We start from the raw sequence: 56,216 nt of genomic DNA, 5'->3' as shown, positions 1-56,216 counted from the left end.
CGCTGAGCGTCAGCGTGCGATTTTCCGGATTGACCGAGATACGTACGCGCAGGTCGCCGTCGCCTTCATACAGATCGGGCGTCGACAGCGCGCGGAAGCGCAGTTTGTCGGCGGCATCTGAAGCGTTGGAAATCAGCTCGCGCAGGAAAATCTCTTTATTTGAATAGAGTGAATGGATCATCAGGTGCAGAAGTTGTTTTACCTCTGACTGGAAGCCACGCGTCTCTTGTCCTTTCATGGTCATTGCTACCTCAACTGAATCGGGGTTGATGATACGTTGAGAGAGAAATGGGGATGAAGGAGAGGATTTCAAGCCGATGTCTGTGAAGACATCGGCAAGTGATTAGAAATTAATCTTGTGGCGTCCGGCGAGCGAGTGCGACAGCGTGGTGCCATCGACCATTTCCAGCTCACCACCGACCGGCACACCGTGTGCAATGCGGCTGGCATCAACGCCATATTGTCCGCACAACTCGGCGATGTAGTTGGCCGTGGCTTCCCCTTCCACCGTGGGATTGGTGGCGAGGATCACCTCGGTTAAGGTTTCGCGCTCGAGACGCTGCTCCAGCCGATCCAGGCCGATATCCTGTGGACCAATGCCATCCAGCGGTGACAAGTGCCCCATCAGCACAAAGTAGCGGCCGCCAAACTGGCCGGTCTGCTCAATGGCGTGGATATCTGCCGGGCTCTCCACCACACAAATCTGGCCGTTTTGCTGACGACGCGGATTGGCGCAGATGGTGCAGATTTCCTGTTCGGTGAAGGTACGGCAATCGGCGCAGTGACCGATTTCCGACATGGCGCGGGTCAATGCCTGCGCCAGACGCATGCCACCGCTACGATCGCGCTGCAACAGCTGAAAAGCCATACGCTGCGCCGACTTCGGGCCAACGCCCGGCAGGCAGCGCAACGACTCCATCAAAGATTCAAGCAGTGGACTGGTTTGCATCAGAACGGCATCTTGAAGCCAGGCGGCAGCTGCATACCTGAAGAGACGGCAGCCATCTTCTCTTTCTGCGTTTCGTCAATACGGCGTGCCGCATCGTTGAAGGCCGCGGCGATCAGATCTTCCAGCATGTCTTTGTCATCTTCCAGCAAGCCAGGATCGACTTCGACACGACGGCAGTTGTGCGCACCGTTGATGGTTACTTTAACCAAGCCAGCGCCTGATTCACCGGTCACTTCGATCGCGGCGATCTCTTCCTGCACTTTGGCCATTTTGTCTTGCATCTGCTGGGCCTGTTTCATCAGGTTGCCCAATCCGCCTTTACCAAACATAGTTTTCTCTCTCTGCTGGGGCTGCGCGCAGTTGACGCGCGGCAGCATGTTCACACCGGTCGAATACTCTCTTCATCCAGATCGGCATCGAAGAATCGACGCAATGTCTGAATATGGGTATCGCTTTCGATCGACTGTCGCGCCTGCGACAGCTTCTCTTCATAAATGGCCTGGCGCCACTCCAGTGGCGTCAATACCGTAGGATTATCGTCTTCAATAATCGTCAATTCAACCGGCTGGCCGGCAGACTGACTCAGCGCTTCCGCCAGCGCCTGCCTGGCAGAAGCTGAATTCAGATGGCGCTGACTGCTGCGCAGATGCAGCGTAACACCGGCTTCGCCCACCTCTTTCCACGCATTAAGCGCCACTTGCTGCACCAGTTTCGGTAGCGTCAGCGCGGCGATTTCAGCAGCCCACGCATCGCGCTGCTGGGCTTCTTCCGCCAGACGCAGCGCCAGCTCAGGGGTTTTCTCATGCTCCAGTGCCGAACGCAAGGCTTTTGGCGTCGCCACCGGCTCCGCTTTAACCTCCACCGGCAGCTGCGTTTTCCAGCGATAAGCTTCCGGTTTGGCCGGGGCTTTTACCGTGGGTTCGGACGCACGTTGTTGCACACGTTCAGTGACGCTAGCGAGACGTTCCAGCGCCGGATTCGCCGGCCGCGCGGAACGCGCTGCCGGCTCACTCTTTTTTGCTTTGCCGGCTCCCTGACGCAGCAACTGCGTTCGCGCCTGTAACAACTGGCTGGTGGAGTCAGGTAACGGATCGGGCGCGGGCTGCATGTCTGGATAATCATCCGACACCGGCGGCGCGTCAGGGTTTGGCGGTGCCATCTGCGGCTGCGCAGCCGGTGCGGGCGCGGTTTTCGCGGCGGCTTGTGGCGCAGCAACCTGCGGCGCAGCTTGTGGCGTCAAGGTGGGACGCGCCACCGGCTCCGCAATCGTTGCCTGCGGATGGAACGCCAGCGCCCGCAGCAGCGTCATCTCTACGCCTAAGCGCCGATCCGGTGCCAGCGGCAGATCTTTACGTCCCATCAACAACGTTTGGTAATAGAGCTGCACGTCAGCCGGTGGCAGTACGCGCGCTAACTCGCGCAGGCGATCGGCCTGGCTGAGATCGTCCTCGCTGAGCGAGCCTGGCAGCAGCTGCACCATCGCAATGCGGTGCAGTAAACGCAGCATCTCGACCAGCAGCGCTTCCCACTCAACCCCACGCGACGCGGCCTGATCCAGCAGCGCCATCACCTGTTCACCCTGGCCATCCACCAGCGCTTCAATCAGCGCCAGCGGCTGTTCATCGTCGAGCGTGCCGAGCATTTGTGCCACGGTGTCACGCGTTACGCTGCCCTGCCCCATGGCAATCGCCTGGTCGGTCAGACTCAGCGCGTCGCGCATGCTGCCATCAGCGGCGCGTGCCAGCAGATGCAGCGCGCGCGGTTCGGCAGCAATCTGCTCCTGCTGCAACACATGCGCCAGCTGCTGCTGGATTTGCTCCACGTCCAGCGCTTTGAGATGGAATTGCAGGCAACGGGACAGAATCGTCACAGGCAGCTTCTGCGGATCGGTGGTCGCCAGCAGGAATTTCACGTGCGATGGCGGCTCTTCCAGCGTTTTCAGCAGCGCGTTGAAGCTGTGACGCGACAGCATGTGCACTTCATCGATCAGATAGACCTTGAAGCGGCCGCGCGCCGGCGCGTACTGCACGTTATCGAGCAGATCGCGCGTATCTTCAACTTTGGTGCGTGACGCGGCATCGATCTCAATCAGATCGACAAAACGGCCCTGCTCGATTTCGCGGCAGTTATCGCATTGCCCGCAAGGCGTTGACGTGATGCCGGTTTCACAGTTAAGCCCCTTCGCCAGCAGACGGGCGATCGAGGTTTTCCCGACGCCGCGTGTGCCAGAAAAGAGATAAGCATGATGGATTCGTCCCAGTGACAACCCGTTGGCCAGCGCAGTCAGCACATGTTCCTGACCGACTACGTCAGCGAAGGCCTGGGGACGCCATTTTCGCGCAAGTACCTGATAGCTCATGTGGATTCAATCACTGGAATTTAGGGAGAAGGGAGAAAATGCAGCTTCGCAAACCCTGTTTATTTTGGCAGTAGTTTAACAGCCACCAGCGGATCAGCAACCACTAACTTTGCAGAGGTGGCGCCCCGCCGTGCAGCGGAGCGCGCAGGCCTTAGTGGCCGGGGAAATTCACCAGGCTGAAGCACTCGACGCCCATAGCAGTCAGGCGGGCTTCACCGGTCAGGTCAAACAGATTAATCACGAATGCGGCGTCTTTCACTTCTCCACCGGCGCGGCGGATCAGCTTCACCGTTGCTTCCAGCGTGCCGCCAGTCGCCAGCAGATCGTCCACCACCAGCACCACATCGCCTGGTTTAATGGCATCTTTGTGCAGTTCCAGCGCATCGGTGCCGTACTCCAGCTCGTAGCTTTCGCTGAAGGTGTCACGCGGCAGTTTGCCCGGCTTACGCACCGGCACAAAACCCACGCCCAAACCCAGCGCCACCGGTGCGCCAAACAGGAAGCCACGCGCTTCCGTTCCCACCACCTTGGTGATGCCTTTGTTACGATAACGCTCCACCAGAATGGCGATCGACGCGGCATACGCCTGCGGATCTTCCATCAGACTGGTCACGTCACGGAACAGAATGCCCGGCTTCGGATAGTCAGGAATGCTTTTAATGCTGTTTTTGATGAGTTCAAGCTGCTGCGCAGTTGCGGTCATAAATGTTACGCCTGGAGAAAATATCTAATACGCGCAGCTTCTCTAGCGCCAAACCCCGGAAACCGGGTTAAGCGAAGTCGTTTATAAGGGAAGCCACGCACGAAGATGCCCAAATCTATGCAAATACCCGGCTAAATGCAACCCTCACGCTACTGTTGTGGCGGGTTGGCATCCTCGGTTACAACCGGAATGCGCCACATAAAAAGCAGCAGCAGGCACAGCATCGCGCCTAACAGGATGCGCACCCACAGCAGGTTTACTAAATAAAGGGACACCGAAAAGGTAATCACAATCAGCAACATGGCGCGCCCTTTGGCGCCGGGCGGCATGGCACGATGCTGCTGCCAGTGGCGAATAAAGCGACCAAACGGCGACTTCCACAGCAACCAATGATGGAAACGCGGCGACGAGCGGGCAAAACACCAGGCCGCCAGCAACACAAATGGCGTCGTTGGTAATAAAGGTAATACAATGCCCAGCGTACCTAGCACAATCGCCAGCCAGCCAAGGCTCAGTAGTAAAATGCGCTGCATGCCTGATGCCTGAATAAGTCAAAAACAGCGTTACGTTAACACAGTCGGAAACAGAGTGATGCCCCAACCGCCCGCCCAGCAACGTCTCCATGCCATGTTAGAGTTACTGCGCCAGCAGATTGCGCAGCAGCCGGATGGTGCCTGTCGTCAGCCCCGTTTTGATTCTCACCTGTTTCGCACCAGCGGCACGCGTCTGGCGGATTATCTGCGCGAACTGGAAGGCAATGTGACGCAGTTAACCGCGGCTGACACTGATGTGGCGCGCCGTCAATGGCTGGCGGAGAAAGTGCTGGATCAAATTGCCGCCTTGCAGCGCGAATGCCAGAGCCAGCAGCTGCGCGTCAAGCGCGAGCGGCCACGCGTCGATGCTCGCCAGGCCAAGCGTGAAGAGTATCAAGGCTACGAAAAACGCTTACTGGCGATGATTGCGCAGCGCGAGCAGCATCTGGCGCGCGCTGAAACGCTGAGCGTTCAGCAGCAGTTAATTCGTGAAGTCGATCAGCTGCAAGACCGTTTGGCACGCTGCCGCGCCGCTATCTACAAACTGGAGTTGCCGCCTATGCCGCGCTGAACGCGGCGCTTTTTCCTCTATACTCATTGCGGTGAGAAAAAGGAGTAAAATCATGACGCTGGTATTATGGATTGTGATCGGTTTAGCGGCAGGCTGGCTCAAACGGGTGATTTTTCCCGGTCGTCCGGGAGGATTTGTGCCGACGTTGGTGCTGGCGGTGATTGGCGCGCTGATTGGCGGCTATATCGCCACCTACTTCACCACCGGCGATCTGGCCGTCCTGCATCCAGCCGGTTTCGCCAGCGCACTGCTGGGCGCACTGTTAATGCTGCTGGTCGCGGCGAAATTACGTATTTAGGAGAAAAAATGTCACTGGACAGCGCACCCGACGACATCAAACTTGCCGTCGATCTGATTCAACTGCTTGAAGAGAATAATGTCCCTACTGCCACCGTGCTGGCTGCGTTGGCGATTGTTCAGCGGGATTATGAGCAGAAACAAGCGGCGGAAATCAAGGCCGACTAAGCAGCGTTGGACTCAAGCGCAACATATCAAGAAACGCATCCACCAGCTGAGGCGCATCGGCTGCCAAATCAAAACTTTGCGGGTTAAACAGCCAGCTTTCCATCATGCCATTGATATAGCCGCGCATCAGTAGCGCCGCCTGACGCGTATTCAGGTTCGCAGGCAATTGGCTGGCATCAATACAAAGACGTAGTACAGTTTCAATTCGATCGTAACACGCTTGCAGTAAGCTCTGCTGCATATCCTGTAACGTCGACATTTCGCCAACAAACTCACATTTGTGAAAGATAATCTCCATTAATGCGCGTCTTTGCGGATCCTTTGCTGTGGCGTCAAGGATATAGATCAACATAGAACGAACAACAGAAAGTGGATCGCCCGGGTATTTTGTCTGATACTCAAGTTCCACATCGTCCAGCCCAGCGTCACAACGCAGCCAGATTTCCTGTAAGAGATCGGCTTTATTTTTGAAGTGCCAGTAGATAGCCCCGCGCGTGACGCCGGCCGCTGTTGCGATATCCGCCAGAGACGTGGCGGCCACACCATGTTCGGAAAAGTGTGCTAATGCGGCGTCAAGAATTTGATGCCGTGTTTCAAGAGCTTGCGCTTTGGTTTTTCGTGCCATGCTGGGCTTTTTTTACAAACTTGTAAGTTTACATACATTTGTGAATGTATGTACCATAGCATGACCCGTGTTTTAACGCAGCAATGGGTTTATCGGTTTGTGATCCATTGATCATTTGATATCGGACACTAGAGGTTTATTTATGAATAAAAACAGAGGATTAGCGCCTCTGGCGGCCGTCCTGATGCTATCAGGCAGCTTTGTGTTAACAGGATGTGATGATAATAAATCCCAGCAAGCCGCCCAGCAGCAGCCCCCAGAAGTGGGTGTTGTAACGTTAAAAAACGAACCCTTGAAAATTACCACCGAGCTGCCGGGCCGTACCTCGGCTTTCCGCGTTGCGGAAGTTCGCCCTCAGGTGTCAGGAATTATCCTCAAGCGTAATTTTGTTGAAGGTAGTGATGTAAAAGCCGGTCAGTCGCTGTATCAGATTGATCCAGCCACCTATCAGGCGGCCTACGACAGCGCTAAAGCGGATCTCGCCCAGGCTGAAGCCAATGCGCGTGTTGCGCAGTTAACCATTACTCGCTATAAGCCGCTGCTGGGTACTAAGTACATCAGTCAGCAGGACTATGACACCGCCGCAGGCACCGCAGCCCAGACTGCTGCTGCTGCCCAGGCTGCGCGTGCCAACGTCGAAACTGCGCGCATCAATCTGGCGTATACCAAAGTGACGTCACCCATCAGCGGCCGTATTGGTAAATCGTCGGTAACCGAAGGTGCGCTGGTTTCCAACGGGCAAACCACTGCCCTGGCGACCGTGCAACAGCTCGATCCTATGTATGTCGATGTGACCCAATCCAGTGATGATTTCCTGCGTCTGCGCGCAGAGCTGGAATCCGGTCAGCTGAAACAGAACGACGGTAAGGCCAACGTCACCCTGCTGATGCAAAACGGTAACGCATACCCGCAGACAGGCACATTGGAATTCTCTGATGTGAGCGTGGATGAAACCACCGGCTCGATCACGCTGCGCGCCATCTTCCCGAACCCGGACAATCGCCTGCTGCCAGGCATGTTTGTTCGTGCGCGTCTGGATGAGGGCACCAATCCCACCGCACTGCTGGTGCCGCAACAGGGCGTAACACGCACCCCAACCGGTCAGGCAACCGCAATGGTGGTTGGCGCAGATAATAAAGTGGAATCCCGTAACATCACCGCTAATCAGGCATTTGGCGACAAATGGCTGGTGACGGAAGGTCTGAAAGAAGGCGATCGGGTGATCACCACCGGTATCCAGCGTGCCAAACCGGGTGCGCAGGTGACGCCAAAAGAAGTCTCCGATGATGCCAAAGCTGCACCAGAATCACCGTCTGCTAAATCATCCTCATAACAGGAGCCACTGATACATGGCTAAGTTCTTTATTGATCGCCCCATTTTTGCGTGGGTGCTCGCCATCATCATCATGTTGGCCGGTGTGCTATCGATTATCAGCCTGCCGATTGAGCAATATCCCAATGTTGCACCGCCGGCGGTTGAAATCCAGGCCACCTATCCGGGTGCTGATGCGAAAACGCTGCAAGATTCGGTGACGCAGGTCATCGAGCAAAACATGAACGGTATCGATGGACTGATGTATATGTCCTCGAGCAGTGACTCGTCGGGTACATTGACGCTGACGCTGACCTTCCAATCCGGTACTGATGCCGATATCGCGCAGGTTCAGGTGCAGAACAAACTGCAGCTGGCCACGCCGTTACTGCCACAGGAAGTACAGCAACAGGGTATTCAGGTTAAGAAATCCTCTAGCAGCTTCCTGATGGTGGCGGGTTTTGTCAGTGATGATGGCACCATGACGCAGAATGATATTTCTGACTATGTTGCTTCAAACATCAAAGATCCGGTCAGCCGTATGCCGGGTGTCGGTGATACTCAGGTGTTTGGTGCGCAGTATGCGATGCGCATCTGGCTGGACCCACACAAGCTGAACAACTATTCACTGACACCAGTGGATGTGATCAACGCGCTGAAAATCCAGAACACCCAGATCGCCGCGGGTCAGTTGGGCGGTACGCCACCTGTACCAGGCCAACAGCTGAATGCCTCGATCATTGCGCAAACCCGTCTGACATCGACAGATGAGTTCGGCAATATTCTGCTGAAGGTGAATCAGGATGGTTCGCAGGTACGTCTGCGTGACGTGGCGAAGATTGAACTTGGTGGTGAAAACTACGAGATCATCGCGCGTTATAACGGCAAACCGGCTTCCGGTATCGGTATCAAACTGGCCACCGGCGCTAACGCACTGGACACCGCCGATGCGGTGAAAGCAGAACTGGCGAAACTGGAGCCGTTCTTCCCGGCAGGCATGAAAACGGTTTATCCGTACGACACCACACCGTTCGTGAAAATTTCGATTTTCGAAGTGGTGAAAACGCTGTTCGAAGCAATCGTGCTGGTGTTCCTGGTGATGTATCTGTTCCTGCAGAACTTCCGTGCGACGCTGATTCCAACCATCGCCGTTCCTGTTGTGTTGCTCGGAACCTTTGCGATCATCAGTGCCTTTGGCTACTCGATAAACACCCTGACGATGTTCGGGATGGTGCTCGCCATTGGCCTGCTGGTGGACGACGCCATCGTGGTGGTAGAGAACGTCGAACGTGTAATGGCGGAAGAAGGCTTACCGCCGAAAGAAGCGACCAAACGTTCGATGGAGCAGATTCAGGGCGCATTGGTCGGTATTGCCTTGGTGCTGTCAGCGGTATTTATTCCAATGGCGTTCTTCGGTGGTTCAACCGGCGTCATTTATCGCCAGTTCTCCATCACCATCGTTTCGGCGATGGCGCTGTCGGTGCTGGTGGCGTTGATCCTGACGCCTGCGCTTTGTGCCACCATGCTGAAGCCAGTGGAGAAAGGCGCTCACGGCAAAACCACCGGTTTCTTCGGCTGGTTTAACCGCCTGTTTGATAAGAGCACCAACCACTACGTTGATAGTGTCGGTCATATCATTCGCAGCACCGGCCGTTACCTGCTGATTTATCTGGTGATCGTGGTCGGCATGGCGTACCTGTTCCTGAAACTGCCTACCTCATTCCTGCCGGAAGAGGATCAGGGTTTGTTACTGGCGCAGGCGCAATTGCCAGCCGGTGCTACCCAGGAACGTACCCAGAAAGTATTGGATCAGGTGACGGATTACTTCCTGACCAAAGAGAAAGACAGCGTTAATTCCGTGTTTACCGTTAACGGCTTCGGCTTCGCCGGTCGTGGACAGAACACCGGTATTGCGTTCGTCAGCCTCAAGCCGTGGGATGAGCGTGGCGATGCCAACCTGAAAGTGCCTGCGATTGCCGGTCGTGCCATGCAGGCGCTCGGTCAAATCAAAGATGCGATGGTGTTCCCGTTCAACCTGCCAGCAATTATCGAACTGGGTAACGCCACCGGCTTCGACTTCATGCTGACCGATCAGGGTAACCTGGGTCACGAGAAGCTGACCGCCGCGCGTAACCAGCTGTTTGGCATGATCGCCCAGCATTCGGATACGCTGGTAGGTGTGCGTCCAAACGGCATGGAAGATACGCCGCAGTACAAACTGATCATCGACCAAGAGAAAGCGCAGGCGCTGGGTGTGTCGCTGTCTGACATCAATACCACGCTGGCTTCAGCATGGGGCGGTTCTTACGTCAACGACTTCATCGACCGCGGTCGCGTGAAGAAGGTGTACGTTATGGGCAAGGCCGATTCACGTATGTTGCCGGACGATATCAGTAAATGGTACGTGCGCAACAGCGGCGGCACCATGGTACCGTTCTCCGCCTTCTCTTCGGCGAAGTGGCAGTACGGTTCACCGCGTCTGGAACGTTACAACGGCTTGCCATCGATGGAGATTCTGGGCCAGGCTGCGCCAGGCAAGAGCTCCGGTGATGCCATGAACCTGATGGAAGAGTTGGCAGGAAAACTGCCGGCGGGTATCGGTTACGACTGGACCGGCATGTCCTATCAGGAACGCTTGTCAGGAAACCAAGCTCCGGCGCTGTATGCTATCTCACTGATTGTGGTGTTCCTGTGTCTGGCCGCGCTGTATGAGAGCTGGTCGATTCCGTTCTCGGTCATGTTGGTGGTACCGCTGGGTGTTGTCGGCGCACTGATCTTCACCACGCTGCGTGGCCTAAGTAACGACGTCTACTTTGTGGTGGGCTTGTTGACGACCATAGGATTGTCGGCGAAGAACGCCATCCTGATTGTCGAATTCGCCAAGGATTTGATGGAGAAGGAAGGTAAAGGGTTGGTGGAATCCACGCTGGAAGCATCCCGTATGCGTCTGCGTCCGATTCTGATGACCTCACTCGCCTTTATCCTCGGCGTAATGCCGCTGGCGATCAGCACCGGTGCGGGTTCTGGCGCACAGAACGCGGTAGGTACCGGCGTAATGGGCGGGATGGTAACAGCGACCGCGCTGGCTATCTTCTTCGTTCCAGTGTTCTTCGTGGTGGTACGTCGCCGCTTCAGTAAGAACAAAGGTGACCTGGAACACGGTCATCCGGTTGAGCACAAACACTAAGTTTTACTCTTCCCTAAAAGGCCGCTGATGCGGCCTTTTTTATTGCTGTTTCCCTGCCCCACCAAAATCCCTGCGTTTTTCACGGTTGCAATCAGCCATGTTCGGGCTCATACTATTGTTATAGTATAACATTACATAGCGAGGTTACTATGAAACCGAATATCCATCCTCTTTATCGCCCAGTGGTGTTCCACGACACCTCGGCCAACGAATACTTTAAAGTCGGCTCCACCATCAAAACCGAGCGCACCATTGAGTATGAAGGTGAAGTGCTGCCGTATGTCACGCTGGATGTCTCGTCAAAATCCCACGTGTTCTACACCGGCAAGCAGAAAGACTTTGCTAAAGAAGGCAGCACCGCGCGCTTCAACCAGCGTTTCGGCAGCTTCCTGTCGCGCAACAAGTAACGCTGGAGAGAACAGATGCAGGTATTGAGTTCATTGCGCTCTGCAAAGACGCGCCATAAGGATTGCAAAGTCGTGCGTCGTAATGGTCGCATCTATGTGATTTGCAAAACTAACCCGCGCTTTAAGGCGGTTCAGGGAAGAAAGAAAAAAAGGTAGAAAAGTGTCGTGATAGTTGGCCGGGATGCTCCCCGGCCTTTTTTTTACTTCATGCTATGCAAAATGGCGTCAACATTGTGTTTGAACGCGGCGACATAGGTCGCTGCTGGGCCATTCGCTTCCGACAGCGCCTCAGGATAAAGTTCCCCGCCCGGCTGCGCGCCGGTTTCGCTGGCAATCTGTTTTACCAGTCGCGGATCGGTTTGATTCTCCATGAAGTAGGTTTTGATGTGCTCGGCCTTCAGTTGTTGGATGATCGAGGCCACGTCGCTGGCGCTGGCTTCCGCTTCGGTAGAGAAACCCACCGGCGCCAGGAAACTGACGCCATAGCGTTGGCCAAAGTAGCCAAAGGCATCATGGCTGGTCAGCACTTTACGCTTGCTCTTCGGCACTTCGGCAAAGGCATTTTTCGCCCAGCTATCCAGCTTCTGCAGCTGCTGAATGTAACTTTCACCGCTTTTACGAATATCCGCCGCATCTTCTGGATCGGCTTTGATCAGCGCATTCATCACATTAGTGGCGTAGATCACACCGTTTTGCATGCTGTTCCACGCGTGCGGATCGGTGACACTTTTGCCGTCCTCTTCCATCTTGCGCGTGTTGACACCGTTCGATGCCACTACGATGGTGCCTTTATAGCCTGACGCGCTGATTAGGCGATCCATCCAGCCTTCCATGCCCAAACCGCTCACGAATACCACATCCGCCTTCGACAGCGCCTGGCTATCCTGCGGCGTCGGTTCGAAGGTGTGCGGGTCGCCATTCGGCCCGACCAGCGATTTCACGTTAACGTGATCGCCACCAACCTGTTTAACGATATCCGCCAGCACGGTAAAGCTCGCCACAACATCAACGCTTTTCGCCAGCGACAGCGGGCTTGCCAGCATGGCGCCAATCGCCAGACTCAGCGGTAACTTTTTCATTCCTATCCCCTTATTGGTTTGGTTATCGACGGCGCAACAGGCCGCCACATGGTCCTGTCAAAACAGAAAGCAGAAACAGCACCGCAGCACTGAGCACCACCGCCGGTCCAGCCGGCAGCGAGAAATGCCACGAAAGAATCAGGCCGATAAATGCTGAGACGATCGCCAGCAGCATGGCGATGCCGAGCATGTAAGCCAGATGGCGGCTCCAGAAGCGTGCGCTGGTGGCCGGCAACATCATCAATCCCACCGACATCAGCGTGCCCAGCACCCGAAAGCCCGCCACCAGATTGAGCACCACCAGCATCAGAAACAGACCGTGCACCAGCGGAGCGCTCCATTTGCCCTGAGCGCGCAGGAAATCGGGATCGAAGGCATCGATCACCAGCGGACGGAAGATCACCGCCAGCAGCAGCAAGGTCGTAGCCGCAATGCCGCCGACCAGCAGAATCGCCGCGTTATCCACCGCCAGCAGCGATCCAAATAACACGTGCAGCAGATCGACGCTGGAGCCGCGCAGCGACACCAGTGTGACGCCGAGTGCAAGAGAGCCGAGGTAAAAGCCGGAAAAACTGGCATCCTCTTTGAGATGCGTATAACGGCTGACCGCTCCCGAGAGCAGCGCCACCGCCAACCCGGCAATCAGGCCGCCGATACCCATCGCCACCAGCGATAATCCCGATACCAGATAACCAATCGCCGCGCCGGGTAACACAGCATGTGATAAGGCATCGCCGACCAGACTCATGCGGCGCAGGGAAAGGAAAACGCCCAGCGGCGTGGCGCTGATCGCTAATGCAACGCAGGCCACCAGCGCACGGCGCATAAAACCAAATTCGATAAATGGTTGGAGTAATGTCACGACGCCACCCTACGCAACGTTGGCGTTTGTGCGGCATCAGCGTCATCGAGCGATAACACATCCTGAAAATAGCGCGCCACCAGCGGACGATCGTGTAGCACGACTAATAATGTGGTGCCCGCCTGCTGCTGCTGTTCGAGAATCGACATCAGCAAGGTGACGGTTTGGCTATCAATGCCGTTGAAGGGTTCATCCAGCAGCCAGAGCTGGCTGCGCTGCAGCATTAAGCGCGCGAACAGCACGCGCTGCAGTTGCCCGCCAGATAACGTCGATGGCTGCGCATCGGCGAACTCACGCATTTGTACCGCATCCAGCGCGGCATCGATTTCCAGGCGCAAGGCGCGATTGATACCACCAAACCAGCCGCAGCGTGGCCAGCAGCCCATCGCCACCAGTTCATAAGCAGTAAGAGGAAAGCGGGTTTCAAGTTCACTGCGTTGCGGTAACCAGCCCAGCGCTTTGCGTGGGATGTGCAATTCGCAGTTGCCGGAAATTGGCGGTAGTAAGCCGGCAATGGTTTTTAATAATGTCGATTTGCCGGTGCCGTTAGCGCCAATCAGCGCCGTCATGCTGCCTGTTGCCAGCTCACCGTTAACGACCGGCGTCACCGCACGGCCTTGATAACCGGCTTGTAAGCGGTTGAAATGCATCATTTCTGCATGCCCCAATATAAGGCCAGCGCTAGCAAGGCAATCAGCATCAGCGCAACCAGCAAACGGCCGCCAAGGGAAAGAAGTAAACCGCTGTGATTCATACTCAACAACCAATAATGTTATAACATAACAATTATCATACCCGACTCATCCTCAATTGCGCCCAGGCAAAAGTGTTTCAAAAGTTGATCGATCATGAAGATAGCCGCGCTAATTCGCCGTTTCGCCATGATTGTGTTATGAAACCCATCACAACGATTACTCTTTCTGTTTATTAGCGACTTGCAATGTCACTCAATAAGCACAATGATAGAAACATCATTCTTTTACTGGATACAAAATGCCGTCTATTATTCATTGTGATATTGCTATGGATGAGGACGATTGCGAAAAGTTGGTCAGAATTATCCAGGGGAATATTCTCAAAATAGCCGAGGCATTAGCCGGTGATTTACAGTGGTATTCTCAAAACGCGCAATTAGTTCCCGATAGCTTCCAGATTATTTCTATTCAACCAACCGACAATAATCGATTTAAAATGCTTTACGATTTCAGCTGGAATTTATTTAATCCTTGCCTGGATTTAAATGAAACGTTTACGCGTCGTGAAGAAGTGTTGTTTCAGGTAAAGCCCGGCGCGCTGGTGTTTGACGTGATTGACAATGAGCGCCCCTCTCCTGCCGATGAATTGTAATATTTGGTAATTGAGGTGAGCAAAGCTAATGATTGTGGATTACATTTAAGGAGTCGCTGAATTCAATTTTATTCGATATCGCTTCCTGGTAGCTTTTCTTAATCTCGCCGCGCTGCGGTAACTGTGCTAGCTATGGAGGGGGAAAAAGATGGACGAATACTCACCGAAACGGCATGATATTGCCCAGCTTAAATACCTGTGTGAGAACCTGTTCGACGAAAGTATGGCGACATTGACCGACAGCCATCATGGTTGGGTTAATGATCCTACTTCGGAAAGCAATTTACAGCTCAACGATTTGATTGAGCATATCGCTTCTTTCACGATGAATTACAAAATTAAGCACGTTGAAGATGAAGCCCTGATTACGCAAATCGATGAATATCTTGACGATACCTTTATGCTGTTCAGCAGCTATGGAATCAATACTCAGGATCTACAACGGTGGCAGCGTTCAGCAAAACGCTTATTTAATCTGTTTGCCGAAGAGTGCGCTTATCTCCAACAACCTAGCCATTCCTTTTAGCACCAGACTGAGACCGGTTTATTTATGAGCAACCAAGCCTTAACTAAAACAGATTATTTGATGCGACTGCGCCGCTGTCGCTCAATCGATACCCTTGAACGGGTTATCGAAAAAAACAAGTATGAATTACCTGATAATGAACTCGCGGTATTCTATTCGGCAGCCGATCATCGTCTGGCTGAACTGACAATGAATAAGCTTTACGATAAAGTACCGGTTTCTGTCTGGAAGTTCGTCCGCTAAGTTTTTCCCCTAACAGCCGATCTGCACCATCATCGTTTTGATCAAGGATTGAATCACCGGCAAAGGATTGCCAGATTTCTCTGTGCGTAAAATTCTGTGGAGTATGAGGCGGGTACAAATTGGTGGGGGCCCTGCCAGCTACATCCCGGCACACGCGTCGCCTGCTGCGGCTGCTTCCTTCCGGATCTGACCGAGTTCACAAGTTAGCATTGCGGGAGAACCAACAGGGCCCCCATTGACAAGCCCTCATTTCGAGAGCGCAGGCATTATCAAGTATGCCCCCGGCAATTGCAAGCGCAGGCCCGACAACCGTTGGTTTCTTGCACAAGCACACAGCAATGCGCTGATGTCTACCCTTCTGCATGCTAAAGTTTGCCCTTTCCAGATAAAAATAGGTACGCATATGAGCGACCAAAACAATTTCTCTGAGCGCGTCTGGCAGATCATCGCGGCCATTCCGCCAGGAAAGGTCACTACTTACGGGGATGTTGCGCAATTAGCGGGTTCGCCGCGTGCGGCACGCCAGGTGGGTGGCGTGTTACGCCGTTTGCCGGAAGGCAGTAAATTACCCTGGTTTCGCGTTATCAATCGCCATGGCCGCATTTCATTACAGGGTGACGACTTGTTTCGTCAGCGCGATGCGCTGGAAGCGGAAGGGATTGAAGTGAGCGATGCTGGGGAGATCGAGTTAGAGAAATATCGGTGGGAGATTTAGCGGTGCGATATGTCGCGCACAAGCCTGCAGCCAATCGCACTGAACGTCGCACGCTGGAAAGCATCGTTGTGGAGTAAAGCGTCACACACCATGGATGGCGTGTGACGAGCGTTCAGGGACGAGACAGCGACTTTACGGAACAACGATGCTTTCCGGCGCTCTCCCGTCCCATCAATCGAAATTACAGACTTGTCGGTGCCGGCACCGAAGCAGATGGCGTCACCTGCGTAGGTGAAGTCGAAGGCACTGTTGTTGCTGCTCCCGGCTGGGTTTGCATCGCGACGTTGGTCACTGGCACCAACAGCAGTTCGGCTTTTGTTCCGCCCTGATTAATCACCGGTTTCACCGTATCGGTGATAAACGCCAGCTTGCCATCAATCGAAATCGCCGCACTCAACAGAATGCGCGCGTTCGGCTGGATGTCAGCCGGGTTAAACGGCAAGACAAACTGGAACGGCGACTGTTTCCCTTCAGTACGCACCACGCGCTGCGACAGCACTTTTGAAGGCGCGTCGGCCAGCGATGCATCTGATAGCGTAACGGTCAGCACAGAATCCGGCGGCAGCGCAATGCGCTGGCGGATATACACCGAACCACTGACATTAGGCTGCGCAATCGCGGCCTGCTGCCCCGCTACCGCTGAGCCGAGTGTGGGTGTGGCTACCGGCTTGCTGTGGTCCGCACAACCGGTAATCGCCGCAGCCAGGGTCATACCGCTAATAACTTGCCAGAGTTTCATCGATGTCGTCTCCTTATGAACACTATGATTGTCGGCGGTAAATTCATTGCTTAGCTTTTCAGCCGCCGAATGACCTTAATTCTGGCACAAATATCGGCATTGCGCCTAAACCCTCCGCCAGCCCGCTGAAATCGCGGCAAAATCATTGACGGAAACTGGTCGGATCTTTCACACTGACGCGATGAGTCACGCTGAGGAATCCGCTATGAGCCAGGCACTGCACAACCTGCTTAATTTATTAAATCTGGAAAAACTGGAAGAAGGCCTGTTTCGTGGTCAGAGCGAAGATCTGGGCTTGCGCCAGGTGTTTGGTGGCCAGGTAGTCGGCCAGGCGCTGTATGCCGCGAAACAAACGGTGCCGGAAGAGCGCATCATTCACTCCTTCCACAGCTACTTTCTACGTCCGGGCGATAGCCAAAAAGCCATCATTTATGATGTCGAAACGCTGCGTGACGGCAAAAGCTTCAGCGCACGCCGCGTTAGCGCGGTACAGAATGGTCAGCCGATCTTCTACATGACGGCTTCGTTCCAGGCACCTGAAAGCGGCTTCGAGCATCAGAATGAAATGCCGCAGGTGCCGGGCCCGGATAATCTACCATCGGAACAGGATTTGGCGAAGAAGCTGGCCGCGCATCTGCCACTCAAGCTGAAAGAAAAATTCCTCGCCGAGCGTCCGCTGGATATTCGTCCGGTGCAAATTCATAACCCGCTGAAAGGCCACGTCGATGAGCCGCTGCGTCAGGTGTGGATTCGTGCCAACGGCGAGTTACCGGCCGATCGTCGTATCCATCAATATCTGCTGGGCTATGCCTCGGATCTCAACTTCCTGCCGGTGGCGCTGCAGCCGCACGGTAAAGGCTTCCTCGAAGCCGATATGCAGGTTGCAACCATCGATCACTCAATGTGGTTCCATCGTCCGTTCGACTTGTCTGAATGGCTGCTGTACAGCGTGGTGAGCACTTCCGCCTCGGGCGCGCGCGGTTTTGTGCGGGGTGAGTTTTATACCCAGGATGGCCGACTGGTGGCGACCACGGTGCAGGAAGGCGTGATGCGCCAACGCGACGCATAAAAAAAAGGGGCGATAAAATCGCCCCTCTGTTTTTTTATAATTTTAGCGCACTGCTCTTCTTTAGCCCGGCGGTTACTGGTTGTAAGCGTTCTCGCCGTGGCTGTTTACATCCAGACCTTCACGTTCCTGATCTTCCGGAACACGCAGGCCAACAATCATATCCGCCAGTTTGAAGCCGATGAAGGCTACAACTGCAGTCCAGACGATGGTCACACCCACGCTGAACAGCTGAATCCAAACCTGATGGCCCATGGTCACGCCTTCTGCGTAGCCTACGCCGCCCAGTGAAGAGGACGCGAACACGCCGGTCAGGATACAACCAAGGATGCCACACACGCCGTGCACACCGAACACATCACATGGGTCATCAACGCGCAGCCATTTCTTCAGGGTTGTTACGCCCCACAGACCGGCTAAACCACCCGCCAGACCGATAATCAGCGCGCCGCCGACACCCACATAACCACAAGCAGGGGTAATCGCCACCAGACCAGCGATGAAGCCCGAGCAAGCGCCAAGCAGAGAAGGTTTACCGCGTACCGCCCACTCGCCAAACACCCACGACAGCACCGCACCTGCGGTAGCCACCACGGTATTCAGGAACGCCAGCGCGGCAATTTCGTTAGCTGAGGAAGCAGAACCAGCGTTGAAGCCGAACCAGCCCACATACAGAATCGCGGTACCGAGGAACACCATCGGCAGGTTGTGTGGTTTGAAGGCTTCTTTGCCGAAACCAGCACGTTTGCCCACCAGGTAAGCGCCCACCAGGCCAGCAACCGCTGCGTTGATGTGAACCACGGTGCCGCCCGCGAAGTCGAGCGCGCCATCTTGCGCCAGCAAGCCACCAGCCCATACCATGTGTGCGATTGGCAGATAAGCCAGCGTCAGCCATACCACCACGAAGATCAATACCGCAGAGAAGCGAATACGTTCAGCCAGCGCACCAACAATCAGGCCGACGGTGATACAGGCGAAGGAAGCCTGGAACGCGATGTGAATGTACTGATAGAAGCTGCCCATCAGCGCTTTCAGCTCAATATTTTTCAGCATCGCCCACTGGAAGCTACCGAAGAAGGCGTTGCCTTCACTGAACGCCAGTGAGTAGCCGTAAATTACCCACAGCACGCAAACCAGTGAGAAGGTCACCGCAACCTGCGTCAGCATCGACAGCACGTTCTTGCCGCGAATCAAACCGCCGTAGAACAGCGCAATGCCGGGAATCGACATAAACAGTACCAAGGCGGTACAGATCATCATAAAGGCGTTATCGGCTTTATCCGCTACTGCAGGGGCTGCCGCCATCGCCAGAGAAGGTAACAGCGCAAGGCTGGTGAGGCCCAACTTCGTTATCAGTTTATTCATTTCTTTCCATCCCATCACAATTCAGAGCCCCAGTTACAGTGCTGCTTCGTCGGTCTCGCCGGTACGAATACGAATGACGCGCTGCAGTTCTGCGACGAAAATCTTGCCGTCGCCAATTTTGCCGGTATACGCGGCTTTGCTGATGACATCGACCACTTCATCAAGTTGGTCGTCCGCAATAGCGATATCAATTTTTACTTTTGGCAGGAAGTTAACGCTGTACTCGGCACCGCGATAAAGCTCTGCGTGACCTTTCTGGCGACCAAAACCTTTAACCTCGGTAACGGTCAGTCCCTGAATGCCAATAGAGGATAAGGCTTCACGCACGTCCTCCAGCTTAAATGGTTTGATTACCACGGTAACCAGCTTCATACGTTCCCCTCCGGATAAGAAATTGAGTGAGTCTTCGCGGACACGTAGGGATATAAGCAAAGGCTGTGCCATAAATAAAAAAAGGGGAATGTCAGTAGCATAGGCGCGCTGCATCACGCTTCGTTATGTGAAGCACAGCGCAGTTTGCGGAGGGGGAAGAGGAAAGGTGTTGCAATATTGCACTTCTTTGGTGCTTCAAGCCTCAAAGAAGTGCATCAATACAGAACATTCCGATAAAACTGTGCAAAAAAGGTGCAATTCACCCTTCGGCTTGTACGGGGATGCCCGCCGCGAGTTCATCGCCGGCCTGCTGCAGCTGATACATCTGCCAGTAACGGCCCTGCTCGGCCAGCAGCTCAGCATGCGTACCGCGTTCAACCACCTGACCGCGATGCAGCACTAAAATCTGATCGGCTTCGGTAATGGTGGAAAGGCGATGCGCAATCACCACCAGCGTGCTGTGCTGGCGTAGTGCACGTAACGCCTGCTGAATCGCCTGTTCCGTGCCGGAATCGATATTGGCCGTGGCTTCGTCGAGGATCAGGATTTGCGGCAATGACACCAGCACGCGCGCCAGCGCCAGCAGCTGTTTCTGCCCAACCGACAGATTATTGCCCTGCTCGCCTAAACGCGTATGGATGCCGTCCGCCATGCTGCGCGCCAGCGGTGCCAGCTGCACCGTCTCCAGCGCCTGCCACACCTGATCTTCCGAGATATCGCGCCCCAAACGCACGTTGGCCAGCAGCGAATCCGCCAGCACCACCGGATCCTGTTGCACCATCGCAACGCTTTGACGTAAAGCGGCGTGCGACAGCTGCGGCAGCGGGCGACCATCCAGTTCGATACTGCCGCGCGTCACCGGGTAATAGCCCATCAGCAGATTCGCCAGCGTGCTTTTCCCGCTGCCGGTGTGCCCCACCAACGCAACAAAATGACGCGCCGGCACTTCGAGATTGATGTGGCTGAGCACATCGCGATTATCGCGATAGGCAAAGCTCACATCCCGCAGCGAGATGCTGCCGGAGGCCAGCGGCAGACTATCGCTGCCATAACCTTGCTGCTCCGCATCCATCAGTTCAAAGATACGCTCGCCGGACACCACCGCCTGTTGCAGCATCGACTGCTGCGTGGTGAGTTCAATCAGCGGTTCATTGAGGCGGCCAAGATAGGTAATAAAGGCATACAGCACACCGACTTCAAACACGCCCGGCGTGGCGAAGCTGAACAGCATCAGCAAACCGCACAGAATCATCGCCGAAAACAGACTCAACAACGGGCGCAACAAAAAGCCATCCAGCCGCAGCGTTTCCATACGTGCCAGATAGTGTGAACGGCTGGCTTCGCCCATGCGTTCACCAAAGCGCGCCTGCTGGCGGAACTGCTGGATCACGCTCATGCCGTTGATCACTTCATTGAAGCCGTTGTTGATGTCCGCCAGATAGCTGCGCACGCGACGCGCAATCGGCGTGCTAAAGCGCTGATAAATCAGCATCACCGTTAGCACCAGCGGGAAAATCACGATCGCTACCAACGCCATGCGCCAGTCGAGGGAGAACATCGCCACCAGCATCGCGCCAATCAACGCGGCAGCCCGCAACACTGTGGCCACCACGGTAACGTAGAGATCTTTGATCACTTCGGTGTCATTGGTGACGCGCGAGATGATTTGGCCGACCGGCTGCGTATCGAAGGCGCTGAGCGGCTGGCGCAACGCCGCGTTCATCACGTCCACGCGCAATTGCTGCACCACGCCAATCGCCGCGCGGTTAAACAGCAACGCCTGAAAATAGTGCAAACCGGCGGCCAGCAATTGCAGCAGGACAAAGCCCACCAGCAGGCCCGCGACGATGCCCCACGGCATCTGATGTTTCGCCACCAGATTATCGATGAAGTAGCTTACCAGCACCGGTCCGGTCACTTCGGCTGCCGCCGCAATCCACAGCATGCCGACCGCCAGCCACAGCGATTTACGCCACGGTTTGCCATACGCCAGCAGTCGTTTCAGCGTCGGCCATAAACGTTGTGATTTAGCCACGGCTAGCTCCTTCTGCCACTTCATCGTCATCCAGTGCGGCTTCCAGCTGCTGATAACGGTACATATCGCGATACCACCCCTCTTTGCCCGCCAGAGTTTCATGATCGCCACGCTGCGCCACGGCCCCCTGCTGCAGCACCAGAATTTCACTCGCTTCAGTGAGCGCCGACAGACGATGCGCGCTAATAATCAAGGTGCGCCCTTTGCCCCACTGACGCAGGTTATGCAGGATGTCATGTTCAGTGCGGCCATCAACCGCCGACAGCGCGTCATCCAGAATCAGGATTTCGGCATTCAGCAGCAGCGCGCGTGCAATCGCGATGCGCTGCTTCTGTCCGCCCGATAACATCACGCCGCGTTCGCCCACTTCGGTCTCATAACCTTGTGGCAGGCGCAGAATATCATCGTGCACGCAGGCCATGGTTGCCACACGCTCCAGCTCTTGCTGCGTCGCATTCGGGCGACCCAGCGCCAGATTGGCGGCAATGGTGTCAGAGAACAGGAAAGGCGTCTGGCTGACGACCGCCAGCCGGCTGCGCCAGCTATCGAGCCGCAACTGCGGCAGCGGCGTATTGTGGTAACGAATATCGCCCTGATCGATGTCGAAGTGGCGCTGAATCAAGCTTAGGAGCGTGCTCTTGCCGCAGCCGGTTGGCCCACATAATCCTAGCATTTGGCCCGGTTTTAACTGGAAATTAAGATGGCTCAGCACCGGGCCAGAGCTGGCCGGATAGCGGAACTCTCGAATGGCAACCTGCAGGATGCCAGGTTCGGGCGGTAGCACTTTCTGTCCATCTTCAACCGCTGGCGCTTCCGCCAGCAATGAACGGATACGGCTCCACGCCGCACTGCCGCGCTCAACGATGTTGATCATCCACGCCAGCGCCAGCATGGGCCAAATCATCAGACCAAGGTACATCACAAAGCTGGTGAGCTGCCCAAGCGTCAAACTGCCGTTCCACACCATCCAGCCGCCACCGGCAATTGCCAGCAGGTTAGAGAAGCCGACGGCGATATAAATGATCGGATCGAATCGCGCATCCACGCGCGCCACATGCAGGTTTTTCTTGCCGGTATCAGCAGCGATGCCGGCAAACTGCTGCGACTGGTGATCTTCGAGGCCAAATGCTTTGATCATACGGATGCTGGTCAGGCTTTCCTGGGTTTGATCGTTCAGGCTTGAAAACGCCGCCTGCGCCACTTTGAAACGTTGATGCAAGCGGGCACCGTCTTTCTGGATGGCGAAAGCCATAATTGGCATCGGGATCAGCGCCAGTAACGTCAGTTGCCAGCTAATTTGGGTGCTCATCACAATCAGCACCACCAATCCCATCACCAGCGAATCCACCAGCGTCAGCACGCCTTCACCGGCGGCAAACACCACGCGATCCACATCATTGGTGGCGCGGGCGATCAGATCGCCAGTGCGATGGCGCAGATAAAATGCCGGATGCTGGCGGCTGAGCTGGCGATAAAAATCTTCACGTAGCTCAACGGCTAATTGATAGGATGCGCCAAACAGCAGCACGCGCCAGACGTAGCGCAGCAGATAGACAATCACCGCCGTCACCAGCATCACGCCGATCCACATAAAGATCTGCCCGGCGCTTAAATTATGCTGGGTGACGCCGTCGACAATTACGCCAACCACGTGCGGTGGCAGCAATTGCAGTAAGGCAATAACGATCAGCAAGCTGACGGCGCCCAGATATCGCCGCCACTCGCGCAGGAAATACCAACTTAACTGGCTGAATAATTGCACAAGCGTGTCTCTTTCTGTGCCCGTTAGGGCGCTACCGGCAAGGCGGTGGTGTATTTAATCTCTTCCATGGCAAAACTGGAGGTCACATCTATCAGTCCCGGCACGCCGTTCACCAGGCGCTTATAAAAGCTGTCGTAACTCTTCATGTCCGCGACCTGAATGCGCAGCAAATAATCGTACTCGCCCGCCATGCGGTAAAACGCCATCACTTCCGGCATTTGCTGCACCACGGCGACAAATTGCTTAAACCACTCGCTGCTGTGCTGCTGAGTTTTAACAAACATAAAAGCGGTGAGCGACAGACCGATTTTTTCGCCGTCCACCAGCGCCACGCGCGCACGAATAATGCCATCATCTTCCAGTTTTTTCAGGCGTTTCCAGCACGGCGTGGTGGTGAGATTCACCGCATCGGCCAATGTCTGCAGCGACAATGTGCAATCCTGCTGCAGCATTGCCAGCAAAGCGCGGTCAGTTTTATCTAACATTTGCCACTCCCGGAGAAAAATTTTCTCTAAGCGCACCATTATACCGCGATTAAAGCAACCTCTTTTTCCTGCCAGTGCCTTACACTGTGCGCAATAATGATTACGGAAATGCCACATGCAAACGCCCTGGGTTCGCCACGCCATCAATGAAATTAACGCCGATTTTCAGCGCTCCGCGGATACGCATCTGATCCGCTTTAAGTTGGATGATTTTCCTGGCATTCACTTCTATCTTAAGGATGAAAGCACCCATCCCAGCGGCAGCTTAAAACATCGTTTGGCGCGTTCCCTGTTTCTCTATGGCCTGGCGAATGGCTGGATCCACGAAAATACGCCGATCATTGAAGCCTCATCCGGCAGTACTGCAGTATCGGAAGCTTACTTCGCGCGTTTGCTCGGTTTGCCCTTTATCGCTGTGATGCCCGCCAGCACCGCGAAACGCAAAATCGAGATGATTGGTTTTTACGGTGGCGAGTGCCATTTCGTCGCCGATCCCTGCCAGCTGTACAGCGAATCCGAGCGTTTAGCACGTGAACTCAACGGCCACTTTATGGACCAGTTCACCTATGCCGAGCGCGCCACCGACTGGCGCGGCAACAACAATATTGCCGAAAGCATTTTCCGCCAGATGTCACACGAACCCTTCCCGGTGCCGCATACGGTGATCATGAGCGCCGGTACCGGCGGCACCTCAGCAACGCTGGGCCGCTATATCCGCTATCAGGGCCATGACACCCGCCTGCTGGTGGTCGATCCGCAGCATTCAGTGTTCTTTGATTACTGGCAGAGCCGCGACAAAACGCTGCGCAGCGAACGCGGCAGCCTGATTGAAGGCATTGGTCGTCCGCGCGTGGAACCGTCGTTTTTACCCGACGTGATTGACGAGATGACGAAAGTGCCGGATAGCGCGACTATCGCCGCAATGCTGCAGCTGGAAAAGGTGCTGGGACGTCGCCCTGGCGCTTCAACCGGCACCAACTTCTGGGGCATGATGCAGGTGGCAAAACGCATGCGGGAAAACGGCGAGCAGGGTTCTCTGGTGACGTTGCTGTGTGACAGCGGTGAGCGCTATCCCGACACCTATTACAATGCGCAGTGGGTAAAGCAGAATATCGGCGACATTGCGCCATGGGTGCGTGAGCTGCAATAAAAAACCGGACGTCCTGTCCGGTTCACTGTAAGCCTCAGCATTCGGGGGAATAATCGAGGTGTGGTGTGGTCATCCAGTGATTAAGGTAGTGAGACACCGCCTGTGTCTCGCAATGTCCGATAATCGGTAAATGGGGCAACGACGCTTTCAGTTGATGCATGGCGTTGCCCATAATAAAACCGCTGCCAACACGTTCCAGCATTTCGCGATCGTTCATGGCATCGCCAAACGCCATACAATCCGCCAGCGACAGCGAAAGATGCTGGCACAAACGCCCCAACGCCGCGCCTTTATGGCAATCGACCGGCAAGACTTCCAGACAATCCCACGCAGAGAAGCAAATGTTGGCCCGCTCGCCCAACGCGGCCTGCAATTCGCTTTTTAACGCCTGCAACATTTCATGTGGCGCAATAAAACAGATTTTCGTGACTTCATGCGCCGACATCTGACGCAAATCGCGCAGCTGATAATGGAAGCCACTCATCGCATGCGCTTCCAGCGCGCCGAGCAGCGGCTTATCGGTAAACCAGCCCTCATCGTTGAAAACATGAATCGAGGCCGGCGTTTGCCAATACGTATGGATCACCTCTTCCGCCACCGATGGCGATAAATCGCAGCCGTAAAGTTGGTTGCCTTCCAAATCGTGAATGCGCGTGCCGTTACCGGTAATCAGCCACGCAGGCAAGGTGATTTGTTCGCGTACTCGCTGCATATCCATGAGATGACGCCCGGTGGCAAACGCCAACGTGACGCTGCGCTGATGCAACGCATGCAGGCTTGCCAGCGTTTCATTACCTAACCGGTGCGAAGGCAGCAACAGCGTGCCGTCCATATCAAATGCCGCGAGGCGAGCCATGCGAATTCTCCTGTCTGAGTGAGGCAGCTACTATCGCCTGGTAATTACGGAACTAATAGTGAATACTTTTTAAAAACTGTTCCGGGTTTAACTATGCGTGAACTTCATCGGGTCAATCAATTTCAGCGCCTGTGGCAACTCAGCCACGGCGAAACGCAACGCCTTAGCGTCGCTGCGATGGCGCATCACTGCTTTTGCAGCGAGCGCCATGTGCGCACGCTGCTGCGTCAGTGGCAGGATGCCAGCTGGCTGCAGTGGCGCGGTGAATCCGGGCGTGGCAAACAGGGTGAGCTGACTTTCCTGGTGTCGCCGGAACAGCTGCGCCAGCAGTTGTTAACGCAGCAACTCGACGCCGGCGAGGCGGTACAGGCGCTGCAGGTGCTCGATCTGCATCCCGAGCGATTAGTAAAATTGCTGCGACCACTGATGGGCGGTCAGTGGCAGAAGCAATCGCCGGTGCTGCGCATTCCTTACTACCGCGCGATGGAGCCGTTGCGTCCGCTGCAGCTGACCGGACGCGCCGAGCAACATCTGGCGCGCCAGGTTTTCTCCGGGTTAACGCGTTTTCGCGATAACGATGTTGAAGGCGATCTCGCTCACCATTGGCAGCATGATGCCAGCGGCCGTGACTGGTATTTCTGGCTGCGCCCACAGCTCAGCTGGCACAACGATGAACTGGTGCAGGCGGCACAGTTGGTTGAGCAACTGCAACAGATCAGGCATTCGCCACGCGGTTCGCGGCTGCTGGCGGCGATTGAACAGATTGAAGCGCCGCATCCGCTAGCGATACATATTCAACTGCGTGAAAGCGATTACTGGCTGCCGCAGCGGCTGGCGCACCAGTTCTGTCTGTTACCGCATCCTGAATTCACCGATATCGGTAGCGGGCCGTGGAAACTCACGCATTTCACCGCTGAGATGGTGCGTCTGGAGAGCCATGCGCGCTGGCATTTGCAGCGCCCGCTGATCCAGCGGATGGAATACTGGATCACACCGCAGCTGTTTGATCGTGATCTCGGCACCAGTTGCAGCCATCCGGTGCAAATCGCTATTGGCGATCCTGACGAACTTGGCTCGCTACGTCCGGTTGATCGCAGTATCAGCCTGGGATTTTGCTATCTGGCGCCACGCATCTCGGCAAACTTCAGTGCCGAACAGGCCCAATCGCTGATTGCCCTGATTCAGCGCAGCGGTGTGATTCAGCAACTGCCGCTGGATGAGGGTTTAATCACACCGAGCCATGAGCTGCTGCCTGGCTGGCCAGTACCGCGCGCCGAAAGAGAGACGATTGCACTGCCGCCCACATTAACGCTGCATTACCACTTGCCGGTCGAACTGCATGTGATGGCACAGGCGTTAATTCCACTGCTGGCGCAACACGGCTGCGCCCTCACCTGCATCTTCCATGACGTAAAAAGCTGGCGTGACGATAGCGATCTCAGTGAGGCCGATGTAGTGATGGGCGATCGACTGATTGGCGATGCACCGCTGTTTACGCTGGTGAACTGGCTGGAGAACGATCCGGTCTGGCAGCCGCTACGCGAACAGGTTCTGCAAACGCCACTGAGCGCGATTGCCCAACAACCTGATGCACTGCAGCGCAGTGAATTGACTCAGCAACTGTTTCAGCAGCTGATGTGCGATGGCCACTTACTGCCGCTGTTTAATTATCGCTATCAGGTTTTTGCGCCGCCCGGCGTGGAGGGCATCCAGCTTAATAGTTTGGGATGGTTTGATTTCACCCGCGCCTGGATTCCGCCGCCAACCACAGCTAGCGCTGTTCAGCCTGCGTCCGAGCCAGTACCATAAGCGCACTGATTTTTGGGGAAGAAAAAATGAAACGAGCCGTTGTGGTATTCAGTGGCGGACAAGACTCCACCACCTGTTTAATTCAGGCGCTGCAACACTATGATGAAGTGCATTGCGTTACTTTTGATTACGGCCAACGCCATCGTGAAGAGATCGAGGTTGCGGCTGAGCTGTCGCACAAGCTGGGCGCGCGCGCGCACAAAGTGCTGGACGTTACGCTGCTCAACGAGTTAGCCGTCAGCAGCCTGACGCGCGACAACATTCCGGTGCCGACCTATGATCCCAATGCCAGCGGTTTGCCGAGTACCTTTGTACCGGGCCGCAATATCCTGTTCCTGACGCTGGCATCGATTTATGCCTATCAGGTCGAAGCCGAAGCGGTGATCACCGGCGTGTGCGAAACCGATTTCTCCGGCTACCCGGATTGCCGTGATGAGTTTGTTAAAGCACTGAATAACGCCGTCAGCCTCGGCATGGCGCGCAATATTCGTTTTGAGACGCCGCTGATGTGGCTGAATAAAGCGGAAACCTGGGCGCTGGCCGATTACTGGCAGCAACTGCCGCTGGTACGCGCTGAAACGCTTACCTGCTACAACGGCGTAAAAGGTGATGGCTGTGGCGAATGCGCGGCCTGTCATTTACGCGCCCGTGGCCTGGCAGATTATCAGGCGAACGCGCCGGCGGTGATGGCAGCGATGAAACAAAAAAGCGGCCTCAACTGATTCAGGCCGCAGGGTAAACTGGCGTCATCGGCGCCAGTTATTCATTTTCGACCATCAATGACGCCAGACGCTCGCGCAACTCCCCTTCCATCGGCACCGCTTTTTGCGTACGCAAATCGATACAGACAAAGGTCAGCGCGGCATCGGCCACCACCGAATTATCACTCGCCAGCAAGACACGCTGCGCAATGATGCCACTTTTACCGCTGAGCTGTGACACTTCACTTTCAATATTCAATACGTCGCCCAATACCGCCGGACGACGATAGTTGATGTTGATATTCACCACCACAAACGCCAGTTGCTGCTCCATCAGCCAATGAAACGCATCGACATCCTCCAGCCACTGCCAGCGCGCCTCTTCCAGAAATTCCAGATAGCGCGCGTTATTCACGTGCTGATAAACATCCAGATGATAACCGCGCACTTTAATTGTGGTTTGCATTGTTGCTCCTTGTTCAGGCTGAGAATGACAACTGGTAAGACCTGTTGAGCATAGCACAGCCTGAATCCGGGCTTTTTCAATCCTTCAAAGTCGCGAGACGCTTCACAGTTTAAGCCGGGCGCTGTTGCGCTCAATCAGGGCGCTACCAATGCCCGGCACCTCCTTGAGCTGTTCAATGGCGGTAAAGGGCCCGTATTGTTCGCGATAACTGACAATCGCCTGCGCCTTCTTCAGCCCGATACCGTTCATACCAGCCGCCAGTTGTTCGGCGGTGGCTGAATTGATGCTAACCTGGCCTTCCTGTGGCGTGGAGACTTGCGTCGCCTGCGTTTCACTGGGACTTTCGGCAGCCGCCAGTCCGGTGGTATAAACTGCGCCGCCCAGCGCCAGCGTAACGCATAGGGCTTGAAACGTTGATTTAACCATGCTGTGTTTCTCCTTGTGTTTGACAGCAACAGCAGGGTGTCACAGCACAATTCAACGCTCAAAAGGGCAATTTCAGAAATGGAAAAGGCCGCATAAGCGGCCTTTCGGGTATTGCAGTGATTTAACTTTTTTTGTGAGGCTTACTGGTTTTGTGCTGCGGCGCCGTACTTAATCTTCGCCTCTTTACGCAGGTTTTCCAGCAGCGCTTCAAAGGCGATTTGCGCGTTATTCTGCGTTACGCCTTTTACCATCTCATCGATCTGCGCCTGCGGCATGTTGCCCGCGCTGACTTTATCCAGCGCGATCAGCACCACATTGCCCTGCATATCTTCGCTCACGCCCCACGACGGTTTATTTTCGGCAGGTTGTGGCAGATTGAAGGCCGACTGAGCAACAGGATCCTGCGCGTTGCGATCGAACGATTTGCTGGCGCTGAGCGTCAGGCCTGCAGCCTTCAGTGCATCCGCTTTACCGGCTTTCAAATCGGCCAGCAGCTTATCTGCTTGTGCTTTCGCCTGCTGCGTCGCTTTATCATGCTTCAGCGAGTCTACGATCTGTGCTTTTACCTGATCCAGCGGCTTCACCGCTTCCGGTTTGTGCTCGCTGATACGCAGTACAAAGGCACGATCGCCATCCACAGAGATGATGTCGGAGTTGTTACCCGGCGCACCATTCTGGCCTACCAGACCACCGTTGAAGATCGCTTGTTTAACCTGATCGAAATTCAACTCGTCTGGCAGGTTATCGCGGGTGATCCAATTGGTTTCTACCACTTTCAAGCCGGAAGCCTGCGCGGCGCCCGCCAACGATTCGTTGTCGTTGCTGGCTGCTTCGCTGACTTTCTGCTGAATTTTGTAGAAGGCATCAACCGCTTTCTCTTGTTTTACTTTATCGGCAACGATGTCATGAACATCGGCCAGCGGCTTAACCTGCTCCGGCTGGATATCATCCAGACGCACCACCAGGAAGCCAACCGACGATTTGATAGCGCCGGAAAGCTGGCCTTTCTGCGTCAGATTGGCGTTTTTCAACTCGTCTGGCGTAGTGCTCGGCTCTAGCCAACCCATGTCACCGCCTTTGCGGGCTGAGATTGGGTCGATGGATTTGCTTTTTGCCAGCGCAGCGAAATCTTCGCCTTTCTTCAGCGCGTCAACCACGGCATTAGCGTCAGCTTCCGTCCTGGTCTGGATCACGCTGTAGCGATTACGCTGTGGCTGTGAATAATCCGCTTTATGTTGATCGTACCAGCTCTGAATGTCCGCTTCGCTGGCCGTTTCCTGCATGCTAGCGGCATCCATTTTGATGTAGCTCACGCGGAACTGTTCAGGCGCCATGAAGCTATTCTGATGCTGCTGGTAATATTGGCTGACTTCGTCGTCGCTGACCGTCTGCTTAGCCGCCAGCGCGTTGACATCAATCACCGCCTGACGCACTTCACGCTGCTGAGACACCAGATCCACCAGTTTGCTGGTTTCGCCTTTTAACATGAAATCGGTGTTAGCAATTGCGTTAATCAGCTGCTGCGTCGCCAGCTGCTTGCGCAGCGCTTCGGCATACTGATCGGCAGTGAAGCCCATGCTGGTGATCAGGCCGCTGTATTTGGCGTTGTCGAATTTACCGTTGGTCTGGAAAGCTTTCTGATTGAAGATCGCCTGTTTCACCTGATCATCGCTGATGCCGATGTGCAGATCTTTGATGTACTGATCAAGTAACGCCTGATCGATCAACTGCGACAGCGCCTGCTGGCGCATCTGCTGCATGTAGCCTTCGTTGCTGGCTAACTGCGAGAACTGATCGCCCAGCATCTGCTGCTGACGATTGCGCTCGTTGTTATAACCCTGCTCCAGCTCTGCACGGCTGATCTCGTGCCCGTTAACTTTGGCAGCATAATCACCGCCGCCACCGATCAGGTAGTTACCCACCCCGGTGAGTACGAAAGACAGGATGATCAATCCCAGAATAATCTTGAGCACGACATGATTCGACGCCGCGCGTAAATTGTCCATCATGGTATGACAACACTCCGCTGTAGTGTGAATGTAAAGCTCTATCACGATGTCATCATCGTGCAACTGCTGTTCAGGCTGGCAGTTGGCAACCATGCGGAGACAACAACCAAAGGCTATCGCCGCGCATCAAGAATAAAAAAGGCACATCAAAAATGATGTGCCCGTATGTTACATGAGAACGGCTTTTGCGTCCTCAATCCACGGAAGAAAATGCTTCAATGGATGTATCAGCGGTCATTAATTGACGGAATCTTTCAGTGCTTTACCAGCACGGAAGCCCGGAACTTTACCAGCCGGAATGGTGAGCTCTTTACCCGTTTGTGGGTTACGGCCTGTACGAGCTGCACGCTCACGTACAGAGAAAGTACCGAAACCAACCAGTGCTACTTCATCACCGCCCTTCAGAGCTTCGGTAACGGAGTCCATGAATGCATCTAAAACACGTCCCGCTGCCGCTTTAGAAATGTCAGCATCTGCAGCAATTTTGTCGATCAACTGTGACTTATTCACTCTCTTCATCCCCTCTTTTATTATTCACATCGCACCCGTGCTTCCCGCCCGGTGCGAACGCGCAGCCAGTTATATCAAGCCTGTGGAGCTGAAACAACGGTATTCATCTTAATCGTTGATCCAGCAGCCCACTAAGTTAGCGGCACAAAAAAAAGCTGGCAAGCACCATTTTGCCTGCCAGCTTCGCTTTTTAGCGGTTTATGCCGCTAATCACTATTTTGCGGTCGCAACCTGCATGCCGTAAGGCGCATTTTCCAGTGCCAGGTTCAGCACTTCTTCAATACGCTTCACCGGATGAATCTCGAGATCAGCAATCACGTTCTGGGGAATATCCTCCAGATCGCGCTTGTTTTCGTCCGGGATCAGCACGGTTTTGATGCCGCCACGGTGTGCCGCCAGCAACTTCTCTTTCAGGCCACCAATCGGCAGAACCAGACCACGCAGGGTGATTTCACCGGTCATTGCGACATCAGAACGCACCGGGTTACCGGTTAAGCAAGACACCAGCGCGGTGCACATAGCGATACCGGCGCTCGGGCCATCTTTCGGTGTCGCACCTTCTGGTACGTGCACGTGGATGTCGCGTTTCTCGTAGAAATCACCGTTGATGCCCAGTTTCTCTGCACGCGCGCGCACCACAGTCAGCGCGGCCTGAATCGATTCCTGCATCACTTCGCCCAGCGAACCGGTGTACGTCAGCTTGCCTTTACCTGGTACGCAGGCGGTTTCAATGGTCAGCAGATCGCCGCCCACTTCCGTCCACGCCAGTCCGGTCACCTGACCCACACGGCTTTCGCTCTCTGCGCGACCATAATCAAAGCGCTGCACGCCAAGGAAATCCTTGAGATTATCGCCATTGATCACGATGTGCTTTTTCGACTTATCCATCAGTAGCGCCTTCACTGCTTTACGGCACAGCTTGGAGAGTTCGCGCTCCAGACTACGCACGCCCGCTTCACGAGTGTAGTAGCGGATGATGCCAACAATCGCGCTATCGTCGACGGTGATCTCTTTCTCTTTCAGCGCATTACGTTCAATCTGCTTCGGCAGCAAATGTTGCTTCGCGATGTTCAGCTTTTCATCTTCGGTGTAACCGGAGAGACGAATCACTTCCATACGGTCAAGCAACGGTGCTGGGATGTTCATGGAGTTTGAGGTCGCCACGAACATAACGTCAGAGAGATCGTAATCCACTTCCAGATAGTGATCGTTAAACGCGATGTTCTGCTCAGGATCCAGCACCTCAAGCAGCGCTGAAGCCGGATCGCCACGCATGTCAGAAGACATTTTGTCGATCTCATCCAGCAGGAACAGCGGGTTTTTGACGCCCACTTTCGCCATTTTCTGGATCAGCTTGCCAGGCATAGAACCGATGTAGGTACGACGATGTCCGCGGATTTCCGCTTCATCACGCACGCCACCCAGCGCCATACGCACGTATTTACGTCCGGTGGCCTTAGCAATCGACTGTCCCAGCGAGGTTTTACCCACACCCGGCGGTCCAACTAGGCACAGAATCGGGCCTTTGATTTTGCTAACGCGACTTTGCACCGCAAGATACTCAAGGATGCGATCTTTGACGCGCTCCAGACCGTAATGGTCGATATCCAGCGTTTCCTGCGCTTTACGCAGGTCTTTTTTCACCTTGCTGCGCGCCACCCACGGAACCTGAACCATCCAGTCGATGTAGCCACGCACCACGGTCGCTTCTGCAGACATCGGCGACATCATCTTCAGCTTCTGCAGCTCAGCTTCGGCTTTTTCACGCGCTTCGGTCGGCATTTTGGCCGCTTCAATCTTACGTTTCAGCGCCTCGTACTCATCCGGCGCATCATCCATTTCGCCCAGCTCTTTCTGAATGGCTTTCATTTGCTCATTCAGATAGTACTCACGCTGGCTTTTTTCCATCTGCTTTTTAACGCGGTTGCGAATGCGCTTCTCAACCTGCAGCAGATCGATTTCTGATTCCATCATCGCCATCAGATATTCCAGACGTTCATTGACGTCGGACATCTCCAGCACGGACTGTTTATCAGCCAGTTTCAGCGGCATATGCGCTGCGACGGTATCGGCCAGACGAGCCGCATCATCGATGCTGTTGAGGGAGGTTAAGACCTCAGGTGGGATTTTTTTATTAAGCTTGATGTAGCCTTCAAACTGGTTGATGGCCGTGCGCACCAGCACTTCCTGCTCGCGCTCTTCAATTTCTGGCGAGACAAGGTATTCGGCCTGGGCAACAAAATGGTCGCCATTATCAGCCAGCGTGGTGATGTGCGCGCGTTGTAAACCTTCGACCAGCACTTTTACCGTGCCATCTGGAAGTTTCAGCATCTGCAATACAGAAGCGACGGTCCCTACTGAGAAGAGATCGTTAATGCCAGGTTCATCCGTTGAAGCCTCTTTCTGTGCAACCAGCATGATCTTTTTATCATGATCCATCGCGGCTTCGAGGCACCGAATCGATTTTTCCCGGCCAACAAACAACGGAATTACCATGTGCGGATAAACCACCACGTCGCGCAACGGCAACACGGGGATTTCAATGCGTTCAGAACGCTCAGGATTCATAGAGCTCTCTCTTAGTTTAATGTCCGCCAGGTGATGGGTACCGCGCAATAGAGGTTTTGCAGTTAAACCCACAGGATATTGAGTATATGGGGATGCTTGTACGACATTCAATGTCACTGGCGAGAGAAAAACAAAAGGGGAAAGATTTTTCCCCTTTTTTAAGATAACAACGTGGTGCAATTGTTTATTTATTCACCAGAAGCCTGGGCTTCATGCTTTCCATAAATCAACATCGGCTCGGATTGACCTTCAATGACTGATTCATCAATCACCACTTTTTCAACGTCATCCATCGAAGGCAGGTCGTACATAGTTTCAAGTAACGCACCTTCAACGATAGAACGCAGACCACGCGCACCGGTTTTACGTGACATCGCTTTTTTAGCGATTGCCGTTAAGGCTTCGTCGCGGAATTCCAGTTCTACGCCTTCCAGATTGAACAGCGCCTGATACTGTTTGGTCAGCGCATTCTTCGGCTCACGCAGGATCTGAATCAGCGCTTCTTCACTCAGTTCGCTCAGCGTTGCCACAACCGGCAAACGACCGATGAACTCAGGAATCAGGCCAAACTTGATCAAATCTTCTGGCTCAACCTGAGACAGCAATTCGCCTTCACTCGCCTTCTGGGATTTGCCCTTCACGGTTGCACCGAAGCCGATGCCGGACCCGGTTTCAACACGCTGGGAGATCACCTTGTCGAGACCGGCGAATGCGCCACCACAGATAAACAGAATCTTGGAGGTATCAACCTGCAAGAACTCCTGCTGCGGATGTTTACGTCCGCCCTGCGGCGGTACGGCAGCCACGGTGCCTTCAATCAGTTTCAACAGCGCTTGCTGTACGCCTTCGCCCGAGACGTCACGGGTGATCGACGGGTTGTCAGACTTACGAGAAATCTTGTCGATTTCATCGATGTAGACAATGCCGCGCTGCGCTTTCTGCACGTCGTAATCACACTTCTGCAGCAGCTTTTGGATGATGTTTTCAACGTCTTCACCCACATAACCCGCTTCGGTCAGCGTGGTGGCATCCGCCATCGTGAAGGGCACATCCAGCAAGCGCGCCAGCGTTTCGGCCAACAGTGTTTTACCGCTACCGGTTGGACCGATAAGCAAAATGTTACTTTTGCCCAGTTCAATACCGTTGCTGGTATCGCCATTGCGCAGGCGTTTGTAGTGGTTATACACCGCTACTGCCAGCACTTTCTTCGCCCTTTCCTGACCAATAACATAGTCATCGAGGTGATGGCGGATTTCATGCGGCGTCGGCAGTGAGCTACGCTCGCGATGCGGCGCAACTTCCTTAATCTCTTCGCGAATGATGTCGTTGCAAAGATCAACGCACTCATCGCAAATGTACACTGACGGCCCGGCAATTAGCTTACGGACTTCATGCTGGCTTTTGCCGCAGAAAGAGCAGTACAGCAACTTACCTGAACCGTCTTTGCGCTTATCTGTCATCAGCTAACCTCTTTTCTTTCTCAGACCAAATTTGTTGTACGGCGCTGGCCGTACATCAACGGCCGATATGCATTCAACCCATCTGCCTGCTACCCGTTAACTATAGCGTAAGGGGCAGACAGATGTGTCTTATTGGCGATGCGTCAGGATTGAGTCAACCAAACCGTACTCAACCGCTTCGCCCGCAGAGAGGAAACGATCGCGCTCAGTGTCGCGTTCAATCTCTTCCAGCGATTTGCCAGTGTGCTCAGCCATCAGCTCATTCATGCGCTGCTTCACTTTCAGGATTTCGCGCGCATGGATTTCAATATCCGTCGCCTGGCCCTGATAGCCGCCCAACGGCTGATGAATCATCACACGTGAATTAGGCAGGCAGAAACGTTTGCCTTTGGTGCCTGCTGTCAGCAGGAACGCACCCATTGAACAAGCCTGCCCCATACAGATGGTGCTGACATCCGGCTTGATAAACTTCATTGTGTCATAAATCGACATCCCAGCAGTAATCACGCCGCCTGGCGAGTTAATGTAGAGGTAAATGTCTTTTTCAGGATTCTCAGCTTCCAGAAACAGCATCTGCGCCACGATCAGGTTAGCCATATGATCTTCAACCTGACCAGTCAGGAAGATCACACGCTCTTTGAGCAGGCGAGAGTAGATGTCGTAAGAACGCTCGCCGCGCGAGGTTTGTTCGACCACCATTGGCACCAGCGCCATGTGCGGTGCAGTAAATTCACGATCGCCACTGTATGACATTACCGTCTCCTGATAAATTTCATTGGCAACATTCTGTACCGATTTTACGTGAGGCGCGCCGGGAAAACTATGCGCTGCAGTCTCACTCCGCAGTAACAAGACGGTTAATCAGTCAGTCTCACTGTTTTCATGCATTCTCCCTGTATCTGGGGATGCTGCCCAGTTGTTTCAAGCATAACAACCTTTTGCCCATTCGCTAACACGGAAAAAGAGCTTAGCGGATAATTTGCCGATTAATTAAGCAAATAGAGGGCAAATCGGTGTATTTGGCGCCAGAAACGAAAAAGCCCGCGACTTTTCAGTCACGGGCTTAGCACTAACGGTTAACGAATGAATCAGGCCGCAGAGGTCTGGTTCATCAGTTCCTGGAAGTTAGTGGCTTTATCGGTCACTTTCGCTTTCGCCAGTACCGCTTCAACCGCTTGCTCTTCCAGAGCCACGTTGCGCATGTTGTTCATCAGCTCGCTATTCTTGCTGTAGAACTCGATCACTTCCTGCGGATCTTCGTACGCAGAAGCCATCTCTTCGATCAGCGTTTTAACGCGATCTTCGTCAGCCTGCAGTTCGTTGATACGAATCACTTCGCCCAACAGCAGACCCACAACGACGCGACGTTTAGCCTGCTCTTCGAACAGTTCGCGTGGCAGTTCCAGCGCTTGCTTCTCGTTGCCACCAAAACGCTGTGCAGCCTGACGACGCAGAACGTCAATTTCGCTGTCGATCAGCGCAACCGGAACGTCGATGTCGTTGGCGTTAACCAGACCGTCGATTGCCTGCGTCTTGACGCGGTTACGGATAGCACCTTTCAGCTCGCGATCCATGTTCTTACGCACTTCAGCACGCAGACCGGCAACTGAACCATCTTCCACGCCAAAGCGCTTGATGAACTCTTCAGTCAGCTCTGGCAGTTCGCGAGTTTCAACTTTCTTCAGCACGATTTCGAACTTCGCATCTTTCCCTTTCAGGTTTTCTGCATGGTAATCGTCTGGGAATTTCACGTCGATAGTGAAGGTTTCGCCGGCTTTGTGGCCAACAACGCCCTCTTCGAAGCCTGGGATCATACGGCCCTGGCCCATTGCCAGCACGAAGTCAGAGGCTTTGCCGCCTTCAAACTGTTCGCCGTCAACAGAACCGCTGAAGTCGATGGTCGCGCGATCTTCAGCTGTCGCTGCGGCATCGCTCTCTTTCCAGGTCGCCTGCTGCTTCTGCAGGGTTTCCAGCATGGTATCAACGTCAGCGTCTGTCACTTCTACCACTGGCTTCTCAACTTCGATTGCGTCCAGGCCTTTCAGCTCAACTTCTGGATACACTTCGAACTCAACCGCGTAGGTGAAGTCTTCGCCTTCTTTATATTCGCCCGGCACATAGTTTGGTGCGCCAGCCGGATTGATTTTCTCTTTGATGATGGCGTCAACGAAGTTGCGCGTCATCAGCTCGCCCAGCACGTCCTGGCGAACAGAAGCACCGTAGCGCTGAGAAATGATGTGTGCCGGCACTTTGCCTTTACGGAAACCGTCGATACGGACTTTCTTAGCCACTTCCACCAGTTCTTTCTTTACTGCGCTTTCGATGCTGTCAGCTGCAACAGTAATCGAAATGCGACGGCCCAGACCCTGAGTGGTTTCTACTGAAACTGTCATCTTGTTACCTCAAAAAATCACGTGCTCGGTCAACTTCAGACACCACACATAAAATGCGCCGTATCCAACAACCGGGACGGCCTCTGCAGGCAGAACCAAATCCCTGTCACCAGAAGCGTCCCGAAGACATTCCGGAAAAATAGACGCAGCATTATAGCGGCATCGCTGGAATGAGTCGAGGCTGCAAACTCACCACTTTTTAGCGGTTTTGCTGCTTTTTTGCGCCGTAGATCGCGTTTGAGTGTAATAAATGAAAAGAAAACGGCCCGCAGGCCGTTTTTAAGGATGAGTAAAAAGGGAATTCAGGCGAGCGTTCCCGCGCCGCGACAATTCGGCGAGGCCAAAACCGTATCCTGCAATCCATCCCACTCTTTTTGCGTGTAAGTATGCAGTGCCAGCGCGTGTACGCTGCCCGCTAATTCGGTCGCCAGTTCGCCATAAATAGCGCGATGACGTTGCAGAAAGCGCTGACCGGTAAATCGATCGCTGACAATCACCACTTTAAAGTGACTTTCAGAACCGGCGGGCACGTTATGACGGTAGCTTTCATCATGCACTTCAAGATGTGCAGGCTCGAAAGCGTTACGCAACTTTTCTTCTATTTGTTCGCGAATCATGATTAACACTCCTTTCCGGCGAGCGCTGTGCCCATCTGTTTAAATATTAGTAGGTTTTTCACCGCTTCCGCAGGTTGGCCGTAAATAAATCCGCCAGCGCTGCGCATAGTAACTTGCTTATCTCTCAGGTCAACTGGCTGGCGTTTCATCCTGTCCGAAAAAAGCCTTTACAATCAATTTCCATTGGCCCGGGGCTTTTTTCACCGCTGCGCAATGCTATGATGGCCCCAGTTTTGCAAACCAACCCATATGCTAACGAGAATGAGTATGTTGAAAAAACTGTTATTCCCTCTGCTGGCTGCTTTTATTTTGGCCGGCTGTGCCAGCAACAACACCACATTGGATATTCAGCCGAAGATTCAATTACCGCAGCAAGATCCAAGCCTGATGGGCGTCACCATCAGCGTTAACGGTGCCGATCAACGTTCCGATCAGGCGCTGGCCAAAGTAAACCGCGATGGTCAGTTGATCACGCTGACACCATCACGCGACTTGCGTTTCCTGCTGCAGGAAGTGTTAGAGAAGCAGATGACGTCACGCGGCTACATGATCGGCCCGAGCGGTGCCGTTGATCTGCAGATCGTGGTGAATGGTCTGTATGCGGATGTGACACAAGGCAACGTGCGCTACAGCATTACCACCAAAGCGGATATTTCCATCATCGCCACCGCGAAAAACGGTAACAAGCAGGTGAAAAACTATCGCCAGACTTACAGCGTAGAAGGCGCGTTTACCGCCACCAACGCGAAGATCACCAACGCGGTTAACTCAACCCTGAGTGACGTGATTGCTGATATGGCGCAGGACACCAGCGTTCACAACTTCATTAAGCAGAACGCCCGCTAATTTCCGCAGTATTTTGCCCGGCGACTCTCAGCCGGGCTTCATTTCAGGTTGGCTATGACATCTCACTATCTGCGAATTTTTACCCAACGTAATGCGGCGGTATTGCTGCTGCTGGGTTTTGCCTCAGGCTTACCGCTGGCGTTAACCGCCGGAACATTACAAGCGTGGATGACGGTAGAGAATGTTGACCTGAAAACCATCGGTTTCTTCTCCCTTGTCGGTCAGGCTTACGTGTTTAAGTTCCTGTGGTCGCCGATGATGGATCGCTATACGCCACCGTTTCTTGGCCGCCGTCGCGGCTGGCTGCTGGTCACGCAGCTGGCGCTGATAGGCGGCATTATTGCCATGGGCTTTATGCAGCCTTCGCGTGACTTAACGCTGTTGGCCGCGCTGGCGGTGCTGGTTGCCTTCTGTTCGGCTTCGCAGGATATCGTGTTCGATGCCTGGAAAACCGATGTACTGCCGCCGGAGGAGCGCGGCAGCGGCGCGGCAATCACCGTGCTGGGCTATCGTCTGGCGATGTTGATTTCAGGCGGACTGGCGCTGTGGATTGCGGATCGCTACCTCGGCTGGCAAGCCACTTACTGGCTAATGGCGCTGCTGATGGTGCCGGGCCTGATCGCCACGTTGCTGGCGAAAGAACCGGTGGCGCCAGCGCGCGAACCGCACTCGCTACGCCAGGCCGTGACATTCCCGCTGAAAGACTTCTTCCAGCGTAACAATGCCTGGCTGCTGATCACGCTAATTATCCTTTACAAGCTTGGCGATGCATTTGCCGCCTCGCTCACCACCACCTTCCTGATTCGCGGCGTCGGCTTTAGCGCGGGCGATGTCGGTCTGGTGAACAAAACGCTGGGTTTGTTGGCCACCATGATTGGTGCGCTGTATGGCGGCGTGCTGATGCAGCGCCTGAGTTTGTTCCGCGCCCTGATGATTTTTGGCGTGCTGCAAGCGGTGTCGAATTTTGCTTACTGGTTGCTGGCGGTAACGCCACCGCACTTGTGGAGCATGGCCAGCGCGGTCTTCATTGAAAACCTGTGCGGCGGCATGGGTACCGCGGCCTTTGTCGCGTTACTGATGACATTGTGCAACAAATCCTTCTCGGCGACGCAGTTCGCACTGCTCTCTGCCCTCTCCGCCGTGGGCCGGGTTTACGTCGGTCCCGCCGCCGGTTGGCTGGTCGAAATGTGGGGCTGGCCCACCTTCTATGCTTTCACCGTGTTTGCTGGCGTACCGGGATTACTGCTGTTATGGCTGTGTCGCGGCACTTTGCATAGCATGCAGCAAAGCGGAGAGTTTGTGATGCGCAGCTTGTGGCCGCAAGGTTACCGCTGGACGGTGCGTCTGTTTAGCATCGGCAGCGGCTTACTGGCCTTGTGGTTACTGGCTTTAGCCCTTAACGCCAGCGGCGTTGTGCAGATTGATGCGCTACTTACGCCAATGTTTGAAGCCGGCATGGCATTTGCGCTGTTGGCGGTCGCACTCGGGGTTATTTTGGATAGTTTGGCATTAAAAAAAGCTGCGCGGGAAAATCTGGGTTGAGTAAGCCAATTTTCATAACGAAATAATGGGCTAAAAATATCAGTTGCTCATTTTCCCAATAGCATTTTTTTTAAAGCGAATTAGAAACATTAAATTAACAACTGCGAGCGAATATTTAAATCCGGTGCGCAATTACTTTGTATAAAAGTCATCGCCGAAATGATGCAGAAATGTTAAATAAATGAGTATTAAGAGTACGGTTTATACTTTCCCTGATTTTTCTGCGGTTTCTACCATTGGTTTTTGTTATATTGATGCCAACTGCTTGTCGCAGTTAATAATTTGTCACCCTGCGTAACATCTGTGACACCCTTAGCAAAAGGTGTCAACAGCCTTCTGACACATCCTTAAGCTGGTTTACACTGCATAAACCTTCCCGTAAAATGCGCGCACACTTAAACGACAATAGAGCCCTTTGTCATTGAGGTCGTTAAATGAGACTCAGTAAATACAATAAAAGTTTGGGGATTTTGTCATTAATTGCAGGCGCTGTATTACTCAGTGGCTGCGATAGTGCGTTGTTAAATCCCAAAGGACAGATTGCACTGGAGCAACGTTCGTTGATTCTGACAGCTTTCGGCTTGATGATGATCGTAGTTATCCCGGCAGTCTTCATGGCAGTATTCTTTGCCTGGAAATATCGGGCAACCAATACTAACGCAACATATAGCCCTAACTGGTCACACTCAAACAAAGTGGAAGCCGTGGTCTGGACCATTCCGATCCTGATCATTATCTTCCTCGGCGTTTTGACCTGGAAATCAACCCACGCGCTGGAGCCGAGCAAACCGCTGGTTTCTGACGTTAAACCGGTTGAGATCGACGTAGTGGCACTGGACTGGAAATGGCTGTTCATTTACCCGGAACAGGGTATTGCAACCGTCAACCAGATTGCCTTCCCGGCAAACACTCCGGTGAACTTCAAGATCACCTCCAACTCCGTGATGAACTCCTTCTTTATTCCTACTCTCGGCAGCCAGATCTATGCGATGGCCGGTATGCAGACCAAATTGCATCTGATCGCCAACGAGCCAGGAACATTTGACGGTATCTCTGCGAACTTCAGTGGTCGTGGTTTCTCTGGCATGAAGTTCAAAGCCATTGCAACTAAAGACGATGCGGAATTCCAGCAGTGGGTTGCCAAAGTTAAAGCGGCACCTAACGCGCTGAACACCATGGATGATTTCGAGAAACTGGCTACGCCAAGCGAAAATCACCCGGTGGAATATTTCTCAACGGCAAATCCAGAACTGTTCAAGCAAGTAATTGATAAGTTCATGATGAGCCACGGGAAGATGGACATGCCAGAACATAAAGGCATGGACATGAGTCACGCCGCTTCCGCGGGAGCCGAGGAATAATACGATGTTCGGAAAATTAACACTGGATGCAGTGCCATACCACGAACCCATTATCGTGGTTACGGTCGCCGCTATCATCTTAGGTGGTCTGGCGCTGGTTGCTGCGATTACCTACTTTGGTAAGTGGCAGTACCTGTGGTCAGAATGGTTCACCTCCATTGACCACAAAAAACTGGGTATCATGTACATCATCATGGCTTTCGTCATGTTGCTGCGCGGCTTTGCCGATGCGGTAATGATGCGTACCCAACAAGTGATGGCTTCCGCTGGGGAAGCCGGCATACTACCGCCGCACCACTACGACCAGATCTTCACCGCTCACGGCGTGATCATGATCTTCTTCGTGGCGATGCCGTTCGTGGTAGGTCTGATGAACATCGCGGTACCGCTGCAAATCGGTGCTCGTGACGTTGCCTTCCCGTTCCTGAACAACCTGAGCTTCTGGTTTACCGCGATCGGTGTGATCCTGGTGAACATCTCTCTGGGTGTGGGCGAGTTCGCACAGACCGGCTGGTTGGCTTATCCGCCGCTTTCGGGTGCGGAGTACAGTCCTGGCGTCGGGGTCGATTACTGGATCTGGAGTCTCCAGCTGTCCGGTATCGGTACGACACTGACCGGTATCAACTTCTTCGTGACCATTCTGAAGATGCGTGCGCCGGGCATGGACCTGTTCAAAATGCCGGTATTCACCTGGGCATCACTGTGTACTAACGTCCTGATCATCGCTGCGTTCCCGGTACTGACCGTTACGCTGGCACTGTTGACGCTTGACCGTTACCTTGGCTTCCATTTCTTCACCAATGAAATGGGCGGTAACATGATGATGTACGTCAACCTGATTTGGGTCTGGGGTCACCCGGAAGTGTACATCCTGGTTCTGCCGGTGTTTGGTGTCTTCGCTGAAGTCACGGCGACCTTCTCTAAAAAGCGTCTGTTCGGTTATACCTCTCTGGTGTGGGCGACCATCGCGATTACCGTTCTGTCGTTCATCGTTTGGCTGCACCACTTCTTCACCATGGGTGCGGGCGCGAACGTAAACGCCTTCTTCGGTATCATGACGATGATCATCGCTATCCCGACCGGCGTGAAAATCTTCAACTGGCTGTTCACCATGTATCAGGGTCGCGTTGAGTTCCACTCAGCGATGCTGTGGACCATCGGCTTCCTGGTTACCTTCTCTATTGGTGGTATGACAGGTGTTCTGCTGGCGGTTCCAGGTGCGGACTTCATTCTGCACAACAGCCTGTTCCTGATCGCCCACTTCCATAACGTGATTATCGGTGGTGTGGTGTTCGGTTGTATGGCTGGCGTGACCTACTGGTTCCCGAAAGCGTTCGGCTTCACGCTGAACGAAAAATGGGGTATCCGCGCGTTCTGGTTCTGGATCATCGGCTTCTTCGTGGCATTCATGCCGCTGTATGCGCTGGGCTTCATGGGCATGACGCGTCGTATCAGCCAGGACATCGATCCTCAGTTCCACTCACTGCTGGTGGTTGCAGCAGGCGGTGCGGCGCTGATCGCTTGCGGTATCCTGTGCCAGGTTACCCAGTTCTACGTTTCTGTACGTGATCGCGACCAGAACCGTGATCTGACCGGTGACCCGTGGGGTGGACGTACGCTGGAGTGGGCAACCTCTTCACCGCCGCCGTTCTACAACTTTGCTGTTATCCCGCATATCCATGAGCGCGATGCGTTCTGGGAAATGAAAGAGAAAGGCGAAGCGTACAAGCAGCCAGAAAAATATGAAGAAATTCATATGCCGAAAAACAGTGGCGCAGCTGTTGTTATCGCGGCTCTGATGACTGTGTTCGGTTTCGCCATGATCTGGCATATCTGGTGGCTGGCTGGCCTCACCTTCGTGGGCACCATCATCACCTGGATTGTGAAGAGCTTCGATGAAGACGTGGATTACTACGTACCGGTTGCTGAAGTCGAGCAGATCGAGAAGAAGCACTTTGACGAAATCAGCAAAGCAGGTCTGAAATAATGTCAACTGAAACTGCAAAACACCACCACGACGCCCATGCGGAGCATGGGCATCACGATGCAGGAGCCAATAAAGTCTTTGGCTTCTGGATCTACCTGATGAGTGACTGCATTATCTTCGCAACCCTGTTTGCGACCTATGCAGTTATGGTCAATAACACTGCCGGTGGCCCGGCAGGTAAAGACATCTTCGAACTGCCGTTCGTTCTGGTCGAAACCGCGCTGCTGCTGCTCAGCTCCATTACCTATGGTATGGCAGTGATTGCGATGAACAACCAGAACAAGGGCTCGGTCATCAGCTGGTTAGCGTTGACCTTCCTGTTCGGTGCTGGCTTTATCGGCATGGAAATCTATGAATTCCATCACCTGATCAAAGAAGGCTTCGGTCCCGATCGCAGCGGCTTCCTGTCAGCGTTCTTTACGCTGGTCGGCACGCACGGTCTGCACGTGACCTCTGGCCTGATCTGGATGGCAGTGATGATGTTCCAGATTTCTAAACGTGGTCTGACTGCAACCAACCGCACCCGTATCATGTGCCTGAGCTTGTTCTGGCACTTCCTGGATGTGGTTTGGATCTGCGTATTCACCGTTGTCTACCTGATGGGAGCCATGTAATGAGTCATTCTGTTAACGAACATGGCGCTTCTCACGGTAGCGTGAAGTCTTACATGATCGGCTTCGTCCTCTCTATCATCCTGACCGGTATTCCGTTCTGGATGGTCATGGATGGCGGCGCTTCACACGGCACTATTCTGGGTGTGGTTCTGGTGTGTGCGGTAGTGCAGGTGCTGGTTCACCTGGTCTACTTCCTGCACTTAGACAGCAAATCAGAAGGTGGCTGGAACATGGTGGCCATTGTCTTCTCAGCACTCATCATCTTGATTGTTGTCGTAGGCTCACTGTGGATTATGTGGAACCTCAACTACAACATGATGGCCCACTAAAGAGTCGCGTAATGATTAAGCAATACCTGCAAGTAACAAAACCAGGAATTATTTTCGGCAATTTAATTTCTGTGATCGGTGGATTCCTGCTGGCTTCGAAAGGCAGCATTGATTACACCCTGTTTCTCGCCTCGCTGGTTGGCGTATCGCTGGTTGTCGCATCAGGTTGTGTTTTCAACAACGTGATTGACCGCGATATCGACATCAAAATGGAGAGAACGCGGAACCGTGTTCTGGTCAAAGGCCTGATCTCGGCGAAAGTAAGCCTGGTTTATGCAACCGCATTGGGTATTGCTGGCTTTGCGTTGCTGTATTTCGGCGCTAACCCGCTGGCCATGTGGCTGGCGGTGATGGGCTTCGTGGTTTACGTAGGCGTGTATAGCCTCTATATGAAGCGTAACTCTGTCTACGGCACGCTGATTGGTAGTCTCTCTGGCGCTGCGCCGCCGGTGATTGGCTACTGCGCAGTGACCAACCAGTTTGATGCTGGCGCGTTGATTTTACTGGCTATCTTTAGCCTGTGGCAGATGCCGCACTCCTATGCGATTGCCATCTTCCGCTTTAAAGATTACCAGGCTGCCAACATCCCGGTTCTGCCAGTGGTGAAAGGCATCTCGGTGGCAAAAAATCATATTACGCTGTATATCCTGGCGTTCATGATTGCCACGCTGATGCTGACCCTTGGCGGTTACGCGGGCTACAAATATCTGGTGGTGGCTGCGGCCGTTAGCGTGTGGTGGCTCGGGATGGCGCTTTCAGGTTACAAAACCTCAAACGATAAAGTTTGGGCGCGTAAACTGTTTGTGTTCTCGATTGTCGCTATCACCGCTCTGAGCGTGATGATGTCCGTTGATTTCATGACGCCAGCGTCGAAAGATTTACTGACTTACGTCTGGTAATTCAGCTCCGCAAAACCAGAAAGGGCGCGAATTTCGCGCCCTTTCTTTTTGTTACCACTGCTTAAGAACAAATGTTTTACCCGCCCTGCCCTGCTGCCTAAAATGGGCGCAGTATAATTTTGAGGTAAACATGAACGACAATAAAATGACGCCAGTAGAGCTTCGTGCTACATGGGGTTTAGGTACCGTTTTTTCCCTGCGCATGTTGGGAATGTTTATGGTCTTGCCGGTACTCACCACGTACGGCATGGCGTTACAGGGCGCCAGTGAAACACTGATTGGGTTCGCAATCGGTATCTATGGTTTGGCACAAGCCATCTTCCAGATTCCTTTTGGTCTGCTCTCCGATCGCGTCGGCCGAAAGCCGCTGATCGTTGGCGGGCTGCTGCTGTTCGTTTTCGGCAGCGTGATCGCCGCCACCTCCGACACCATTTGGGGCGTGATTTTAGGCCGCGCGTTACAAGGCTCCGGCGCGATTGCCGCTGCGGTAATGGCGTTGCTGTCAGATTTAACCCGTGAACAAAACCGCACCAAGGCGATGGCGTTTATCGGCATCAGCTTTGGCGTCACTTTTGCTATTGCGATGGTAGTTGGCCCGATTGTCACCCACGCACTCGGCTTGCACGCGCTGTTCTGGATGATCGCCATCCTCGCGACGCTGGGCATCGTCATCACCTTATTAGTGGTGCCGAACGCACCAAACCACGTATTGAACCGCGAATCCGGCATGGTGAAAGGCAGTATCCGCGCGGTGTTGACCAATCCAAAACTGTTAAAACTGAATATCGGCATTCTCTGCCTGCACATTCTGCTGATGTCGAGCTTCGTGGCGCTGCCGGGACAGTTTGAACAAGCCGGTTTACCGGCGGCCGAGCACTGGAAAGTCTATCTGGTGACGATGCTGGTGGCCTTTGTGGCCGTGGTGCCTTTCATTATCTATGCCGAAGTGAAGCGCCGCATGAAGCGCGTGTTTGTCGGCTGCGTGGCGATCATCATCATTGCAGAAATCGTATTGTGGGGCGCGGCAGGCCACTTCTGGACGCTGGTGATTGGTGTGCAGCTGTTCTTCCTCGCCTTCAACCTGATGGAAGCGATTCTGCCATCACTGATCAGCAAAGAGTCGCCGCCGGGCTACAAAGGCACCGCGATGGGCATCTACTCCACCAGCCAGTTCATTGGTGTGGCGATTGGCGGCAGCATGGGCGGATGGATCTATGGTCATGTTGATGCCGAAAGCGTGTTCCTGGTTGGTGCGATTGTCGCGGCTGCCTGGCTGTTTGTGGCGATGTCGATGCAGGAACCGCCTTACGTCAGCAGCCTGCGCATTATGCTCAGCGATGCGGTGCTGGCGGTGCCTAATCTGGAGAAGCGTTTGAAAGCGCAGCCCGGCGTGGCGTCGGTGTTTATCGTGCCAGAAGAGAAAAGTGCTTACATCAAAATCGACAGTAAAGTGACGAGCCGCGTCGAACTCGAAGCGCTGCTCGCCAGTTGCTAAGTGACCAGCCCGACCATCGCGTCGGGCTTTTTGTTACAGCGACATATCCACCACGATGCGCCCTTCAATCTTGCCAGCGTGCATCCGCGCGAAGATATCGTTGATGTTAGTCAGCGGTTCTACCGCTACGGTGGCTTTCACCTTGTGACGACCGGCGAAATCCAGCGCTTCCTGCAGATCTTTGCGCGTCCCGACGATGGAACCGCGCACCGTAATGCCGTCCAACACCATATCGAAAATCGACAGATCGAATTTGCCCGGCGGCAAACCGTTCAGCACCATGGTGCCGCCACGACGCAGCGTACCAATCGCCTGTTCGAACGCTTTTGGTGAAACCGCCGTGACCAGCACGCCATGCGCGCCGCCAAAACTTTCCTGGAACACCTTGGCCGGATCGACATTTTTCGCATTCGCCACCACGCTGGCACCGAGACGTTTAGCGAATGCCAGTTTCTCATCATCAATATCCACCGCCGCCACGTTCAGACCCATGGCAACCGCGTACTGCACCGCCATATGTCCTAAACCGCCGATACCGGAAATCACCACCCAATCGCCGGGTTTGGTGTCGGTCATTTTCAGCCCTTTATACACGGTGACGCCGGCACAGAGGATTGGCGCGATTTCGTTGTAATCGACGTTATCCGGAATGATGCCGACATAGTTGGCATCGGCGAGGCAGTATTCCGCGAAGCTGCCATTCACTGAGTAACCGGCATTTTGCTGCGACAGACACAGCGTTTCCCAGCTATCGAGACAGTGTTCGCAGTGACCGCACGCCGAATAGAGCCATGGCACACCGACGCGATCGCCCATTTTCAGGTGCTTAACGCCCTCGCCGAGCGCCACAACCTGGCCCACACCTTCGTGGCCCGGAATAAACGGCGGATTGGGTTTAATCGGCCAGTCGCCTTCGGCCGCGTGAAGATCGGTATGGCACACGCCGGTAGCCGCAATCTTCACTAAAATCTGCCCCGGCCCGACCTGCGGCACCGGCACCTGCTCAATCACTAACGGTTCACCAAAAGCCTTCACAACAGCGGCTTTCATGGTGGTTTTGATTTGCATATTCATCTTTCACTCTCCACTTGAACGGATGCGGACTTAGAACAGGCCCAAAGGCGCGGTGCCATAGCTAACCAGCAGATTTTTGGTTTGTTGATAGGCGCTGAGCGCCATTTTGTGCGTCTCACGGCCTACACCCGACTGCTTGTAGCCGCCGAATGCCGCGTGAGCGGGATAGATGTGATAACAGTTGGTCCAGACGCGCCCGGCTTTGATGCCGCGTCCCATGCGATAAGCCAGATTGGTATCGCGCGTCCACACGCCCGCACCAAGACCGAACTGGGTTTCGTTGGCGATGGCGAGGGCTTCTGCCTCATCCTTAAAGGTGGTAACACCAATCACCGGCCCAAAAATCTCCTCCTGGAAACAGCGCATCTGGTTGGTTCCTTTGATTAAGGTCGGCTGAATGTAGAATCCATCATTCAGCTCGGTGGCCATGCTGGCGCGATCGCCACCGGTGAGAATTTGCCCGCCTTCGTCGCGTGCGATGTTGATATACGACAGGATTTTATCGAATTGCTGGCGTGAAGCCTGTGCACCAATCATGGTGTCGCTATCGAGCGGATCGCCGCGACGGATGTTCGCCACCTTGGCCATCACGCGATCCATAAAGGGTTGATAGATCGATTCATGAATCAAGGCGCGCGATGGACAGGTACAGACTTCCCCCTGATTGAAGAAACCGAGTACTAACCCTTCCACCGCCTTCTCAATAAACTCGTCCTCACCATCCATCACATCAGCGAAGTAGATATTCGGCGACTTGCCGCCCAGCTCGACGGTGCAGGGAATGATGTTTTCAGCAGCGCAGGCCATAATGTGGCGCCCCACCGGCGTTGAACCGGTGAAGGCGATTTTGGCGATGCGTTTGCTGGTCGCCAGCGCTTCACCCGCTTCACGACCAAAGCCCTGCACCACATTCAACACGCCAGCCGGGAACAGATCGCCAATCACCTCCATCAGCAGCGTAATGCCCAGCGGCGTCTGTTCCGCCGGTTTCAGCACCACACAGTTGCCCGCCGCCAGCGCTGGCGCCAGTTTCCACGCCGCCATTAACAGCGGGAAGTTCCACGGAATGATTTGCCCAACCACACCGAGCGGTTCATGGAAGTGATATGCCACGGTGGTTTCATCGATCTCCGCGGTGCTGCCCTCTTGCGCGCGCAGGCAACCGGCGAAGTAACGGAAGTGATCCACCGCCAGCGGCAGATCGGCGTTCAGGGTTTCGCGAATAGGTTTACCGTTATCCCAGCTCTCCGCTACCGCCAGTTTTTCGAGATTGGCCTCAATGCGATCCGCCACCTGCAACAGGATGTTGGCGCGATGCTGCACGCTGGTTTTTCCCCAGGCATCGGCCGCCTGATGCGCCGCATCCAACGCTAAATCGATATCGCGCGCATCCGAACGCGGGAACTGCGCGATATCGCTGCCATTCACTGGCGAGGTGTTAGTGAAGTATTGGCCGCTGAGCGGCTCGACGAATTTGCCCGCAATGTAGTTGCCGTAAATCGCCTGGAATGAAACCAAAGCGCCGGGCGTACCGGGATGTGCATAACGCATCGCAAACTCCTTTATGTAGGGTCAGATATTCTGAAGGCTCAGTCGCCTTCCAGAAAACGTGCTGTCAGAGGAGCTATTGCAGCGGGCGTGCCAGCTTTTTTCATCAGACGATATTTCATTAAAAAACCAATATCATCATTAAGTTAAGAGCCGCCGCACAACATGACCTGGCTATGTTGTGCAGAAAAGTTCACCATCTGTGTTGCGTATCGCAACAGTACAGAAACCGACCCGCTACAATGTCGCAACACTTTCGCTTGGGCATGAGGTCATCAATGCAGGGACATCCATCCGCGTCTGCCGTTAACGCCAATCCGCTATTAAGCGACTCCTGGTTCCGTAGCCAGCTGTATGGTCTCGATCGCACCGCCGATGATTTTCCGCGTGTTCGCCAGGGTGAACTGGCCGATGTGCTTGCCAGCAATGCCGGGCTGCAGCAATTCGCGCAGCCGGTGATCAAACAGCTGGCGCAGAAGCTGGCCGAGAAGCAATCGGTGGTGATTTTGTCGGATGCCACCGGTCTGGTGCTCAATACCTTTGGCGATATGCCCTCGCTGGAAAAAGCCCAACGTTATGCGCTGGCGCCGGGTAATTTATGGAGTGAATGCGGGCGTGGCACCAATGCGATTGGCACCGCGCTGGCGATTGATGATGGCTGCGAGATTCAAGGCCATCAGCACTTCCTGACGCTCAATCAAGGTTTGTACTGTGCGGCGATGCCGCTGCAAATGCCCAACGGTCAGATTGCTGGCGTGCTGGATATTTCCGGCCCGGCGCACTTCCCGCATCCGCAGACCTTTAGCTGGGTGAAAGCTGCGGCGAAACAGATCGAATATTTGTGGGTGAAGCAGAGCCTGCACCCGCAGCAATGGTTGATGAGCCTGCATCTGCAGCCGCAGGGTATTGATACCAGCGATGAACTGCTGCTGGTGTTCTCGGATAACGTCCTGACCGCCGCCAATCGTCTGGCGATGCGCGAACTGGCGCTGAGCGTCGGGCAACTCGGCAGCGTGACCTTTCAACAACTGTTTCCGCAACAGCAGCAGCACGCCAACAGCATTCCCGCTCCGCTCGATTACGCTACGCAGCGCTACTATTTTCGCCTGCGAGCACCGCAGCGCAGCCATTTTGCCACGCCGAGCGAACCCGCCAGCGAGCTGCCTTTCTCACTGGGGCGCGATGGCGAGAAGATGGTGCGACTGCTCAATGCCGGCGTTTCACTGTGCATTCACGGCGAAACCGGCAGCGGCAAAGAGTATGTCAGCCGCGCACTGCATCAGCAAAGCCGCTGGCGCGAAGGCAAATTCGTTGCCATTAACTGCGCGGCCATCCCCGAAGCGCTGATTGAATCTGAGCTGTTTGGCTATCAACCCGGCGCGTTCACCGGCGCGAGCAAGAATGGTTACATCGGCAAAATCCGTGAAGCGGATGGCGGCGTGCTGTTCCTTGATGAAATTGGCGATATGCCGCTGGCACTACAAACCCGCTTGCTACGCGTGTTGCAGGAGAAAGAGGTGGCGCCGCTCGGATCCAGCCGCAGCTGGCCGGTGAATTTCGCGGTGATCAGCGCCACGCACCGCGATTTGGCACAGCGCGTGGCCGAAGGCGAATTCCGCGAAGATTTGCTCTATCGCCTGCAGGAATTCTCGATGACCATTCCGCCGCTGCGCGCCTGGCCGGATGTGGAAGGTTTTATCCGTCGATTATGGCTGGAGCTGGGCGGCGCGGATCGCGATATTCAGCTCTCACCTGCGCTGTTGACGGCTCTGGCGCAGCTGCCGTGGCCGGGTAACGTGCGGCAATTGCGCAGCTTGTTACGCGTGCTGTTGGCACTGGCGGATGAAGGTGAAGAAGTGACAGAGGTGCATTTACCGGCAGAGTATCGGCGTGCGGCGGTGCAGCCACAGTCCGATCGGCAGAGTCATGATAGGCGGTTGATCAGCGAAACGCTGCAGCGCTTCAATGGTAATATCAGTAAAACGGCGGAAGCCTTAGGCGTCGCGCGCAGCACGCTTTATCGTCGTGCGGCGCGCGACAAACGCGATTAGTCGCGGAAGTTTTTGAACTGGAAAGGCTGACCGAGGTTGCCACCGCGCACCAGCGCCATCGCACCTTGCAGGTCGTCGCGTGACTTACCGGTTACGCGCAGTTCTTCACCCTGAATCTGCGTCTGCACTTTCAGCTTGCTGTCTTTAATCAGCTTCACCAGCTTTTTCGCGATATCGCTTTCGATACCTTTCTTCAGCTTGGCTTCCACCGACCAGCTTTTACCGCTGTGCACGATCTCTTCTGGCACTTCAATCGCCGCGCCTTCAATGCCACGCTTCAGCAGCTTTTCGCGCAGAATATCCACCAGCTGCTTGACCTGGAAATCAGATTCGCTGCTGAGTTTGATGGTCTCGTTCTTTTCGTTGAGCTCAATGGTTGCACTCACGTTACGGAAATCGAAACGAGTTGAGATCTCGCGGTTCGCATTCTCCACGGCATTTCGCACTTCCGACAATTCGACTTCGGAAACGATATCGAAAGATGGCATCTTTTCTTCTCCTGATACTAAAGTGACATGCATAATACGCGTCTTGTGGCGCTAATAAAACACGATACGCGGAAAGCTATACTTACCCGTAACGTGAAAACAGGAACCCGCCCACGGGAGGCAAAATGAAAATTACCGTGTTGGGGTGTGGCGCCTTAGGTCAAATTTGGCTCGCCGCTCTCGCCCGTCAGGGACATGAGGTGCAGGGCTGGTTACGTGTACCGCAGCCCTATTGCTCAGCCAACGTAGTCGATCCGCAAGGCGAGGTGAGCAATCACACCTTTATTGCCAACGATCCGCTGTTCCTCGCCGAAAGCCAGCTGTTACTGGTGACGCTCAAAGCGCCCCAGGTTTCACCTGCGGTGAAAAATCTGCAAAGCGTGCTGCCGACGCACGCGCCAATTCTGCTGCTGCATAACGGCATGGGAACGTTGGAAGAGCTGAAAGATTTGCGTCAGCCGCTGTTGCGCGGCATCACCACGCACGCGGCAATGCGCGACGGCACGGTGATTAAGCATATTGCGCACGGCATCACCCATATCGGCCCTGCTAATCGTGAGAGCGCCGCACTCAGCGATATCGCTGATATTCTGCATCAGGCGCTGCCGGATGTGGCCTGGCATGACAACATCGCCGCCGCCAGCTGGCGCAAGCTGGCAATCAACTGCGTGATCAATCCGATGACCGTCGAGCACGATTGCCAGAACGGGGCGCTGCGCGCCTGGCCGGAACAAGTCGCGCTGCTGTGCGAAGAGATCGCCTGGGTGATGGAGCGCGAAGGCCAGCACATGGCGGTGGATAATCTGCGCGACATCATTTACGACGTGATCGAGAGCACCGCCGCCAATACCTCATCAATGTTGCAGGATGTGCGCGCGCAGCGTCTGACCGAAATTGATTACATCACCGGCTACCTGTTGCGTCGCGCCCGCGCGCAGGGCATTTCACTGCCGGAAAACACCCGTTTGTACGATCTGATTAAACGTAAGGAGTCCCACTATGAGCGCGAACGCATCGGTTCTGGTTTGCCTGGCACATGGAAGTGAAGAGACCGAAGCGGTCACTACTATCGATTTGCTGGTACGCGGCGGTTTAAGCGTCACCACCGCCAGTGTGGAGAGCGATGGCACGCGTGAGATCGTCTGTTCGCGCGGCGTACGGCTGCTGGCGGATGCGCCTTTGGTTGAGGTGGCAGATAACGACTACGATGCGATTGTGCTGCCCGGCGGTTTGAAAGGCGCGCAGACCTTCCGCGACAGCCCGTTATTGGTGGAAACCGTGCGCCAGTTCCATCTCTCCAGCAAGATTGTGGCGGCGATTTGTGCCGCGCCGGGCACGGTTTTGGTCGCGCACGATCTGTTTCCCGTCGGCAATATGACCGGTTTTCCCGGCCTCCGTGACACCATTCCCGACAGCAAATGGATGGAGCGCCGCGTGGTGTGGGATCCGCGCGTTAATCTGCTGACCAGCCAGGGACCGGGCACCGCAATGGATTTTGCGTTGAAGCTGATTGATTTGCTGGTGGATAAAGAGACCGCGCGTGAAGTGGCTTCACAGCTGGTGCTGGCGGCAGGGATTTATAATTATCAGGAGTTTGAAGAGCGGTAACGTTGTTACAACAGACTGCACATGATTGTAGCGGCGCGATTAATTGCGCATTTCACTGCAACACTGATGCCGCATGAAATACGCGTGATTCATCGCGCCGCTACGATTTATCGCTTATGGACGATAAACCTTCACGTTTTTGAAGCCCTGCTCATGCAGATAGAGCGCCTGCAGGCGACTCATCACACCGCGATCGCAATACAGCAGCCAGGTTTTACTCTGGTCCAGGTCGCCAAACTGGGTGCTGAGTTTGTAGAACGCCAGAGTTTTCACTTCAACGCCTTCGACGATCAGCGGATTCGCCTCCTGCTCATCGGCCGAACGGATATCCAACACCACGTCATTGCTGATGAAGGAGTCAACGGTTTCAACTTCCACCACTTCTTCTTCCGTCTGCTCGGCGATTTCACGGATATCGACGTTGCTGGCTTCCTGCACCACGCGATGAAGGATCTCGAAATCGAAGTTTTGCTCTTCCGCTTCGATTTTGCCCTTCACCGCTTTAACGGTTGGGCTTTTCGAAATCACGCCGCAATATTCTGGCATGGTGCGGGCAAAATCTTCTGTGCCGATCTTACGCGCCACATCAATGATGTGCTCTTTGTCATGGGAGATCAGCGGACGCAGGATCAGCGTATCGGAGGCGTTATCGATCAAACGCAGGTTGGTCAGCGTCTGGCTGGAAACCTGGCCCAGCGCTTCGCCGGTCACCAGCGCCTGCACGCCGTAACGTTCTGCTACCATCGACGCCGCACGCACCATCATACGCTTCAGCACCACGCCCATTTGGCCGTCGTCCACTTTCTCCAGAATCTCACCGACTACCGGCTCGAAGTTGATCGCTACGAAACGTACGCGGTGTGAGCGACCAAAGCGCTGCCACAGGTAGTGTGCAACCTGGCGCACGCCAATCTCGTGTGCCGCACCGCCAAGGTTGAAGAAGCAGTAATGCACGCGGCAGCCGCGACGCATCAGCATGTAGCTCGAGACACCAGAATCAAAACCGCCGGAAATCAGTGACAGAACATCTTCCTGGGTACCAATCGGGAATCCGCCTAAGCCTTCATAGCGTGCGGTGATCAGCAACAGGCGATCGTCGTCGATCTCCAGATTCACCGTTTCATCCGGACGATTGAGCTGCACGCGCGCGCTGGCGATGTGTTGATTAAGGCCGCCGCCAACGTAGCGTTCTACGTCCTGCGAGCTGAAGCTGTGCTTGCCGCGACGCTTGACGCGCACGCAGAAGCTTTTGCCTTCCAGACGCTCGCGGTTCAGCACCAGCGTCTGCTCGAAGATGTCGTGCATATCGGTGTAGGCGCGATCTTCCACCGCCAGCACATGGTGAATGCCCGGAATGCGCGTCAGTTCGGTGACAAGGGTCTCGCGCAGCGACTCATTCTTAGAACGCACTTCAATGTGGTCCCAATGGCGCACGACTTTAATCTCTTCATCCACGGTGCGCAGAATATTACGAATGCTACTGGAGAGAATTTTGATAAAGCGCAGACGCACCGACTGACTTTTGATGGTGATTTCTGGAAACAGCTTGACGATAAACTTCATGGCGACAGGGGTTCGTTTGGACAAATAAGTGCTAAAAGCATCGGCACTTAACTGTTAAAATCATATAATTGCGGGTTAATTCAGGAGCCCCCGCATCCGAGGCGCAAAAGTATATCACCTTTGCCGGGTGACTGCTTTA

The 56,216-nt window shown here is 54.4% G+C and carries 56 protein-coding genes, 1 other RNA gene and 1 other annotated feature (1 of these 58 only partly in view); of the genes, 26 read left to right on the top strand and 31 right to left on the bottom strand.

The window, feature by feature from the left end:
* From htpG to FCN45_RS04975, 6 genes are all read right to left on the bottom strand, one after another.
* Positions 1-244, bottom strand: the 5' portion of a protein-coding gene (gene htpG / locus FCN45_RS05000; protein ID WP_137385290.1) for a molecular chaperone HtpG. It extends 1,631 nt beyond the left edge of the window; only the first 244 of its 1,875 coding nucleotides appear in the window; the start codon lies at positions 242-244; its stop codon lies beyond the left edge, outside the window.
* A gap of 99 nt (positions 245-343) precedes the next feature.
* Positions 344-949: a recombination mediator RecR gene (gene recR / locus FCN45_RS04995; RefSeq protein WP_008103873.1), complete on the bottom strand. Its 606-nt coding sequence runs from the start codon at positions 947-949 to the stop codon at positions 344-346.
* Positions 949-1,278, bottom strand: a complete 330-nt coding sequence (locus FCN45_RS04990) for a YbaB/EbfC family nucleoid-associated protein (RefSeq protein WP_137386852.1) — start codon at positions 1,276-1,278, stop codon at positions 949-951. Before FCN45_RS04990 ends, recR begins: the two co-directional genes overlap by 1 nt.
* A gap of 50 nt (positions 1,279-1,328) precedes the next feature.
* Positions 1,329-3,308, bottom strand: a complete 1,980-nt coding sequence (gene dnaX / locus FCN45_RS04985; RefSeq protein WP_137385289.1) for a DNA polymerase III subunit gamma/tau — start codon at positions 3,306-3,308, stop codon at positions 1,329-1,331.
* Positions 1,926-1,987 (bottom strand) — a sequence feature (DnaX frameshifting element). It overlaps the preceding gene by 62 nt.
* Before the next feature lie 151 nt (positions 3,309-3,459).
* Entirely contained in the window at positions 3,460-4,011 is a 552-nt protein-coding gene (apt, locus tag FCN45_RS04980; protein WP_101762398.1) for an adenine phosphoribosyltransferase, read from the bottom strand.
* A gap of 149 nt (positions 4,012-4,160) precedes the next feature.
* Positions 4,161-4,544 carry a DUF454 family protein gene (locus FCN45_RS04975; protein WP_101762399.1) on the bottom strand — a complete coding sequence of 128 codons (384 nt, stop codon included), beginning with the start codon at positions 4,542-4,544 and terminating at the stop codon, positions 4,161-4,163.
* A 58-nt stretch (positions 4,545-4,602) separates the two neighbouring features.
* Here FCN45_RS04975 and priC point away from each other — a divergent pair, with 58 nt between their 5' ends.
* The 3 genes from priC to rsmS are packed head-to-tail and all read left to right on the top strand — an operon-like array spanning position 4,603 to position 5,580.
* Positions 4,603-5,115, top strand: coding sequence for a primosomal replication protein PriC (gene priC / locus FCN45_RS04970; RefSeq protein WP_137385288.1), 513 nt, complete (start codon positions 4,603-4,605; stop codon positions 5,113-5,115).
* A 52-nt stretch (positions 5,116-5,167) separates the two neighbouring features.
* The gene (locus tag FCN45_RS04965; protein ID WP_137385287.1) at positions 5,168-5,413 is read left to right on the top strand and encodes a GlsB/YeaQ/YmgE family stress response membrane protein; all 246 of its coding nucleotides are present in this window, start codon (positions 5,168-5,170) and stop codon (positions 5,411-5,413) included.
* 8 nt (positions 5,414-5,421) lie between these two features.
* Positions 5,422-5,580, top strand: a complete 159-nt coding sequence (gene rsmS / locus FCN45_RS04960; protein ID WP_101762402.1) for a pleiotropic regulatory protein RsmS — start codon at positions 5,422-5,424, stop codon at positions 5,578-5,580.
* Here the strand turns inward: rsmS and acrR are convergent.
* Entirely contained in the window at positions 5,567-6,205 is a 639-nt protein-coding gene (gene acrR, locus FCN45_RS04955; protein ID WP_110867732.1) for a multidrug efflux transporter transcriptional repressor AcrR, read from the bottom strand. The genes rsmS and acrR overlap by 14 nt on opposite strands.
* A gap of 142 nt (positions 6,206-6,347) precedes the next feature.
* Between acrR and FCN45_RS04950 the strand changes: the two genes are divergently transcribed.
* The 4 genes from FCN45_RS04950 (at position 6,348) to ykgO (ending at position 11,267) form a co-directional block, all read left to right on the top strand.
* Positions 6,348-7,538 (top strand): efflux RND transporter periplasmic adaptor subunit, encoded by a 1,191-nt coding sequence (locus FCN45_RS04950; protein WP_101762404.1) that lies wholly within the window; start codon positions 6,348-6,350, stop codon positions 7,536-7,538.
* Between the two features lie 16 nt (positions 7,539-7,554).
* Positions 7,555-10,704, top strand: coding sequence for an efflux RND transporter permease subunit (locus tag FCN45_RS04945; protein WP_137385286.1), 3,150 nt, complete (start codon positions 7,555-7,557; stop codon positions 10,702-10,704).
* Positions 10,705-10,853: 149 nt separating this feature from the next.
* Positions 10,854-11,111 carry a type B 50S ribosomal protein L31 gene (locus tag FCN45_RS04940; protein ID WP_101762406.1) on the top strand — a complete coding sequence of 86 codons (258 nt, stop codon included), beginning with the start codon at positions 10,854-10,856 and terminating at the stop codon, positions 11,109-11,111.
* A gap of 15 nt (positions 11,112-11,126) precedes the next feature.
* On the top strand, positions 11,127-11,267 hold the full coding sequence (gene ykgO, locus FCN45_RS04935) for a type B 50S ribosomal protein L36 (protein WP_137385285.1): 141 nt from the start codon (positions 11,127-11,129) through the stop codon (positions 11,265-11,267).
* A gap of 44 nt (positions 11,268-11,311) precedes the next feature.
* Here ykgO and FCN45_RS04930 read toward each other — a convergent pair whose 3' ends face one another.
* From FCN45_RS04930 to FCN45_RS04920, 3 genes are read right to left on the bottom strand one after another with little or no spacing between them, the layout of a single operon-like run.
* Positions 11,312-12,190 (bottom strand): metal ABC transporter substrate-binding protein, encoded by an 879-nt coding sequence (locus FCN45_RS04930; protein ID WP_110867733.1) that lies wholly within the window; start codon positions 12,188-12,190, stop codon positions 11,312-11,314.
* Between the two features lie 22 nt (positions 12,191-12,212).
* Positions 12,213-13,052 carry a metal ABC transporter permease gene (locus tag FCN45_RS04925; RefSeq protein WP_137385284.1) on the bottom strand — a complete coding sequence of 280 codons (840 nt, stop codon included), beginning with the start codon at positions 13,050-13,052 and terminating at the stop codon, positions 12,213-12,215.
* On the bottom strand, positions 13,049-13,705 hold the full coding sequence (locus tag FCN45_RS04920) for a metal ABC transporter ATP-binding protein (RefSeq protein WP_137385283.1): 657 nt from the start codon (positions 13,703-13,705) through the stop codon (positions 13,049-13,051). The genes FCN45_RS04925 and FCN45_RS04920 overlap by 4 nt, the downstream gene beginning before the upstream one ends.
* A gap of 340 nt (positions 13,706-14,045) precedes the next feature.
* Here FCN45_RS04920 and FCN45_RS04915 point away from each other — a divergent pair, with 340 nt between their 5' ends.
* The 3 genes from FCN45_RS04915 to FCN45_RS04905 all read left to right on the top strand — a co-directional run bounded on the left by FCN45_RS04915 (position 14,046) and on the right by FCN45_RS04905 (position 15,168).
* On the top strand, positions 14,046-14,399 hold the full coding sequence (locus FCN45_RS04915; protein WP_137385282.1) for a hypothetical protein: 354 nt from the start codon (positions 14,046-14,048) through the stop codon (positions 14,397-14,399).
* A 148-nt stretch (positions 14,400-14,547) separates the two neighbouring features.
* On the top strand, positions 14,548-14,925 hold the full coding sequence (tomB, locus tag FCN45_RS04910) for an Hha toxicity modulator TomB (protein WP_007886936.1): 378 nt from the start codon (positions 14,548-14,550) through the stop codon (positions 14,923-14,925).
* A gap of 24 nt (positions 14,926-14,949) precedes the next feature.
* Positions 14,950-15,168, top strand: coding sequence for an HHA domain-containing protein (locus FCN45_RS04905; RefSeq protein WP_007886938.1), 219 nt, complete (start codon positions 14,950-14,952; stop codon positions 15,166-15,168).
* Positions 15,169-15,297: 129 nt separating this feature from the next.
* Here the strand turns inward: FCN45_RS04905 and ffs are convergent.
* Positions 15,298-15,394: signal recognition particle sRNA small type (ffs, locus tag FCN45_RS04900), an RNA gene on the bottom strand.
* Positions 15,395-15,571: 177 nt separating this feature from the next.
* Between ffs and FCN45_RS04895 the strand changes: the two genes are divergently transcribed.
* Positions 15,572-15,883, top strand: coding sequence for an MGMT family protein (locus FCN45_RS04895; RefSeq protein WP_008103902.1), 312 nt, complete (start codon positions 15,572-15,574; stop codon positions 15,881-15,883).
* A gap of 181 nt (positions 15,884-16,064) precedes the next feature.
* Here the strand turns inward: FCN45_RS04895 and FCN45_RS04890 are convergent, their stop codons facing one another.
* On the bottom strand, positions 16,065-16,622 hold the full coding sequence (locus FCN45_RS04890) for a YbaY family lipoprotein (RefSeq protein ID WP_110867736.1): 558 nt from the start codon (positions 16,620-16,622) through the stop codon (positions 16,065-16,067).
* Between the two features lie 205 nt (positions 16,623-16,827).
* Here FCN45_RS04890 and tesB point away from each other — a divergent pair, with 205 nt between their 5' ends.
* Complete coding sequence (gene tesB / locus FCN45_RS04885) at positions 16,828-17,691, top strand: acyl-CoA thioesterase II (protein ID WP_101762413.1); 864 nt, start codon at positions 16,828-16,830, stop codon at positions 17,689-17,691.
* Positions 17,692-17,763: 72 nt separating this feature from the next.
* On the opposite strand, the gene amtB is transcribed toward tesB, so the two are convergent.
* The 5 genes from amtB to FCN45_RS04860 all read right to left on the bottom strand — a co-directional run bounded on the left by amtB (position 17,764) and on the right by FCN45_RS04860 (position 23,707).
* On the bottom strand, positions 17,764-19,053 hold the full coding sequence (amtB, locus tag FCN45_RS04880; protein ID WP_101762414.1) for an ammonium transporter AmtB: 1,290 nt from the start codon (positions 19,051-19,053) through the stop codon (positions 17,764-17,766).
* A gap of 33 nt (positions 19,054-19,086) precedes the next feature.
* The gene (gene glnK, locus FCN45_RS04875) at positions 19,087-19,425 is read right to left on the bottom strand and encodes a P-II family nitrogen regulator (protein ID WP_007886947.1); all 339 of its coding nucleotides are present in this window, start codon (positions 19,423-19,425) and stop codon (positions 19,087-19,089) included.
* A 259-nt stretch (positions 19,426-19,684) separates the two neighbouring features.
* Positions 19,685-21,460 carry a SmdB family multidrug efflux ABC transporter permease/ATP-binding protein gene (locus FCN45_RS04870; RefSeq protein WP_137385281.1) on the bottom strand — a complete coding sequence of 592 codons (1,776 nt, stop codon included), beginning with the start codon at positions 21,458-21,460 and terminating at the stop codon, positions 19,685-19,687.
* Complete coding sequence (locus FCN45_RS04865) at positions 21,453-23,222, bottom strand: SmdA family multidrug ABC transporter permease/ATP-binding protein (protein ID WP_137385280.1); 1,770 nt, start codon at positions 23,220-23,222, stop codon at positions 21,453-21,455. Before FCN45_RS04865 ends, FCN45_RS04870 begins: the two co-directional genes overlap by 8 nt.
* A 23-nt stretch (positions 23,223-23,245) precedes the next feature.
* Complete coding sequence (locus FCN45_RS04860; RefSeq protein WP_137385279.1) at positions 23,246-23,707, bottom strand: Lrp/AsnC family transcriptional regulator; 462 nt, start codon at positions 23,705-23,707, stop codon at positions 23,246-23,248.
* Positions 23,708-23,822: 115 nt separating this feature from the next.
* On the opposite strand from FCN45_RS04860, the gene FCN45_RS04855 reads away from it, so the two are divergent.
* The gene (locus FCN45_RS04855) at positions 23,823-24,857 is read left to right on the top strand and encodes a PLP-dependent cysteine synthase family protein (RefSeq protein WP_137385278.1); all 1,035 of its coding nucleotides are present in this window, start codon (positions 23,823-23,825) and stop codon (positions 24,855-24,857) included.
* A 34-nt stretch (positions 24,858-24,891) separates the two neighbouring features.
* On the opposite strand, the gene cof is transcribed toward FCN45_RS04855, so the two are convergent.
* Entirely contained in the window at positions 24,892-25,713 is an 822-nt protein-coding gene (cof, locus tag FCN45_RS04850) for an HMP-PP phosphatase (protein WP_137385277.1), read from the bottom strand.
* Between the two features lie 93 nt (positions 25,714-25,806).
* On the opposite strand from cof, the gene FCN45_RS04845 reads away from it, so the two are divergent.
* Positions 25,807-27,522: an SgrR family transcriptional regulator gene (locus FCN45_RS04845; protein ID WP_137385276.1), complete on the top strand. Its 1,716-nt coding sequence runs from the start codon at positions 25,807-25,809 to the stop codon at positions 27,520-27,522.
* Positions 27,523-27,548: 26 nt separating this feature from the next.
* Positions 27,549-28,244 carry a 7-cyano-7-deazaguanine synthase QueC gene (queC, locus tag FCN45_RS04840; RefSeq protein ID WP_101762419.1) on the top strand — a complete coding sequence of 232 codons (696 nt, stop codon included), beginning with the start codon at positions 27,549-27,551 and terminating at the stop codon, positions 28,242-28,244.
* Positions 28,245-28,281: 37 nt separating this feature from the next.
* On the opposite strand, the gene FCN45_RS04835 is transcribed toward queC, so the two are convergent.
* The 9 genes from FCN45_RS04835 to bolA form a co-directional block, all read right to left on the bottom strand.
* On the bottom strand, positions 28,282-28,689 hold the full coding sequence (locus FCN45_RS04835) for a thioesterase family protein (RefSeq protein ID WP_137385275.1): 408 nt from the start codon (positions 28,687-28,689) through the stop codon (positions 28,282-28,284).
* A 102-nt stretch (positions 28,690-28,791) separates the two neighbouring features.
* Positions 28,792-29,115 carry a helix-hairpin-helix domain-containing protein gene (locus FCN45_RS04830; protein WP_137385274.1) on the bottom strand — a complete coding sequence of 108 codons (324 nt, stop codon included), beginning with the start codon at positions 29,113-29,115 and terminating at the stop codon, positions 28,792-28,794.
* A 140-nt stretch (positions 29,116-29,255) separates the two neighbouring features.
* Positions 29,256-31,124 (bottom strand): peptidylprolyl isomerase, encoded by a 1,869-nt coding sequence (gene ppiD / locus FCN45_RS04825; RefSeq protein WP_137385273.1) that lies wholly within the window; start codon positions 31,122-31,124, stop codon positions 29,256-29,258.
* A 237-nt stretch (positions 31,125-31,361) separates the two neighbouring features.
* Complete coding sequence (gene hupB, locus FCN45_RS04820; protein WP_036648244.1) at positions 31,362-31,634, bottom strand: nucleoid-associated protein HU-beta; 273 nt, start codon at positions 31,632-31,634, stop codon at positions 31,362-31,364.
* Positions 31,635-31,847: 213 nt separating this feature from the next.
* Positions 31,848-34,202, bottom strand: coding sequence for an endopeptidase La (lon, locus tag FCN45_RS04815; protein WP_101762422.1), 2,355 nt, complete (start codon positions 34,200-34,202; stop codon positions 31,848-31,850).
* 188 nt (positions 34,203-34,390) lie between these two features.
* Positions 34,391-35,662, bottom strand: coding sequence for an ATP-dependent protease ATP-binding subunit ClpX (gene clpX, locus FCN45_RS04810; RefSeq protein WP_008103932.1), 1,272 nt, complete (start codon positions 35,660-35,662; stop codon positions 34,391-34,393).
* A 129-nt stretch (positions 35,663-35,791) separates the two neighbouring features.
* Positions 35,792-36,415, bottom strand: coding sequence for an ATP-dependent Clp endopeptidase proteolytic subunit ClpP (clpP, locus tag FCN45_RS04805; RefSeq protein ID WP_007886971.1), 624 nt, complete (start codon positions 36,413-36,415; stop codon positions 35,792-35,794).
* A 335-nt stretch (positions 36,416-36,750) separates the two neighbouring features.
* Positions 36,751-38,055, bottom strand: coding sequence for a trigger factor (gene tig, locus FCN45_RS04800; RefSeq protein WP_137385272.1), 1,305 nt, complete (start codon positions 38,053-38,055; stop codon positions 36,751-36,753).
* A gap of 302 nt (positions 38,056-38,357) precedes the next feature.
* Positions 38,358-38,672 carry a transcriptional regulator BolA gene (gene bolA / locus FCN45_RS04795; protein ID WP_008103937.1) on the bottom strand — a complete coding sequence of 105 codons (315 nt, stop codon included), beginning with the start codon at positions 38,670-38,672 and terminating at the stop codon, positions 38,358-38,360.
* Positions 38,673-38,939: 267 nt separating this feature from the next.
* Here bolA and FCN45_RS04790 point away from each other — a divergent pair, with 267 nt between their 5' ends.
* From FCN45_RS04790 to FCN45_RS04755, 8 genes are all read left to right on the top strand, one after another.
* Positions 38,940-39,518, top strand: coding sequence for a lipoprotein (locus tag FCN45_RS04790; RefSeq protein WP_007886975.1), 579 nt, complete (start codon positions 38,940-38,942; stop codon positions 39,516-39,518).
* Positions 39,519-39,572: 54 nt separating this feature from the next.
* Positions 39,573-41,060, top strand: a complete 1,488-nt coding sequence (gene ampG, locus FCN45_RS04785) for a muropeptide MFS transporter AmpG (RefSeq protein WP_137385271.1) — start codon at positions 39,573-39,575, stop codon at positions 41,058-41,060.
* Between the two features lie 434 nt (positions 41,061-41,494).
* Positions 41,495-42,421: a cytochrome o ubiquinol oxidase subunit II gene (cyoA, locus tag FCN45_RS04780; RefSeq protein ID WP_101762426.1), complete on the top strand. Its 927-nt coding sequence runs from the start codon at positions 41,495-41,497 to the stop codon at positions 42,419-42,421.
* 4 nt (positions 42,422-42,425) lie between these two features.
* Positions 42,426-44,408, top strand: a complete 1,983-nt coding sequence (gene cyoB, locus FCN45_RS04775; RefSeq protein WP_101762427.1) for a cytochrome o ubiquinol oxidase subunit I — start codon at positions 42,426-42,428, stop codon at positions 44,406-44,408.
* A complete protein-coding gene (locus tag FCN45_RS04770) occupies positions 44,408-45,022 on the top strand; it encodes a cytochrome o ubiquinol oxidase subunit III (protein ID WP_007886985.1) in 615 nt (204 codons plus the stop codon). The genes cyoB and FCN45_RS04770 overlap by 1 nt, the downstream gene beginning before the upstream one ends.
* Entirely contained in the window at positions 45,022-45,351 is a 330-nt protein-coding gene (locus FCN45_RS04765) for a cytochrome o ubiquinol oxidase subunit IV (protein ID WP_007886986.1), read from the top strand. Before FCN45_RS04770 ends, FCN45_RS04765 begins: the two co-directional genes overlap by 1 nt.
* An 11-nt stretch (positions 45,352-45,362) precedes the next feature.
* The gene (gene cyoE / locus FCN45_RS04760; RefSeq protein WP_008103945.1) at positions 45,363-46,250 is read left to right on the top strand and encodes a heme o synthase; all 888 of its coding nucleotides are present in this window, start codon (positions 45,363-45,365) and stop codon (positions 46,248-46,250) included.
* 130 nt (positions 46,251-46,380) lie between these two features.
* Positions 46,381-47,745 (top strand): MFS transporter, encoded by a 1,365-nt coding sequence (locus FCN45_RS04755; RefSeq protein WP_137385270.1) that lies wholly within the window; start codon positions 46,381-46,383, stop codon positions 47,743-47,745.
* A gap of 33 nt (positions 47,746-47,778) precedes the next feature.
* Here FCN45_RS04755 and adhP read toward each other — a convergent pair whose 3' ends face one another.
* Positions 47,779-48,819: an alcohol dehydrogenase AdhP gene (gene adhP / locus FCN45_RS04750; RefSeq protein ID WP_137385269.1), complete on the bottom strand. Its 1,041-nt coding sequence runs from the start codon at positions 48,817-48,819 to the stop codon at positions 47,779-47,781.
* 30 nt (positions 48,820-48,849) lie between these two features.
* Entirely contained in the window at positions 48,850-50,370 is a 1,521-nt protein-coding gene (locus tag FCN45_RS04745) for an aldehyde dehydrogenase family protein (RefSeq protein WP_110867746.1), read from the bottom strand.
* Positions 50,371-50,645: 275 nt separating this feature from the next.
* Here FCN45_RS04745 and FCN45_RS04740 point away from each other — a divergent pair, with 275 nt between their 5' ends.
* A complete protein-coding gene (locus FCN45_RS04740) occupies positions 50,646-52,418 on the top strand; it encodes a sigma-54-dependent Fis family transcriptional regulator (protein WP_137385268.1) in 1,773 nt (590 codons plus the stop codon).
* Here FCN45_RS04740 and FCN45_RS04735 read toward each other — a convergent pair.
* Positions 52,415-52,906, bottom strand: coding sequence for a YajQ family cyclic di-GMP-binding protein (locus FCN45_RS04735; protein WP_101762432.1), 492 nt, complete (start codon positions 52,904-52,906; stop codon positions 52,415-52,417). The two genes, FCN45_RS04740 and FCN45_RS04735, sit on opposite strands and share 4 nt — an antisense overlap.
* A 125-nt stretch (positions 52,907-53,031) precedes the next feature.
* On the opposite strand from FCN45_RS04735, the gene panE reads away from it, so the two are divergent.
* Positions 53,032-53,952: a 2-dehydropantoate 2-reductase gene (panE, locus tag FCN45_RS04730; protein ID WP_137385267.1), complete on the top strand. Its 921-nt coding sequence runs from the start codon at positions 53,032-53,034 to the stop codon at positions 53,950-53,952.
* Positions 53,906-54,514, top strand: coding sequence for a protein deglycase YajL (gene yajL, locus FCN45_RS04725; protein WP_137385266.1), 609 nt, complete (start codon positions 53,906-53,908; stop codon positions 54,512-54,514). The genes panE and yajL overlap by 47 nt, the downstream gene beginning before the upstream one ends.
* Positions 54,515-54,628: 114 nt before the next feature.
* Here yajL and thiI read toward each other — a convergent pair whose 3' ends face one another.
* Positions 54,629-56,077 carry a tRNA uracil 4-sulfurtransferase ThiI gene (thiI, locus tag FCN45_RS04720; protein ID WP_101762435.1) on the bottom strand — a complete coding sequence of 483 codons (1,449 nt, stop codon included), beginning with the start codon at positions 56,075-56,077 and terminating at the stop codon, positions 54,629-54,631.
* Positions 56,078-56,216: the final 139 nt, after the last annotated feature.

Source organism: Pantoea sp. SO10 (genome assembly GCF_005281435.1).
Taxonomy (GTDB): Bacteria; Pseudomonadota; Gammaproteobacteria; order Enterobacterales; family Enterobacteriaceae; genus Pantoea; species Pantoea leporis.
This window is presented reverse-complemented; position numbering and strand designations above follow the sequence as displayed.

What these genes read in the sequence shown, in the direction of transcription:
- FCN45_RS04920 (WP_137385283.1), bottom strand. Translation starts at nt 13,705, where the DNA reads ATGATGCATTTCAACCGCTTACAAGCCGGTTATCAAGGCCGTGCGGTG.
- cyoE (WP_008103945.1), top strand. Translation starts at nt 45,363, where the DNA reads ATGATTAAGCAATACCTGCAAGTAACAAAACCAGGAATTATTTTCGGC.
- FCN45_RS04990 (WP_137386852.1), bottom strand. Translation starts at nt 1,278, where the DNA reads ATGTTTGGTAAAGGCGGATTGGGCAACCTGATGAAACAGGCCCAGCAG.
- clpX (WP_008103932.1), bottom strand. Translation starts at nt 35,662, where the DNA reads ATGACAGATAAGCGCAAAGACGGTTCAGGTAAGTTGCTGTACTGCTCT.
- tig (WP_137385272.1), bottom strand. Translation starts at nt 38,055, where the DNA reads ATGACAGTTTCAGTAGAAACCACTCAGGGTCTGGGCCGTCGCATTTCG.
- FCN45_RS04830 (WP_137385274.1), bottom strand. Translation starts at nt 29,115, where the DNA reads ATGGTTAAATCAACGTTTCAAGCCCTATGCGTTACGCTGGCGCTGGGC.
- FCN45_RS04745 (WP_110867746.1), bottom strand. Translation starts at nt 50,370, where the DNA reads ATGCGTTATGCACATCCCGGTACGCCCGGCGCTTTGGTTTCATTCCAG.
- FCN45_RS04755 (WP_137385270.1), top strand. Translation starts at nt 46,381, where the DNA reads ATGAACGACAATAAAATGACGCCAGTAGAGCTTCGTGCTACATGGGGT.
- FCN45_RS04975 (WP_101762399.1), bottom strand. Translation starts at nt 4,544, where the DNA reads ATGCAGCGCATTTTACTACTGAGCCTTGGCTGGCTGGCGATTGTGCTA.
- FCN45_RS04860 (WP_137385279.1), bottom strand. Translation starts at nt 23,707, where the DNA reads ATGTTAGATAAAACTGACCGCGCTTTGCTGGCAATGCTGCAGCAGGAT.
- FCN45_RS04915 (WP_137385282.1), top strand. Translation starts at nt 14,046, where the DNA reads ATGCCGTCTATTATTCATTGTGATATTGCTATGGATGAGGACGATTGC.
- FCN45_RS04945 (WP_137385286.1), top strand. Translation starts at nt 7,555, where the DNA reads ATGGCTAAGTTCTTTATTGATCGCCCCATTTTTGCGTGGGTGCTCGCC.
- FCN45_RS04740 (WP_137385268.1), top strand. Translation starts at nt 50,646, where the DNA reads ATGCAGGGACATCCATCCGCGTCTGCCGTTAACGCCAATCCGCTATTA.
- clpP (WP_007886971.1), bottom strand. Translation starts at nt 36,415, where the DNA reads ATGTCATACAGTGGCGATCGTGAATTTACTGCACCGCACATGGCGCTG.
- bolA (WP_008103937.1), bottom strand. Translation starts at nt 38,672, where the DNA reads ATGATTCGCGAACAAATAGAAGAAAAGTTGCGTAACGCTTTCGAGCCT.
- tomB (WP_007886936.1), top strand. Translation starts at nt 14,548, where the DNA reads ATGGACGAATACTCACCGAAACGGCATGATATTGCCCAGCTTAAATAC.
- ppiD (WP_137385273.1), bottom strand. Translation starts at nt 31,124, where the DNA reads ATGATGGACAATTTACGCGCGGCGTCGAATCATGTCGTGCTCAAGATT.
- tesB (WP_101762413.1), top strand. Translation starts at nt 16,828, where the DNA reads ATGAGCCAGGCACTGCACAACCTGCTTAATTTATTAAATCTGGAAAAA.
- amtB (WP_101762414.1), bottom strand. Translation starts at nt 19,053, where the DNA reads ATGAATAAACTGATAACGAAGTTGGGCCTCACCAGCCTTGCGCTGTTA.
- ykgO (WP_137385285.1), top strand. Translation starts at nt 11,127, where the DNA reads ATGCAGGTATTGAGTTCATTGCGCTCTGCAAAGACGCGCCATAAGGAT.
- dnaX (WP_137385289.1), bottom strand. Translation starts at nt 3,308, where the DNA reads ATGAGCTATCAGGTACTTGCGCGAAAATGGCGTCCCCAGGCCTTCGCT.
- cyoA (WP_101762426.1), top strand. Translation starts at nt 41,495, where the DNA reads ATGAGACTCAGTAAATACAATAAAAGTTTGGGGATTTTGTCATTAATT.
- glnK (WP_007886947.1), bottom strand. Translation starts at nt 19,425, where the DNA reads ATGAAGCTGGTTACCGTGGTAATCAAACCATTTAAGCTGGAGGACGTG.
- yajL (WP_137385266.1), top strand. Translation starts at nt 53,906, where the DNA reads ATGAGCGCGAACGCATCGGTTCTGGTTTGCCTGGCACATGGAAGTGAA.
- FCN45_RS04890 (WP_110867736.1), bottom strand. Translation starts at nt 16,622, where the DNA reads ATGAAACTCTGGCAAGTTATTAGCGGTATGACCCTGGCTGCGGCGATT.
- FCN45_RS04845 (WP_137385276.1), top strand. Translation starts at nt 25,807, where the DNA reads ATGCGTGAACTTCATCGGGTCAATCAATTTCAGCGCCTGTGGCAACTC.
- queC (WP_101762419.1), top strand. Translation starts at nt 27,549, where the DNA reads ATGAAACGAGCCGTTGTGGTATTCAGTGGCGGACAAGACTCCACCACC.
- priC (WP_137385288.1), top strand. Translation starts at nt 4,603, where the DNA reads ATGCCCCAACCGCCCGCCCAGCAACGTCTCCATGCCATGTTAGAGTTA.
- cyoB (WP_101762427.1), top strand. Translation starts at nt 42,426, where the DNA reads ATGTTCGGAAAATTAACACTGGATGCAGTGCCATACCACGAACCCATT.
- FCN45_RS04905 (WP_007886938.1), top strand. Translation starts at nt 14,950, where the DNA reads ATGAGCAACCAAGCCTTAACTAAAACAGATTATTTGATGCGACTGCGC.
- thiI (WP_101762435.1), bottom strand. Translation starts at nt 56,077, where the DNA reads ATGAAGTTTATCGTCAAGCTGTTTCCAGAAATCACCATCAAAAGTCAG.
- ampG (WP_137385271.1), top strand. Translation starts at nt 39,573, where the DNA reads ATGACATCTCACTATCTGCGAATTTTTACCCAACGTAATGCGGCGGTA.
- apt (WP_101762398.1), bottom strand. Translation starts at nt 4,011, where the DNA reads ATGACCGCAACTGCGCAGCAGCTTGAACTCATCAAAAACAGCATTAAA.
- cof (WP_137385277.1), bottom strand. Translation starts at nt 25,713, where the DNA reads ATGGCTCGCCTCGCGGCATTTGATATGGACGGCACGCTGTTGCTGCCT.
- FCN45_RS04735 (WP_101762432.1), bottom strand. Translation starts at nt 52,906, where the DNA reads ATGCCATCTTTCGATATCGTTTCCGAAGTCGAATTGTCGGAAGTGCGA.
- recR (WP_008103873.1), bottom strand. Translation starts at nt 949, where the DNA reads ATGCAAACCAGTCCACTGCTTGAATCTTTGATGGAGTCGTTGCGCTGC.
- FCN45_RS04895 (WP_008103902.1), top strand. Translation starts at nt 15,572, where the DNA reads ATGAGCGACCAAAACAATTTCTCTGAGCGCGTCTGGCAGATCATCGCG.
- rsmS (WP_101762402.1), top strand. Translation starts at nt 5,422, where the DNA reads ATGTCACTGGACAGCGCACCCGACGACATCAAACTTGCCGTCGATCTG.
- FCN45_RS04855 (WP_137385278.1), top strand. Translation starts at nt 23,823, where the DNA reads ATGCAAACGCCCTGGGTTCGCCACGCCATCAATGAAATTAACGCCGAT.
- FCN45_RS04835 (WP_137385275.1), bottom strand. Translation starts at nt 28,689, where the DNA reads ATGCAAACCACAATTAAAGTGCGCGGTTATCATCTGGATGTTTATCAG.
- FCN45_RS04790 (WP_007886975.1), top strand. Translation starts at nt 38,940, where the DNA reads ATGTTGAAAAAACTGTTATTCCCTCTGCTGGCTGCTTTTATTTTGGCC.
- FCN45_RS04765 (WP_007886986.1), top strand. Translation starts at nt 45,022, where the DNA reads ATGAGTCATTCTGTTAACGAACATGGCGCTTCTCACGGTAGCGTGAAG.
- FCN45_RS04770 (WP_007886985.1), top strand. Translation starts at nt 44,408, where the DNA reads ATGTCAACTGAAACTGCAAAACACCACCACGACGCCCATGCGGAGCAT.
- FCN45_RS04930 (WP_110867733.1), bottom strand. Translation starts at nt 12,190, where the DNA reads ATGAAAAAGTTACCGCTGAGTCTGGCGATTGGCGCCATGCTGGCAAGC.
- panE (WP_137385267.1), top strand. Translation starts at nt 53,032, where the DNA reads ATGAAAATTACCGTGTTGGGGTGTGGCGCCTTAGGTCAAATTTGGCTC.
- adhP (WP_137385269.1), bottom strand. Translation starts at nt 48,819, where the DNA reads ATGAATATGCAAATCAAAACCACCATGAAAGCCGCTGTTGTGAAGGCT.
- FCN45_RS04965 (WP_137385287.1), top strand. Translation starts at nt 5,168, where the DNA reads ATGACGCTGGTATTATGGATTGTGATCGGTTTAGCGGCAGGCTGGCTC.
- lon (WP_101762422.1), bottom strand. Translation starts at nt 34,202, where the DNA reads ATGAATCCTGAGCGTTCTGAACGCATTGAAATCCCCGTGTTGCCGTTG.
- FCN45_RS04940 (WP_101762406.1), top strand. Translation starts at nt 10,854, where the DNA reads ATGAAACCGAATATCCATCCTCTTTATCGCCCAGTGGTGTTCCACGAC.
- FCN45_RS04950 (WP_101762404.1), top strand. Translation starts at nt 6,348, where the DNA reads ATGAATAAAAACAGAGGATTAGCGCCTCTGGCGGCCGTCCTGATGCTA.
- acrR (WP_110867732.1), bottom strand. Translation starts at nt 6,205, where the DNA reads ATGGCACGAAAAACCAAAGCGCAAGCTCTTGAAACACGGCATCAAATT.